The sequence below is a fragment of the Stenotrophomonas sp. GL_111 genome (assembly GCF_057835245.1).
On the sequence record NZ_CM174421.1, the window covers coordinates 2,461,879 to 2,516,986 of the forward strand.

Annotated in this window: 52 protein-coding genes and 9 tRNA genes (2 of these 61 running past the window's edge); 26 read left to right on the forward strand and 35 right to left on the reverse strand. The window is 67.7% G+C overall.

The genetic code is table 11. From position 1 onward, the window contains the following. Window positions 1-1,282, reverse strand: partial view of an MFS transporter gene (locus tag AC3IPM_RS10970; RefSeq protein ID WP_489299882.1) — the 5' portion only. 74 nt of this gene lie to the left of the window's left edge; 1,282 of the gene's 1,356 nt are visible here — the first part of the coding sequence; the start codon lies at window positions 1,280-1,282; its stop codon lies beyond the left edge, outside the window. Between the two features lie 108 nt (window positions 1,283-1,390). Between AC3IPM_RS10970 and AC3IPM_RS10975 the strand changes: the two genes are divergently transcribed. Continuing rightward, window positions 1,391-2,287, forward strand: a complete 897-nt coding sequence (locus AC3IPM_RS10975; RefSeq protein WP_489299883.1) for a LysR family transcriptional regulator — start codon at window positions 1,391-1,393, stop codon at window positions 2,285-2,287. 43 nt (window positions 2,288-2,330) lie between these two features. Here AC3IPM_RS10975 and AC3IPM_RS10980 read toward each other — a convergent pair whose 3' ends face one another. Both AC3IPM_RS10980 and AC3IPM_RS10985 read right to left on the reverse strand, forming a co-directional pair. Then, complete coding sequence (locus tag AC3IPM_RS10980) at window positions 2,331-5,177, reverse strand: beta-glucosidase (protein WP_489299884.1); 2,847 nt, start codon at window positions 5,175-5,177, stop codon at window positions 2,331-2,333. 269 nt (window positions 5,178-5,446) lie between these two features. Beyond that, window positions 5,447-5,884: a winged helix-turn-helix transcriptional regulator gene (locus AC3IPM_RS10985; RefSeq protein ID WP_489304108.1), complete on the reverse strand. Its 438-nt coding sequence runs from the start codon at window positions 5,882-5,884 to the stop codon at window positions 5,447-5,449. An 81-nt stretch (window positions 5,885-5,965) separates the two neighbouring features. Here AC3IPM_RS10985 and AC3IPM_RS10990 point away from each other — a divergent pair, with 81 nt between their 5' ends. The 5 genes from AC3IPM_RS10990 to AC3IPM_RS11010 all read left to right on the forward strand — a co-directional run bounded on the left by AC3IPM_RS10990 (window position 5,966) and on the right by AC3IPM_RS11010 (window position 13,129). Beyond that, window positions 5,966-7,153, forward strand: coding sequence for an MFS transporter (locus AC3IPM_RS10990; protein WP_489299885.1), 1,188 nt, complete (start codon window positions 5,966-5,968; stop codon window positions 7,151-7,153). A 215-nt stretch (window positions 7,154-7,368) separates the two neighbouring features. Then, a complete protein-coding gene (gene imuA / locus AC3IPM_RS10995) occupies window positions 7,369-7,986 on the forward strand; it encodes a translesion DNA synthesis-associated protein ImuA (protein WP_489299886.1) in 618 nt (205 codons plus the stop codon). A 9-nt stretch (window positions 7,987-7,995) separates the two neighbouring features. Then, on the forward strand, window positions 7,996-9,411 hold the full coding sequence (locus AC3IPM_RS11000; protein WP_489299887.1) for a Y-family DNA polymerase: 1,416 nt from the start codon (window positions 7,996-7,998) through the stop codon (window positions 9,409-9,411). 10 nt (window positions 9,412-9,421) lie between these two features. Continuing rightward, complete coding sequence (locus tag AC3IPM_RS11005; protein ID WP_489299888.1) at window positions 9,422-12,505, forward strand: error-prone DNA polymerase; 3,084 nt, start codon at window positions 9,422-9,424, stop codon at window positions 12,503-12,505. Window positions 12,506-12,622: 117 nt separating this feature from the next. Further along, window positions 12,623-13,129, forward strand: coding sequence for a hypothetical protein (locus AC3IPM_RS11010; protein ID WP_489299889.1), 507 nt, complete (start codon window positions 12,623-12,625; stop codon window positions 13,127-13,129). Here AC3IPM_RS11010 and ptsJ read toward each other — a convergent pair. Continuing rightward, window positions 13,096-14,418 (reverse strand): MocR-like B6 salvage transcription factor PtsJ, encoded by a 1,323-nt coding sequence (gene ptsJ / locus AC3IPM_RS11015; protein ID WP_489299890.1) that lies wholly within the window; start codon window positions 14,416-14,418, stop codon window positions 13,096-13,098. The genes AC3IPM_RS11010 and ptsJ overlap by 34 nt on opposite strands. Window positions 14,419-14,506: 88 nt before the next feature. Here ptsJ and AC3IPM_RS11020 point away from each other — a divergent pair, with 88 nt between their 5' ends. The 3 genes from AC3IPM_RS11020 to AC3IPM_RS11030 are packed head-to-tail and all read left to right on the forward strand — an operon-like array spanning window position 14,507 to window position 16,259. Continuing rightward, the gene (locus tag AC3IPM_RS11020; RefSeq protein ID WP_489299891.1) at window positions 14,507-15,286 is read left to right on the forward strand and encodes a YggS family pyridoxal phosphate-dependent enzyme; all 780 of its coding nucleotides are present in this window, start codon (window positions 14,507-14,509) and stop codon (window positions 15,284-15,286) included. Continuing rightward, window positions 15,283-16,020: a glutamine amidotransferase gene (locus tag AC3IPM_RS11025; RefSeq protein WP_489299892.1), complete on the forward strand. Its 738-nt coding sequence runs from the start codon at window positions 15,283-15,285 to the stop codon at window positions 16,018-16,020. Before AC3IPM_RS11020 ends, AC3IPM_RS11025 begins: the two co-directional genes overlap by 4 nt. After that, the gene (locus AC3IPM_RS11030) at window positions 16,017-16,259 is read left to right on the forward strand and encodes a hypothetical protein (RefSeq protein WP_489299893.1); all 243 of its coding nucleotides are present in this window, start codon (window positions 16,017-16,019) and stop codon (window positions 16,257-16,259) included. Before AC3IPM_RS11025 ends, AC3IPM_RS11030 begins: the two co-directional genes overlap by 4 nt. Window positions 16,260-16,274: 15 nt before the next feature. On the opposite strand, the gene AC3IPM_RS11035 is transcribed toward AC3IPM_RS11030, so the two are convergent. Next, window positions 16,275-17,186, reverse strand: coding sequence for a LysR substrate-binding domain-containing protein (locus AC3IPM_RS11035; protein WP_489299894.1), 912 nt, complete (start codon window positions 17,184-17,186; stop codon window positions 16,275-16,277). A 98-nt stretch (window positions 17,187-17,284) separates the two neighbouring features. On the opposite strand from AC3IPM_RS11035, the gene AC3IPM_RS11040 reads away from it, so the two are divergent. Beyond that, window positions 17,285-17,458: a hypothetical protein gene (locus AC3IPM_RS11040; RefSeq protein ID WP_489304242.1), complete on the forward strand. Its 174-nt coding sequence runs from the start codon at window positions 17,285-17,287 to the stop codon at window positions 17,456-17,458. Between the two features lie 7 nt (window positions 17,459-17,465). Here the strand turns inward: AC3IPM_RS11040 and AC3IPM_RS11045 are convergent, their stop codons facing one another. The 3 genes from AC3IPM_RS11045 to AC3IPM_RS11055 all read right to left on the reverse strand — a co-directional run bounded on the left by AC3IPM_RS11045 (window position 17,466) and on the right by AC3IPM_RS11055 (window position 20,754). Then, window positions 17,466-19,631 (reverse strand): translocation/assembly module TamB domain-containing protein, encoded by a 2,166-nt coding sequence (locus AC3IPM_RS11045; RefSeq protein WP_489299895.1) that lies wholly within the window; start codon window positions 19,629-19,631, stop codon window positions 17,466-17,468. Window positions 19,632-19,705: 74 nt separating this feature from the next. Next, window positions 19,706-20,005, reverse strand: a complete 300-nt coding sequence (locus AC3IPM_RS11050) for an AzlD family protein (protein WP_489299896.1) — start codon at window positions 20,003-20,005, stop codon at window positions 19,706-19,708. Beyond that, window positions 20,002-20,754 (reverse strand): AzlC family ABC transporter permease, encoded by a 753-nt coding sequence (locus AC3IPM_RS11055; protein ID WP_489299897.1) that lies wholly within the window; start codon window positions 20,752-20,754, stop codon window positions 20,002-20,004. Before AC3IPM_RS11055 ends, AC3IPM_RS11050 begins: the two co-directional genes overlap by 4 nt. 129 nt (window positions 20,755-20,883) lie before the next feature. Here AC3IPM_RS11055 and AC3IPM_RS11060 point away from each other — a divergent pair, with 129 nt between their 5' ends. After that, a complete protein-coding gene (locus tag AC3IPM_RS11060; RefSeq protein WP_489299898.1) occupies window positions 20,884-21,348 on the forward strand; it encodes an Lrp/AsnC family transcriptional regulator in 465 nt (154 codons plus the stop codon). On the opposite strand, the gene AC3IPM_RS11065 is transcribed toward AC3IPM_RS11060, so the two are convergent. Next, window positions 21,320-21,751 (reverse strand): RidA family protein, encoded by a 432-nt coding sequence (locus AC3IPM_RS11065; protein WP_489299899.1) that lies wholly within the window; start codon window positions 21,749-21,751, stop codon window positions 21,320-21,322. The genes AC3IPM_RS11060 and AC3IPM_RS11065 overlap by 29 nt on opposite strands. Before the next feature lie 131 nt (window positions 21,752-21,882). Between AC3IPM_RS11065 and AC3IPM_RS11070 the strand changes: the two genes are divergently transcribed. Then, entirely contained in the window at window positions 21,883-22,803 is a 921-nt protein-coding gene (locus AC3IPM_RS11070) for a LysR family transcriptional regulator (protein WP_489299900.1), read from the forward strand. Then, window positions 22,800-23,324, forward strand: coding sequence for a hypothetical protein (locus AC3IPM_RS11075; protein WP_489299901.1), 525 nt, complete (start codon window positions 22,800-22,802; stop codon window positions 23,322-23,324). The genes AC3IPM_RS11070 and AC3IPM_RS11075 overlap by 4 nt, the downstream gene beginning before the upstream one ends. A 9-nt stretch (window positions 23,325-23,333) precedes the next feature. On the opposite strand, the gene map is transcribed toward AC3IPM_RS11075, so the two are convergent. From map to AC3IPM_RS11130, 11 genes are all read right to left on the reverse strand, one after another. Next, window positions 23,334-24,101: a type I methionyl aminopeptidase gene (map, locus tag AC3IPM_RS11080; RefSeq protein WP_489299902.1), complete on the reverse strand. Its 768-nt coding sequence runs from the start codon at window positions 24,099-24,101 to the stop codon at window positions 23,334-23,336. Next, window positions 24,098-24,310, reverse strand: a complete 213-nt coding sequence (locus AC3IPM_RS11085; RefSeq protein WP_489299903.1) for a ParD-like family protein — start codon at window positions 24,308-24,310, stop codon at window positions 24,098-24,100. The genes map and AC3IPM_RS11085 overlap by 4 nt, the downstream gene beginning before the upstream one ends. Window positions 24,311-24,459: 149 nt before the next feature. Then, window positions 24,460-24,891, reverse strand: a complete 432-nt coding sequence (locus AC3IPM_RS11090) for a RidA family protein (protein WP_489299904.1) — start codon at window positions 24,889-24,891, stop codon at window positions 24,460-24,462. A 124-nt stretch (window positions 24,892-25,015) separates the two neighbouring features. Continuing rightward, entirely contained in the window at window positions 25,016-25,315 is a 300-nt protein-coding gene (locus tag AC3IPM_RS11095; protein ID WP_489299905.1) for a putative quinol monooxygenase, read from the reverse strand. Between the two features lie 124 nt (window positions 25,316-25,439). Continuing rightward, window positions 25,440-26,342 carry a cation diffusion facilitator family transporter gene (locus AC3IPM_RS11100; RefSeq protein ID WP_489299906.1) on the reverse strand — a complete coding sequence of 301 codons (903 nt, stop codon included), beginning with the start codon at window positions 26,340-26,342 and terminating at the stop codon, window positions 25,440-25,442. A 28-nt stretch (window positions 26,343-26,370) separates the two neighbouring features. Then, window positions 26,371-28,659, reverse strand: a complete 2,289-nt coding sequence (locus AC3IPM_RS11105; protein WP_489299907.1) for an Orn/Lys/Arg family decarboxylase — start codon at window positions 28,657-28,659, stop codon at window positions 26,371-26,373. Beyond that, window positions 28,640-30,031 (reverse strand): arginine/agmatine antiporter, encoded by a 1,392-nt coding sequence (gene adiC / locus AC3IPM_RS11110; protein WP_489299908.1) that lies wholly within the window; start codon window positions 30,029-30,031, stop codon window positions 28,640-28,642. The genes AC3IPM_RS11105 and adiC overlap by 20 nt, the downstream gene beginning before the upstream one ends. 10 nt (window positions 30,032-30,041) lie before the next feature. Beyond that, complete coding sequence (locus AC3IPM_RS11115; protein ID WP_489299909.1) at window positions 30,042-31,484, reverse strand: DcaP family trimeric outer membrane transporter; 1,443 nt, start codon at window positions 31,482-31,484, stop codon at window positions 30,042-30,044. 467 nt (window positions 31,485-31,951) lie between these two features. Then, window positions 31,952-32,770, reverse strand: coding sequence for a thiol:disulfide interchange protein DsbG (gene dsbG / locus AC3IPM_RS11120; protein WP_489299910.1), 819 nt, complete (start codon window positions 32,768-32,770; stop codon window positions 31,952-31,954). A gap of 36 nt (window positions 32,771-32,806) precedes the next feature. Beyond that, window positions 32,807-33,610 carry a TlpA family protein disulfide reductase gene (locus tag AC3IPM_RS11125; RefSeq protein ID WP_489299911.1) on the reverse strand — a complete coding sequence of 268 codons (804 nt, stop codon included), beginning with the start codon at window positions 33,608-33,610 and terminating at the stop codon, window positions 32,807-32,809. A gap of 132 nt (window positions 33,611-33,742) precedes the next feature. Further along, window positions 33,743-34,813: a GlxA family transcriptional regulator gene (locus AC3IPM_RS11130; RefSeq protein ID WP_489299912.1), complete on the reverse strand. Its 1,071-nt coding sequence runs from the start codon at window positions 34,811-34,813 to the stop codon at window positions 33,743-33,745. A gap of 217 nt (window positions 34,814-35,030) precedes the next feature. Between AC3IPM_RS11130 and AC3IPM_RS11135 the strand changes: the two genes are divergently transcribed. From AC3IPM_RS11135 to AC3IPM_RS11180, 10 genes are all read left to right on the forward strand, one after another. Next, entirely contained in the window at window positions 35,031-35,429 is a 399-nt protein-coding gene (locus AC3IPM_RS11135) for a heavy metal-responsive transcriptional regulator (RefSeq protein WP_489299913.1), read from the forward strand. After that, window positions 35,426-37,753 carry a heavy metal translocating P-type ATPase gene (locus tag AC3IPM_RS11140; RefSeq protein WP_489299914.1) on the forward strand — a complete coding sequence of 776 codons (2,328 nt, stop codon included), beginning with the start codon at window positions 35,426-35,428 and terminating at the stop codon, window positions 37,751-37,753. Before AC3IPM_RS11135 ends, AC3IPM_RS11140 begins: the two co-directional genes overlap by 4 nt. A 62-nt stretch (window positions 37,754-37,815) precedes the next feature. After that, window positions 37,816-37,891, forward strand: a tRNA-Ala gene (locus AC3IPM_RS11145). Window positions 37,892-37,945: 54 nt separating this feature from the next. Beyond that, a tRNA-Glu gene (locus AC3IPM_RS11150) sits at window positions 37,946-38,021 on the forward strand. A gap of 124 nt (window positions 38,022-38,145) precedes the next feature. Next, a tRNA-Ala gene (locus tag AC3IPM_RS11155) sits at window positions 38,146-38,221 on the forward strand. Window positions 38,222-38,273: 52 nt separating this feature from the next. Further along, window positions 38,274-38,349: transfer RNA gene (locus AC3IPM_RS11160), tRNA-Glu, on the forward strand. A gap of 132 nt (window positions 38,350-38,481) precedes the next feature. Next, window positions 38,482-38,557: transfer RNA gene (locus AC3IPM_RS11165), tRNA-Ala, on the forward strand. Window positions 38,558-38,607: 50 nt separating this feature from the next. Then, window positions 38,608-38,683 (forward strand) — tRNA-Glu (locus AC3IPM_RS11170). 130 nt (window positions 38,684-38,813) lie between these two features. Next, a tRNA-Ala gene (locus tag AC3IPM_RS11175) sits at window positions 38,814-38,889 on the forward strand. A 49-nt stretch (window positions 38,890-38,938) separates the two neighbouring features. Continuing rightward, window positions 38,939-39,014, forward strand: a tRNA-Glu gene (locus tag AC3IPM_RS11180). A 50-nt stretch (window positions 39,015-39,064) separates the two neighbouring features. Here AC3IPM_RS11180 and AC3IPM_RS11185 read toward each other — a convergent pair. Next, complete coding sequence (locus AC3IPM_RS11185; protein ID WP_489299915.1) at window positions 39,065-39,481, reverse strand: GNAT family N-acetyltransferase; 417 nt, start codon at window positions 39,479-39,481, stop codon at window positions 39,065-39,067. A 105-nt stretch (window positions 39,482-39,586) separates the two neighbouring features. Here AC3IPM_RS11185 and AC3IPM_RS11190 point away from each other — a divergent pair, with 105 nt between their 5' ends. Continuing rightward, window positions 39,587-40,543 carry an SOS response-associated peptidase family protein gene (locus AC3IPM_RS11190; protein ID WP_489299916.1) on the forward strand — a complete coding sequence of 319 codons (957 nt, stop codon included), beginning with the start codon at window positions 39,587-39,589 and terminating at the stop codon, window positions 40,541-40,543. Window positions 40,544-40,552: 9 nt separating this feature from the next. On the opposite strand, the gene AC3IPM_RS11195 is transcribed toward AC3IPM_RS11190, so the two are convergent. Next, a complete protein-coding gene (locus AC3IPM_RS11195; RefSeq protein WP_489299917.1) occupies window positions 40,553-40,933 on the reverse strand; it encodes a response regulator in 381 nt (126 codons plus the stop codon). A 124-nt stretch (window positions 40,934-41,057) separates the two neighbouring features. Here AC3IPM_RS11195 and AC3IPM_RS11200 point away from each other — a divergent pair. Beyond that, window positions 41,058-41,144 (forward strand) — tRNA-Leu (locus AC3IPM_RS11200). A 66-nt stretch (window positions 41,145-41,210) separates the two neighbouring features. Here the strand turns inward: AC3IPM_RS11200 and AC3IPM_RS11205 are convergent. The 10 genes from AC3IPM_RS11205 to AC3IPM_RS11250 form a co-directional block, all read right to left on the reverse strand. Then, window positions 41,211-43,073, reverse strand: a complete 1,863-nt coding sequence (locus AC3IPM_RS11205) for a methyl-accepting chemotaxis protein (protein ID WP_489299918.1) — start codon at window positions 43,071-43,073, stop codon at window positions 41,211-41,213. Window positions 43,074-43,355: 282 nt separating this feature from the next. Beyond that, window positions 43,356-45,506, reverse strand: coding sequence for a PAS domain S-box protein (locus AC3IPM_RS11210; RefSeq protein WP_489304110.1), 2,151 nt, complete (start codon window positions 45,504-45,506; stop codon window positions 43,356-43,358). Between the two features lie 264 nt (window positions 45,507-45,770). After that, window positions 45,771-48,137 (reverse strand): Tex family protein, encoded by a 2,367-nt coding sequence (locus AC3IPM_RS11215; RefSeq protein WP_489299919.1) that lies wholly within the window; start codon window positions 48,135-48,137, stop codon window positions 45,771-45,773. Between the two features lie 190 nt (window positions 48,138-48,327). After that, entirely contained in the window at window positions 48,328-48,543 is a 216-nt protein-coding gene (locus tag AC3IPM_RS11220) for a hypothetical protein (RefSeq protein ID WP_489299920.1), read from the reverse strand. A 185-nt stretch (window positions 48,544-48,728) separates the two neighbouring features. After that, window positions 48,729-49,169 (reverse strand): hypothetical protein, encoded by a 441-nt coding sequence (locus AC3IPM_RS11225; RefSeq protein WP_489299921.1) that lies wholly within the window; start codon window positions 49,167-49,169, stop codon window positions 48,729-48,731. After that, window positions 49,166-49,369 carry a PspC domain-containing protein gene (locus tag AC3IPM_RS11230; RefSeq protein ID WP_489299922.1) on the reverse strand — a complete coding sequence of 68 codons (204 nt, stop codon included), beginning with the start codon at window positions 49,367-49,369 and terminating at the stop codon, window positions 49,166-49,168. The genes AC3IPM_RS11225 and AC3IPM_RS11230 overlap by 4 nt, the downstream gene beginning before the upstream one ends. A gap of 89 nt (window positions 49,370-49,458) precedes the next feature. After that, window positions 49,459-49,827 (reverse strand): YfeK family protein, encoded by a 369-nt coding sequence (locus AC3IPM_RS11235; protein WP_489299923.1) that lies wholly within the window; start codon window positions 49,825-49,827, stop codon window positions 49,459-49,461. Then, window positions 49,824-50,894: a class III poly(R)-hydroxyalkanoic acid synthase subunit PhaC gene (gene phaC / locus AC3IPM_RS11240; RefSeq protein WP_489299924.1), complete on the reverse strand. Its 1,071-nt coding sequence runs from the start codon at window positions 50,892-50,894 to the stop codon at window positions 49,824-49,826. The genes AC3IPM_RS11235 and phaC overlap by 4 nt, the downstream gene beginning before the upstream one ends. Then, a complete protein-coding gene (phaE, locus tag AC3IPM_RS11245; RefSeq protein ID WP_489299925.1) occupies window positions 50,891-51,940 on the reverse strand; it encodes a class III poly(R)-hydroxyalkanoic acid synthase subunit PhaE in 1,050 nt (349 codons plus the stop codon). Before phaE ends, phaC begins: the two co-directional genes overlap by 4 nt. Before the next feature lie 46 nt (window positions 51,941-51,986). Next, the gene (locus AC3IPM_RS11250; protein WP_489299926.1) at window positions 51,987-52,601 is read right to left on the reverse strand and encodes a CDP-alcohol phosphatidyltransferase family protein; all 615 of its coding nucleotides are present in this window, start codon (window positions 52,599-52,601) and stop codon (window positions 51,987-51,989) included. A 416-nt stretch (window positions 52,602-53,017) separates the two neighbouring features. Here AC3IPM_RS11250 and AC3IPM_RS11255 point away from each other — a divergent pair, with 416 nt between their 5' ends. Continuing rightward, a complete protein-coding gene (locus AC3IPM_RS11255; protein WP_489299927.1) occupies window positions 53,018-53,662 on the forward strand; it encodes a class I SAM-dependent methyltransferase in 645 nt (214 codons plus the stop codon). Between the two features lie 19 nt (window positions 53,663-53,681). On the opposite strand, the gene AC3IPM_RS11260 is transcribed toward AC3IPM_RS11255, so the two are convergent. The 3 genes from AC3IPM_RS11260 to ppsR all read right to left on the reverse strand — a co-directional run. After that, window positions 53,682-54,170, reverse strand: a complete 489-nt coding sequence (locus AC3IPM_RS11260) for an NUDIX hydrolase (protein ID WP_489299928.1) — start codon at window positions 54,168-54,170, stop codon at window positions 53,682-53,684. Between the two features lie 66 nt (window positions 54,171-54,236). Next, window positions 54,237-54,749: a DUF1249 domain-containing protein gene (locus AC3IPM_RS11265; protein WP_489299929.1), complete on the reverse strand. Its 513-nt coding sequence runs from the start codon at window positions 54,747-54,749 to the stop codon at window positions 54,237-54,239. Between the two features lie 67 nt (window positions 54,750-54,816). Then, a protein-coding gene (ppsR, locus tag AC3IPM_RS11270; protein WP_489299930.1) for a posphoenolpyruvate synthetase regulatory kinase/phosphorylase PpsR crosses the window boundary here: on the reverse strand, window positions 54,817-55,108 show its end. The gene runs 530 nt beyond the window's last position; 292 of the gene's 822 nt are visible here — the last part of the coding sequence; its start codon lies off the right edge, out of view; its stop codon occupies window positions 54,817-54,819.

The following is a 55,108-nucleotide window of genomic DNA, read 5'->3' on the forward strand; positions in this document are numbered from 1 at the left end:
CGCTGGCCAGCAGCAGCGTGAGCGGGAAGGCGCGTTCGGGTAGCGTGGCCGACAGCGCGCCCAGCACGCAGGCCAGCACCGCCGCCGCAAGACAGAAGCTGAGCTGGCGGTTGAGGTTCCACAGCGCGCTGCCGGGCATCAGCTCGTCATGGGCCAGGCCCTGGAAGGCCAGCGTCTGCGCACTGCTGCTGCACAGGCTGCCACCCAGCCCCATCAGCGCGAACGCCAGTACCGGCAACAGCGGTTGCTGCGCCTGCACGCCCAACAACAAGGTGATACCGCCGGCCTGGCACAGCATGCCCGCACTGAGCAGTACGCGCGGCCCCAGCATCGGCAGCCAGCGCCGCGTGGTGGCAATCGCCAGCGCCGAGGCCAGCGCCCAGGGCAGCATGAAACCGCCGATTGCCGCAGCGCTGTAACCCAGCCGGCTCAGCAGCAGCGTGGCTACCAACTGGGTGCCGATGAAGGTGCCCGGCACCAGCAGATACACCAGCATCGCCAGCCGCAACGGCGCATGCCGCAGCAGTGACCAGTGCAGCACCGGATGCGCGACCCGCGCCGCACCGCGTGCATAGGCCAGCAGGATCAACAGCGCCACGCCCAGCGCGCAGACCCCGAGCACACGGTGTCCGGCCTCGGCGAGCAGGCTCAGCGCCACCAGCAGCAGGCTCACGCCCAACGAACCAAGCAGCAGCCCGCGCCGATCCAGCGGCGGCACCGCCGCCCGTGTTTCACGCCGGATCCAGCACGCCGCCAGCACCAGCGTCACCACCGCCAACGGCACGCTGACCAGCAGCACCCAGCGCCACGAGCCCCAGCCCACCAGCCAACCGCCCAGCGTCGGCGACAGCGCCGGCACCAGTAGCGCCACCGCCATGATCCGCGCCGTCAGCCGGCCGCGTTCGGCCGGCGGGCAATGCCGGTACGCCATCGCCTGCCCGACCGGAATCAGCAACCCGCCGCCCAGCCCCTGCAGCAGGCGCCAGCCGATCAACGCCTCGATGCCGGGCGCGGTGCCGGCCAGCACCGCGCCCAGTGTGAACAGGCCCAGCGACAGGCACAGCAGGCGACGTTCGCCCAACCGTGCCGCCAGCCAACCGCCCAACGGAATCACCAGGGTCAGGCCCAGCATGTAGGCATTGCCGATCCACGCCAGCTGCGTCACCGAGGCCTGCAGGTCGGCCGCCATGGCCGGATAGGCCACGGTGCCGATGAACATGTTGACCAGGTCCAGCGAGAATCCCAGCAGGTACAGCAGTTCCACCTTGGTCCGATACGTCATGACGTTGATCCGAATGCGAGGCGGCAGCATGCGCGCATCCCGGTGCTGGATAAACCGAACATCCGATGCAAGACTGTCAAACCATTTTTGACAAATGAGGGGTGCACCATGGTCAGCCTGGACCGCTTCGAGACCTTCAAGGCCGTGGTCGACGCCGGCAGCCTCACCGCGGCCGCGCAGCGGCTGGGCCAGAGCAAGGCGGTGGTGAGCTTCAACCTGAAGCGGCTGGAGCAGGAGCTGGGCGTGACCTTGCTGGTACGCAATACGCGCAGCCTGGCACTGACCGAGGCCGGCGAACGCTTCCACCAGCACTGCGTGGTGATGCTGGCCACGGCCGAACAGGCCATCGAGGAGGCCCGCAGTGAACAACGGCAACTGCGCGGCACGCTGCGCCTAACTACCACGCCCGAATATGCCAGTGCCAAGGTGGTGCCGGTGCTGCAGGGCTTTCGTGCCGAGCACCCACAACTGCGCCTGCACCTGTCGACGTCACCGACCCATGCCGACCTGATTCCCGAACGTTTCGATCTGGCGATCCGGTTGGGCCGGATGGCCGATTCCCAGCTGCGCGCCACCCTGCTCGATGAGCATGCGTTATGTGCGGTGGCGGCGCCCGCGTTGCTGGCGGGCTTTCCCGATGACAGCGCGCGCGATGATCCCGACTGGGTGCGCACCTTGCCACGGCTGGGCTACCCGCGGCTGGCCGACCTGCCCCTGATCGCACCCGATGGCAGCGACCAGGTCTTCGCCAGCAATCCCGCCGATGCGGTGATCACCGTCGACAATGCGTCCACGCTGCGCGCATTCGCCCTGGCCGGTGCCGGTGCGACGGTGCTGCCGCAGTGGTTGATTGCCGATGACCTGGCGCAGGGCCGGCTGCTGCCGATCCTGCGCGGGCATCGCTTCCCGCGCCAGGGCGTATATGCGGTGTTTCCCAACACCGCCCAGCCCTCGCGCCGGGTCCAGCTGCTGCTGGCGCACCTGCGCCAGCATCTGCCCGGATGAGCGGCAGGTGCCCACCGCGTGGTCGGCACCCGCACTCGCTACCTCAGCGCACCACCTGCGCGTCCAGCATCACCGGCACGCGCTGCAGCGGCTCGCTGGCCGAGCGTGACAGCTGCACTTCATAGCGGCCCGCCGCGATCTTCCACTGCTTGTCGGCCGTATCGAAGCTGGCCAGCGTCTTCGGCTCGGCCTCGATGCGGATCCGGCGCGACTCGCCCGGCTGCAGCATCACCTTCTGGAAACCGATCAGGCGGATCGGGGTCGCGCTGCCCTCGGGCAGCGTGAGGTACAGCTGGGCCACATCGGCACCGGCGACCTTGCCGGTGTTGCGGATGTCCACGCTGGCCACCAGGCGCTGGCCCTGCGCGATCACCGACAGGTTGTCGTAGCTGAACTGCGTGTACGACAAGCCGTGGCCGAAGGCGTACTGCGGCACCAGGCCCTTGGCGGCAAACCACTTGTAGCCGACGTTGGCACCTTCGATGGTGTAGTCGATGGTGTCATCAGGCTTGTGCTTGGGCGTGAAGCCCAGGCCGTTCACCTCCGGGCGCGGCAGCTGGCTGGCATCCACCGGCCAGGTCACCGGCAGGCGACCGGACGGGTTGACCTTGCCGGTCAGCAGCGCGGCGATGCCTTCGCCGCCGCGGATGCCCGGGTACCACGCCTGCAGCACCGACGGTACCTGCTGCAGCCACGGCAGCTCGACCGGGCCGTTGGTTTCCAGCACCACCACCGTCTTCGGGTTGGCCTTGGCCACGCTGGCAATCAGCGCGTCCTGGTTGTCCGGCAGGCGCATGTGCGGCAGATCGACCGACTCGGCCGACCACTGCGTGGCGAACACGATGGCGACATCGGCCGCGGCCGCAGCGCGCGCGGCGGCAGCCACGTCGCGACCGTCCACGTAGTCGATCTTCGCGTCCGGGCGTTCGGCACGCAGTGCTTCCAGCGGCGAGGACGGGTGGAAGATCACCGGGCCCGGCCAGGTGGTCGGCAGCACGCCCGGCACCGCATTGGTGCCACGCGCCGTCCAGCCCACCATCGAGGAACCACCGCCACCGATCACACCCTTGTCGGCATGCCCACCGATGATCACGATGCGCTGCACGTCCTGGCCCAGTGGCAGCAGGTCGTTGGCATTGCGCAGCAGCACGCTGCCCTCTTCCACGGTGCGCTGCGCGGCCACGAAGCCGGCGTCGTCATCGATCGGCAGGTGCTGCGGCGGCAGGTCGAAGTTGCCGTGCGCGAACATCGTGCGCAGGATGCGGCCGACCATGTCGTCCAGACGCGTACGCGGCACCACGCCGCCGGCCACGGCCAGGCGCAGCGGCTGATCGAAGAACACCGCCTTGTCGAACACCTCACCGGCCGACTGCTGGTCCAACCCGGCCAGCGCCGCCTTGGAACCGCTGTGCACGCCGCCCCAATCGGACATCACGAAACCGGGGAACTGCCATTCCTGCTTGAGCACCTGGTTCATCAGGTAATCGTGCTCGCAGCCGTAGGTGCCGTTGATGCGGTTGTAGGAGCACATCACCGAGCCGGGCTTGCCCGCCTCCAGTGCGATTTCGAAGGCCAGCAGGTCCGACTCGCGCATCGCCTGCTCGCCGATCTCGGCGCTGTGGAAATTGCGCGAGGTCTCCATGTCGTTCATCGCGAAGTGCTTCATGGTGGAGATCACGTGCTGGCTCTGCACGCCACGGATCGATTCACCGACCAGGCGCCCGGCCAGCAGCGGGTCTTCACCGGCATATTCGAAGTTGCGGCCGTTGCGCGGATCGCGCTGCAGGTTGACGCTGCCGGCCAGCAGGATGTTGAAGCGCTGCTGCCAGGCCTCGCGGCCCATGGTGGCGCCGCCGGCGAAGGCGATGTCCGGGTTCCAGCTCGAGGCGGTGGACGGGCCCGACGGCAGTGCGGTGGCGTGGTCGCCCTTGCGCAGGCCGCCCGGGTTGGTCACGCCCAGCCCGGCATCGGCGGACTGCTGCGCGGGAATGCCCAGCCGCGCCACGCCAGGCACGAAACCGGCCGAACCGACCGCGCCTTCCGGCAGCGGGCCGCCGTCCTTGCCCAGCCCGAAGTAGCTGTGCAGCATCTGGAACTTCTCGTCGTCGGTCATCTGCGCCACCAGCAGGCGGGCGCGTGCGTCGGCGCTCAAACCGGTGTCCATCCAGGGCGTCGCGCCGCCGACCGGGGCGCTGTAGCCCAGCGTGAGCAGGGTCGCGGCGATCGCCGGGCCCTCGGGATCGGTGCGCAGCTTGAGGCTGCGACGGCTGGACGTCTCGAAGCCCTGGCTGTAGGCACCCGAGCTGCCCTGCGCATCGAAACCGGCCGCACGTGCGGTGTCGGCATCCACATCCCCCAGCAACAGGGCCGGCGCACCCAGGCGCGAGGCGTCAACCAGCGCCTTGACCTTGGCACTGGCCTGCGGGTCGGTCACGGTGCTGGCGGCGCGGGTGTACAGCGCTACCACGTGGCGGCCGTCGTTCAAGCGCAGGTAACCCAGCGCGCGGGCTTCGTCACCGGTCTCGGCTTCCACCGGCAGGCGCGACAGCACGATGCTGCCGTGGCGCTCGGCGGCGGCGTTGTCGGCACTGATGAAACGGTAGCGATAGCCCAACTGGTCGGCCAGGGCCTGCAACGGGTCCGGCACCTGGCTGCTGTCGACCGTATCGGCCGGGCGCACCACGTTGCCGATGGTCAGCGCATCCACCTGCAGGGTCTTCAGTTGTGCGGCGAAACCGGCGATATCCACCTGCTCGGGCGCGCGCTCCAGCTGCAGCACGGTGAAGGCATCACTGCCCTCGGTGCTGGCGGGCGAAGCCGCCCAGGCCGAGGCGGACAGGGACAGAGCGATGGCGGCCGTCAGGGCCAGGGGCTTTGAAATCGTTTTCATGGGCGGGCGAAACACCTTCTGCTTGCGCAAAAAATCCAGGGAGTCGTGCCGCAGAAGGGTGCAGCGCCAAGATGGCGGATGCCGGCGTGCAACGGCCGGTATCGGGAATTACCCGGACACGGTGGCTACGACCAGGCCCCTCCGCCCGTCGTGACAGCCACTGTGTCCGGTGGGCACCGCGAACGACGCCCATCCGTGAAGAGTCGTCCACCCCGTTCATGCCTGTCAACACCGCGTTCACATTCGCAGCGGTATGCCGCCGCCCCGGATCACACGGCGGCGGGCTTGATGACCTGTGTTGCCGCGGCCTGCAGCGGCTGTCCGTCGGCGTCCTGCGGCCACATCGGTGCGAGCGGCCGGCCGTCGACCACGGCCAGCAACTGCGAGCGCGGTTCATCAGCGGCGAACAGGAACCCCTCGCCCCATTGACGCAGCGCCACCACCAGCGGAAACAGCGCCTGGCCCTGCGCGGTGAGTACGTAGTCGTGGTATCGGCTGCCATCGGCGGCCGGCTGCTGTTCCAGCACCCCGGCCTCCTGCAGCGCCTGCAGACGCTGGCTCAGCATGCTGCGCGACATGCCCAGGCTGCGCTGGAAATCGCCGAAGCGGCGCACCCCGTCGAAGGCATCACGGACGATCAGCAGCGACCAGCGATCGCCGACCCGGTCCAGGGCACGGGCAACCGGGCAGGTCAGGTTCGGATCCATCGGCATGACAGTGCTCCCGTTATGGTTTCATTTTAGAACCATGTGCCCCAGAATCAACTAGTTCTATTTTGAGACTACATCGTGACGCCCACACCTGCCCTCCCCCGTACCGCCCCCGCGCTGGTGCTGCTGTTCGCCTGCGCCGCCGGGCTCAGCGTGGCCAATGTCTATTACGCGCAACCCTTGCTGGATGCCCTGGCCGCCGACCTGCGCATCGGCACGGCATGGATCGGGGCGGTGATCGCCGCCACCCAGCTGGGTTCCGTCGCCGCCCTGCTGTGGCTGGTGCCGCTGGGTGACCGGGTCGAGCGCCGCCGCTTGATGGCCTTGCAGAACGGCGCGCTGGTGCTGGCCCTGCTTGGCGTGGCGCTGGCCGGCAATGCCGTGGCGCTGTTGTTGGGCATGCTCGCGGTCGGCCTGCTCGGCACGGCGATGACCCAGGGCTTGATCGCCTATGCAGCGGCCGCAGCCGGCCCGCACGAACGCGGCCGCGTGGTCGGTGCCGCACAGGCTGGCGTGGTGATCGGCCTGCTGCTGGCCCGCGTGGTGGCCGGCGGGGTCGCCGATCTCGGCGGCTGGCGCGCGGTGTATGTGCTGTCGGCGGCCTTGATGGTGGTGACTGGCGCGACCCTGTGGTTGCGCCTGCCGCGCCTGGCCGTGCCGTGTGCGGCGCCCCCGCTGTCGCTGCTCGCCCTGCTGCGCCAGCACCCGGTGTTGCGCCGGCGTGGCGTGCTGGGGCTGCTGATGTTCACCGCGTTCGGGCTGTTCTGGAGCAGCATGGCGCTGCCTTTGAGTGCCGCGCCCTACCGGCTCAGCCATACCGCGATCGGCGCGTTCGCGCTGGTCGGCCTGCTCGGTGCGCTGGCCGCCGCACGCAGCGGCCATTGGTGCGACCAGGGCCACGCCGAACGGATCACGCTGGGCGCGTTGCTGCTCCTGCTGCTGAGCTGGGCACCGCTGGCGGCGCTGCCGCTGCACCTGGGTTGGCTGGTGCTGGGCGTGCTGCTGCTCGACCTGGCGGTACAGGCCCTGCACGTCACCCACCAGAGCCTGATCCTGGCGGCTACCGCGCACGCGCAGGCACAGGTGATTGCCGCCTACATGCTGTTCTATGCCGCCGGCAGCGGCATCGGCGCCCTGCTCGGCAGCGTGCTGTATGCCGCATACGGTTGGCCCGGCGTGTGCAGCGCCGGCGCGCTGGTCTCACTGCTGGGCCTGCTCACCTGGTGGGCGATGCCGCGCTCCCCAGGGCCACACTCCCCAAGGTAGGCCCACGCCATGCGTGGCTGCCCTGCCAGCCCGCGCTGAAGCATTCAGCACCCCAACCGGGTTCAAACACGGGCCGTCAAATTCGTTAGCATTTTTACTAATTGCAGGTAGGATTATCGGTCTCAGTTCCTGATACGTGCGCTGCCGATACTCGCCACCATGCCCTGCCTGCCCGCCCTTCGCCGCCTGTTCCAGCCCCGCCGGGAGGTGCCCTGATGGGCGCCGTACTGGCCCTGGACCAGCTGCTGGAAACCCGCAGGGTCTGGCGCGGGCAGGCGCATCCGGCGGTGCCGGCCAGCGCCCGGCATCCCACCGGGCACCCGGCGCTGGACGCCCGCCTGCCCGGTGGCGGCTGGCCCCCGGCGGCGCTGTCCGAAGTGCTGCTGTCCGTCCCCGGCCAGGGCGAACTGGCGCTGGTCTGGCCGACCCTGGCCCGGCTCAGCCAGCAACAGCAGACCGTGGTGCTGATCGCTCCGCCATACCTGCCGCATGCCCCGGCCTGGGCGCGTGCCGGGCTGGCGCTGGCCCAGCTGCAGGTGGTCCGGGCCAGCCCGCGCGATGCGCTGTGGGCAGCCGAACAATGCCTGCGTTCGGCCGCCTGCGCGGCCGTGCTGTGCTGGCCGCAGCAGGCCGATGACCGCGCCCTGCGCCGGCTGCAGGTCGCCGCTGAAACCGGGCAATGCCTCGGCCTGGCCTTCCGTGACACCCGCCAGGCACGCAACCCCTCCCCGGCCGCGCTGCGCCTGCAGCTGGACGATGGCCAGGTGCGGGTGCTCAAGTGCCGCGGCGGGCTGGCCCCGGCCCAGTTGCTGCCGCTGGCCCGGGCGCATTGAGCCGCCGCCATGCAGTGGGCCTGCCTGTTGTTGCCACAGTTGGCGCTGGACATCGCGGTGCGCCAGCACCCCGACCCGCGCGTGCCGCTGGTGCTGGTCACCGGCCCGGCGCAACGCCGCGTACTGCACGCGGTCAGCCCGCAGGCGCGGCAGCTCGGGCTGCGCCGCGGCATGCTCTTGTCGGCCGCACAGGTACTCACCCGCGCGATGGTCTGCGTCGAACATGACCCGCGCGCCGAGCAGCACACCCGCCAATTGCTTGCCAGCTGGCTGTATGGAATCAGCTCGCAGGTCAGCCTGGATTTCCCGCATGCGCTGGCCCTGGAGATCGGGGCCAGTCGCGCCCTGTTCGGTGACTGGGCCACGATCGAACAGCGGCTGTGCCGCGGCCTGGAGGAGCTCGGTTTCCGCCACCGCCTGGTCGCCGCGCCGAATCCGTATGCGGCCTGCGCGCTGACCCAGGTGCATGCACGGCTGGGGGTGGATGCCAGCCAACTGGACGCCGCACTGGCGCAGTTGCCGATCGAACGCAGCGGCCTGCCGGTCGAGGCGGTCACGGTATTGGCACGCTCGGGCCTGCGCACACTGGGCGCGGCGTTCCAGTTGCCGCGCGACAGCCTGGCCCGGCGCTTTCCGCCGCAGGTGCTGGCCCATCTGGATGCCCTGCGGGGTCGCTCCAGCACACCGCTGCGCTACTTCCAGCCGCCGGACCGCTTCGATGCGCGCATCGAGTTCGAGTACGAAATCGAATCCACCCAGGCCCTGCTGTTCCCGCTGCGGCGCCTGACCGGCGACCTGGCCGCGTTCCTGTTCTCGCGCGATGGCGGCGTACAGCAGTTCGAGCTGTGGTTCGAGCATGACCAGCATCCCGATACCCGGCTCAGCATCGGCCTGCTTGCCCCCGAGCGCGACGCGGCGATGCTGTTCGAGCTGGCGCGCAACCGGGTCGATCATCTGCAGCTGCCGGCCGGCAGCCGTGGGCTGCGCCTACAGGCCGAACAGCTGCCGCCCTTCGTACCGGCCGCACGTGATCTGTTCGACCCGCGCCCACAGCAGGCGATGCCCTGGGAACAACTGCGCGAACGCCTGCGTGCACGGCTCGGCGATGACGCCGTGCAGGGCCTGGGCCTGCGCGCCGAACACCGCCCCGAGCGGGCCAGCGGCGATGCCGGTGGCGCCCCCAAGGGCACACCGCCGCCGCTGCCGCTGCGCCCGGGCTGGCTGCTGCCACACCCGCAACCGCTGCACGATGCGCACCTGCGCATTCTGTCCGGACCCGAACGGATCGAATCGGGCTGGTGGGATGAAGGTGATATCCGCCGCGACTACTACGTCATCCAGACCGCACACGGCCAACGTGGCTGGGCCTATGTCAATGCCGATAGCCGCGGCGGGCCGTGGATGCTGCACGGCTGGTTTGCATGAGCACCGCCGCATGAGCAGCGCCCTGCCCGACTACGCCGAACTGCACTGCCTGTCGGCCTTCAGTTTCCAGCGCGGTGCCTCGATCGCCGAAGAGCTGTTCGCGCGCGCCAAGGGCCAGGGCTACCGCGCCCTGGCCATCACCGACGAATGCTCGCTGGCCGGCATCGTGCGTGCCTGGCAGGCCGCGCGCACGCAGGGACTTGCCTTGATCACCGGTGCCGAATTCCAGATCGAGGACGGCCCGAAACTGGTGCTGCTGTGCACCGACCTGGCCGCCTACGCGGGGCTGTGCCAGTTGATCACCCGCTGCCGCCGACGCGCGCCCAAGGGCGAATACCGCTGCCTGCGCGAGGATTTCGACGCCCTGCCCGACAGCCTGCTGTGCCTGTGGCTGGACCGCAGCCCCACACCGGCCGATGCGGCCTGGCTGCAGGCCCGTTTCGCGCAGCGGCTGTGGTTGGCGGTGGAGCTGCATCGCGAGGCCGACGATGCCCAGCGCCTGGCCGCACTGCAGCGCTTCGGCCACGAACACGACATCCCCCTGGTCGCCAGCGGTGATGTGCACATGCATGTGCGCCGCCGCCGCGCCCTGCAGGACACCCTCAGCGCGATCCGCCACCACTGCACCATCGCCGAAGCCGGGTGGCGCCTGCACCCCAACGGCGAGCGCCATCTGCGCACCCGCCAGGCGCTGGCCACGCTGTACCCGCCTGCCCTGCTGGACGCAACCCTGCACATCGCCGGGCGCTGCCATTTCGACCTGGACCAGCTGCGGTACACCTACCCGCGCGAGCTGATCCCGGCCGGGCATGATCCGGCCAGCTGGCTGCGCACGCTGGTCGAGGAAGGCATGCAATGGCGCTGGAAGAAAGGCGCCAGCGCCAAGCAGCGCGCGCAGATCGAACACGAACTGCAGCTGATCCACCACAAGCAGTACGAGTCCTACTTCCTGACCGTGCACGACATCGTGCGCTTCGCCCGCAGCCAGGACATCCTGTGCCAGGGCCGCGGTTCGGCGGCCAACTCTTCGGTCTGCTACGTGCTGGGCGTGACCGAGATCGACCCCAGCCACATGGAACTGCTGTTCGAGCGTTTCATCTCCGCCGAGCGCGACGAGCCGCCGGACATCGACATCGATTTCGAGCATGAGCGCCGCGAGGAAGTGCTGCAGTACGTGTTCAACCGTTACGGCCGCGAACGCGCCGCGCTCACGGCCGTGGCGATCAGCTACCGCGGCCGCAGCGCGGTGCGCGACGTGGCACGCGTGCTGGGCCTGCCGCCGGACCAGGTCAACGAACTGGCCGCCTGCCTGGACCGCTGGAGCAGCCACGAACCGCTGCCCGACGCCCTGCGTGAGCGCGGCTTCGACCCGGACACGCCGCTGATGCGGCGCGTGGTGGCCCTGACCCGTGAGCTCGTCGACTTCCCCCGCCACCTGTCCCAGCACCCCGGCGGTTTCGTCATCTCCGAATACCCGCTGTCCACCCTGGTGCCGGTGGAGAACGCGGCCATGGCCGACCGCACCGTGATCCAGTGGGACAAGGACGATCTGGATGCCACCGGACTGATGAAGGTCGACTGCCTGGCGCTGGGCATGCTTACCGCGGTGCGCAAATGCCTGGCCCTGCTGCACGCCCACGGCGAGCCGGCGATGGGCATGGCCGATATCCCACCCGACGATGGCCCCACCTACGACATGATCTGCCGCGCCGATACCCTGGGCGTGTTCCAGATCGAATCGCGCGCGCAGATGGCGATGCTGCCGCGCATGCAGCCGCGCAATTTCTACGATCTGGTGATCGAAGTGGCGATCGTGCGGCCCGGCCCGATCCAGGGCGACATGGTCCACCCCTACCTGCGCCGGCGCAAAGGCGAGGAGCCGGTGGAATACCCGCCGCAGTTGAAGCAGGTATTCGAACGCACCCTGGGCGTGCCGCTGTTCCAGGAGCAGGTGATGCAGCTGGCGGTCGCCGCCGCCGGCTTCACGCCCGGCCAGGCCGATGCGCTGCGCCGCTCGATGGCCGCGTGGAAGCGCCATGGCGGGCTGGAACCGCACCGCGATCGTCTGCTGGCCGGCATGGCCGCCAATGGCTACAGCCGCGACTATGGCGAGCAGCTGTTCGAACAGATCAAGGGCTTCGGCAGCTACGGCTTCCCGGAAAGCCACGCGGCCAGCTTCGCGCTGATCACCTATGTGAGCTGCTGGCTCAAATGCCACCACCCTTCGGCCTTCGCCGCCAGCCTGATCAACAGCCAGCCACTGGGCTTCTACACCCCCGACCAGATCCTGCAGGACGCGCGCCGCCACGGCGTGCCGGTGCTGCCGGTGGATGTGCGCCACAGCGCGTGGGACTGCACCCTGGTACCGCCCGCCGCCGGGCGCCCGTTCGGGATCCGGCTCGGCCTGCGCCTGATCGAGGGGTTCAGCGAGGACGTGGCCACTGCGCTGGTGCGGGCACGTCAGTGCGCCGCCTTCGACAGCGTCGCCGACCTCAGCCAGCGCGCACGGCTGGACCGTCGCCACCAGGGGCTGCTGGCCGATGCCGGCGCGTTGAAAGGCTTGAGCGGGCACCGCCATCGCGCGCGCTGGGACGTCTCCGGCGTGGAGAAGCCGCTGCCGCTGTTCGAGACCGCGCGCGCCACCGTCGAAGCCAGCGTGCCGCTGCCGCCGCCCACGGCGTTCGATGACATGCAGGCCGATTACAACAGCACCGGCACCACCCTGGGCCGGCACATGGTGTCCTTCATCCGCCCGCAGCTGCGCCAGCGCCGCTGCCAGCGCTCGGACGAGCTGGCCGCGCTGCCGCACGGGCGCGCCGTGCGCTTCGCCGGGCTGGTGCGGATGCGCCAGCGTCCGCAGACCGCCAGCGGAGTCACCTTCCTCACCCTGGAGGACGAATGCGGCATGGTCAACGCGGTGGTCTGGCGCAGGATCGCCGATCGCCAACACCGGGTGCTGGTGGAAGCGCAGTTGATGCAGATCGACGGGCGGCTGGAGCGGGTGGATGGCGTGCAGCACCTGATCGTGCGGCAGATGCACAACATCGATACGCTGATCGAGGGCGTGCGCACGCACAGCCGCGACTTCCACTGACGCGAAGCATCAGCGACGTGACCGACTTCACGCCAGACGCAAATACAGAGTTTCCCGACTGGTGCCGCAAACGCGGCTTCGGTATTGTCGCGAGCTTCCAAGGATATGGAGCCTCCCTTGTCACGCGCCCTCACCGTCACCACGCTGATCGTTTCCAGCCTCGCCCTGGTCGTGTCCGGCTGGACCGCGCTACGCCTGCAGCACAGTCTGGCCGATGACCGGGTGATCACCGCGCGGGGCCTGGTCATCCAGGACAGCAGTGGCCAGGCCCGGGTGATCCTCGGCGCGCCGGTGCCCGACCCGCTCAGCAAGGGCGTTTCGCAGGGCCCGCGCGCCTCGCCGCTGTCGGGCATGATCCTGCTCGGTGCCGATGGCTCCGAACGCGGCGGCTACGGCACCGCCGATGTCGGCGACGAGGCCATGCTCACCCTGGACGATGCCAGCGGCACCACCGAAGTGTTCAAGGTCACCGCCAATCCCGACCGTGGCGCCACCTTGGTGATCAAGCACCAGAACAGCACCGGTGCGATGCTGACCTCCTGGCAGGGCAAGCCGGAACTGATCTTCCTCGGCGACAACGGCCAGTCGCACTACGTCCGCCCGAGTGCCCCCAGCGCGCCCTGAGTCGCCAGCGCCTGGCGCAGGTCCAGCGCGAAACGCCGCGCCTCGGCAAGCCCCAGCACCGCCGTGGTGATGCGCAGCCCGTGCACGCCCGGCTGCACCGCGAATACCTCGCCAGCGCGCAGCTGCCAACCGCGCTGCGCCATCGCCAGCACCAGCGGCTGGCTGTCCTGCGCCAACGGCAACCACAGGTTCAACCCCTCCATCCGCGCCGGCGTGGCGATGCCCTGTTCGTGCAATGCCTGCTGCAACTGCTGACAGCGTTGCGCGTAGTCGCGCCCGGCCTTGGCCACCCGTGCCAGCACGCGCGCCGATCCCAGCGCCGCCGCTGCGGCATCCTGCAGCAGGTGGCTGACCCAGCCGGTGCCCGGGGCCATGCGCAGGCGCAGGCGCGCGGCGGTATCGGCATCGCAGCCCAGCACCGCCAGGCGCAGGTCCGGGCCCAGTGCCTTGGACAACGAACGCAGCAGTGCCCAGCGCAGGGTGCCCGCGGGGATCACCGAGTAATACGGCTGCTGCGACAACAATGCGAAATGATCGTCCACCAGCACCAGCACCTGCGGATGCTGCTCCAGCACCTGGCGCAGCTCGCGCGCCCGACGCCGGCTCAACCCGGCGCCGGTCGGGTTGTGTGCACGCGGGGTGAGCAGCACCGCACGCGCACCGGCCTGCAGCGCCTGCATCAGCGAAGCCGGCAGCATGCCTTCCTCATCGATGGCCACCGCCAACGTGGCGTGCCCGGCAGCACGCAGCGTGTTGAGGCTGCCCAGGAAGCACGGATTCTCCACCGCGATCCGGTCGCCCGGCAGCAGCCAGCCGGCCAGCACCCGTTCGATCGCATCCACCGCGCCATGGCTGAGTTCCAGCGCATAGCCGGGCGGGCAATCGGGGTCCAGCTGCGCGCGCGCCAGCCGCTCCAGCAGCGGGTCCAGGGTCGGCGTGCCATACAGGCGCGGCGGCCGCGGTGGCAGCAGCGCGCGCAGGTCGGGCAGACAGCGCGGGTCCGGGTTGCCACTGGACAGATCGTGCAGGGCCGATCCGGCCGCACTGCCCTCCTGTACCCCCAGCGCCGGCGGCGCGGTCACCACGGTGCCACGCCGGCCCTGGGTCTGGGCCAGGCCGGCTGCATCCAGCCGCTTGTAGGCGGCCGCCACGGTATTGCGGTTGATCGCCAGCTGCAGCGCCAGATCGCGCACCGGCGGCAGCAGTTGGCCTGCGGCCAGCGCCCCGCTGAGGATCTGCGCACGGATGCTCTCGAACACCGCACTGGCGGTCTGGCCGGTGATTTTCATTTTGTCCTATGCCAATATACGAATCGTCCCGGGACAGTGTTGCACGAGCGACGCCGCCCTGCAGCCATCCCCGCTTCCGGAGCTCCCCATGCCCATCGCCCGCCCCGACTGGCCACAGGCCACCACCGTCGACGAGATCCGCCACAACCTGGACGTCGTCCGCCAGCGTATCGCCGCCGCCTGTGCACGCGCCGGCCGCGATCCGGCCAGCGTGCGCCTGCTGCCGGTCAGCAAAACGGTCGAAGAAGCCCGGCTGCGCCTGGCCTGGCAGGCCGGCTGCACCGAACTGGGCGAGAACAAGGTGCAGGAAGCCCAGCACAAGGCCGAGGCCATGGCCGACCTGGCGGTGCGCTGGTCGGTGATCGGCCACCTGCAGACCAACAAGGCGCGTGAGGTGGCCCGCTTCGCCAGCGAATTCCAGGCGCTGGACAGCCTGCGCGTGGCCCAGGCGCTGGACCGACGGCTGGCGCTGGAGCAGCGCACGCTGGACGTGTTCGTGCAGGTCAACACCAGCGGCGAGGCCAGCAAATACGGGCTGGACCCGATCGAAGTGGCCGACTTCGTCCAGCAGCTGCCCGCCTTCCCGCAGTTGCGCGTGCGCGGGTTGATGACGCTGGCGCTGTTCTCCTCCGATCCGGAACAGGTGCGGCCCTGCTTCGTGCGCCTGCGCGAGTTGCGCGAGCGGCTGCGCCCGACCCTGCCTGACGGCGTCAGCCTTGAAGAACTCTCGATGGGCATGTCCGGCGATTTTGAAATCGCCATCGAAGAAGGCGCCACGGTGGTCCGCGTCGGCCAGGCCATCTTCGGCGCACGCACCACTCCAGACAGCGTCTACTGGCCCACGCCTGCACCGGAGGCATCCCCATGACCGCACCCCTGCAGCGCCGCGCCGTGGCGATCCAACAGGTCGCCTTCGAAGACACCGGGACGCTGGCCGCACTGCTCGCGCCGCGTGGCTGGCAGCTGTCCACGCTGCAGGCCGGCGTCGATGCGCTCGACAGCGCCCAACAGTCCGACCTGCTGATCGTGCTCGGCGGCCCGATCAGCGCCAATGACAGCGCCACCTATCCGCACCTGCGCGAATTGCAGGTGCTGCTGCAGCACCGCCTGCAGGCACAGCAGCCCACCTTGGGCATCTGCTTGGGCGCGCAGTTGATCGCCCAGGCCCTGGGCGCCACGGTAGCGCCGATGGGCGCCAAGGAGATCGGATTCGCCCCCCTGTCGCTCACCGACGCCGGCATGGCCTCGCCACTGCGTGCGCTGGCGGGCATCCCGGTCCTGCACTGGCACGGCGAAGCCTTCAGCCTGCCCCCGGGCGCACAGCGGCTGGCCGCCACCGCCGCCTGCGCGCAGCAGGCCTTCGCGCTGGGCGACCACGTGCTGGGCCTGCAATGCCATCCTGAGGTGGATGCTCGTCGCATCGAGACCTGGCTGATCGGCCACGCCGGGGAGTTGCAGCACGCCGGGATTGATCCACGCATCCTGCGCGAACAGGCGGCCCGCTACGCCGCGCCCCTGGCCGCCGCCGCCGGTGACATGTTCGGCGCCTGGCTGGATGCCTTGCCGGTTACGCTGCCGGCCACCGCAGCGGTGCCGGCATGAGCGGCTATCGCCTGATCGTGCATCGCAACGACGTTCTGCTTGGTCGCTTCGACAGCGACGGCCCGCAGGCGCGCCAGCATCTGCAGACGATCGCGGCGACATTGCCTGCCGCCGAAGGTTTCCAGCTGCAGTGGCAGCAGGCCGTTGGCGAGCAGCGCTTGTTGAGCAGCGGTCCGCAGGGCCTGCGTGTACTCAGCAGCGAGGCGGTCTACCAGGACATCACGCACCACCCCACCTGAAGCGGCCCCTTGGATTCAGCGCATCGGCGCAGGCATCAGCGTCTGCATATGCCGCGCATGCTCCTCGGCCTGGGCATGCAGCCATGTACGAAATGCCAGGAAGCCCTGGTGTGTGGCTGAACGTTGCGGATACACCAGCCAATGCGACCAGCGTGTCTTCAGGCGCTGCGCTGACAACGCGATCAGCTGGCCCGAATCCAGCAGCAGCCGCGCCCGCGTCACCCGCCCCAGCGCCACGCCAAAGCCATCCAGCGCCGCGCGGTGGTGGGATTCGGAATCGTTGAGCATGGCCACGTAGCGGCTCGGCGGCGTCTCGCCAATCAGGGCGAACCAGCGCTGCCATTCGCCATCCGGATCGCCTAGCAGCGGCCATTTCGACAGCGGCCGCGCCGCCACCCCGCCCATCCGCGCAACCAGCGACGGGCTGGCCATCGGCATCAGCCACTCGTCGAACAGCGGTTCGGCGTGCAGGCCGGGCCACTGCCCGGGACCCACCCGCAAGGCCGCATCGACCTGCAGGTGGCGCTCGAAGTCGATCAGCCGTTCGCTGGATTCCAGGTTGAGTTCGATCTGCGGATGTTCGGTCACGAAGGAGCCCAACCGCGGCACCAGCCAGTTGGAGGCCATCGAGGGCAGCGCGCTGACCGTCAACACCCGATCAGGGCGCGCCGCAAAGGGTTGGAACGCCTGACCGATCGCATCCAGGTGCGGGCCCACCTGCTCGAGCAGGTGCTGGCCTTCGCTGGTGAGCCGCACGCCCCGGGCCTGGCGCAGCAGCAGTGGATAGCCAAGCCGCTGTTCCAGCTGCCGCATCTGATGGCTGAGTGCGCTGACGGTGAGGTTCACCGATTCCGCCGCCCGGGTCAGGTTGCCAAGACGCGCGGCGGTGACGAAGTTCTGCAGGGCCTGCAATGGCATTCTGGACATTGTGACTTGAATCCATTTCAAGGCTGGCTTGCGGAAATGTCGCTTTTTCGTTGTCCATCCTGCACTTATCGTCAAGGCTACTCAAGTGGAGGTGCACCATGAACATCTATGCCGGGTTGTTGTTCCTGCACGGGCATATCGCCGACGTCGGGCTGGCGCAGCGGCTGGCCGAGGGGCCGGACGCGGAGGCGGAGGACGCGGAGGCGGCGGGTTCGGCGCCTGCCACGCATGGCGTGGCACTACCGCCGGTGTCGCCGCACCCGTGCGGGTAATCCTTGCCTACGGCGCTGGCAGCAGCCGCGGCTGCTGCTCGTACCACTCGCGCGCGCCGCTCAGATGCCACCGGCGTTGCTGGCCATCCAGCCCGATGCCTGCGCCCAGCACGCCCCAACGCAGATACAGATCACCGCGGCGCTGTGCACCGGCCAGCGCCAGGCGCGCGCGCAATGACAGACGATCGTTTTCGGCCTGCAGGTCATCCACCCGCAGTTCACCGGCGCGCCAGCGCAGTTGCCCGCTGGCCTGCACTTCACCGGCGTCAACCAGTCCCAGCACCCAGCGCGGGTAGGCACTGTGCTCGGCGAACACGCCCAGCAACGGCCCGGCATCGCGCAGGCGCACGTCGGCCTGTGCATCCACCTGGAACGGGGCGGCGGCATCGATATGGCCCTGGCGCACCGCCACCGTGCCCCACCAACGGCCATCACCGGCCGCATCACCGACGCGGATGTTGCGCAGCGCGATCGTACTGCCGCTGAGGTCGAACTGCCGCGCCGCGAAATCGGCGCGGCGTGCGCGTGCCTGCAGCTGCGCGTCGCCGCGCATCGCCATCCCGGCCAGCGTCATCTGCACGCCGCGACCGCGCAGGTCGGCGCGGCCGGTGCCGACCCGGCCGGCCGAATCCAGCTCGACATCGCCGCTGAGCAGGCCGTTGCCGCCGAGCAGGCGGACGCTGTCATTGCCCAGGTAGCGGTTGTAGGCGCTCAGATCCGGCACCTGCGCATCCTTGAAGTTCAGCCGTGCGCGCATGCCATCGCGCAGTTGCTGCAGGCGCGCGTCCCCGCGCAGCGTGAGCACCATGGCGCGGCCATCGAACAGCAGCGCCTGCGGCGCCGCAACCGGTGCCGCGCGGAACTGCGGAATCTTCACGTCCAGCTGCGCCTGCGCCGGCGCACCGGCCACGATGCGCCCGTGAGCGTTCGCTTCGCCACGCAGGCGCACACCGGCCACCTCGGCCACCGCCGCCACTTGTGGAATGTCCAGCGTGCTGCCGGGGGAAAGCTGGCCATCGGCCACGCGCAGGTCGCCCTGCAGCATTCCGCCGCCGTCCAGGTGGAACCACGGCTTGCGCACGAACAGATCGGCAATCCAGTTCAACGACTCGAACTTCCAGGCGCCCTGCAGCTGGCCCGACACGCGCGGCAGCAGCTCCAGCGGCGCTGCGAACGGAATCTTCCGCCCGGTCACACGCAGGTCGGCGTGCAGTTCACTGCCGGTCTGCGCATCGCGCGGCAGCCGCGCCTGCACCCGCATGTCCTGGGCCACATCCAGCTGCAAGGCCAACAGTCCGCGATCATCGGCGTTCACCCCGGCATGTACCGGCAGACGCCACACCACCCGGCTGCCCGGCTGCAACGCGCCCTTGTCCAGCGCCACATCGGCGTTGAGGCGCGCGGTCGACGGCACGCTGCCGACCTTGACGTGCGGCCCGCCGGTATCGATCTGCACGGCCTGGCTGCGCGCATCGATCTGCAACTGTGCACTGAGTATCTCGAACTTGCGCAGGCCCGGCGCCTCGTCACGATAGTGCCGCGGAAAGTGGAACCGCGCCGCAATATGCGCATCGTCCAATACCTTCACCCCATCGAAGCTCACGGTCGCCTGCTCGAATGCCGCGCGGGAATCGAACAACTCCGACGGGCCGCCGCGCAGCTGCTTGAGAAAGCCCACGGTGCCGCTGCCCTGGCCGACGATCAGCAGCGGGCCAAAGTGGCCACTGCGGATGCTGTCGCTGTGGATCGCATCGAACCGCAGGGTCCAACCACGGTCGCTGCGCGGCGGCGGCGCGATGCCCTGTTCAACCCGCCGCACCTCCGATTCCACCCCGCTGGCATCAATCCGCGGAATCCGCACTTCGCGCCGGAACAGCGCCAGCGGCGATATCCACGCGCTGGCCCGGTCGGCACGGAAGACATACACGGTATGCCCGGCCTGGCCACGCATGCGCACGTTCCAGACGATGGCGTGGCCCGGCACCACGGTCAGTGCCGGGCCGGTCTGCATGCTGAATTTTTCAGGTTTGCGGTTGCTTACCGCATCGAACAGCGGCGTATTGAGAAACACATTGCCGGCCAGCAGATACAGCGCGTACGCCAGCAGCAGGCAGAGCAGCGTTACGCGCAATGGCCGCGGCCAGCGCTGGATGCGCTCGGGAATCAGGGGCATCAGACAACAGGACCGGCAACAGGATGACGCCCACTATCGGCAAACTGCGCGCGACACCACGTGAAGGCAGCCCGTCAGCCCATCAGATGCCGCAACACGCCTGCCGTGACCACGCCGATCACCACCGTGGGCTGCATCGACAACCGCGTGGCCGCGGCCAGCGTTACCGCCAGGGCGATCAGGTCGGCCGGTCGCTCGGCAACGAAATGCGGCGCGATCACCGAGATCAGCACGCAGCCTGGCGCAGCTTCCATCACCGTCACCGCACGCGCGCTCAAGGTGCGGTTGCGCAGCGCCAGGAAACCCAGCACGCGGGTCAGGTAGGTGGCCAGCGCCATGCCGACAATGGTCAATACCGAAATCAGGTCGATCATGCCGGCTTCGCCCAGAACCACGCGGCCAGCAATCCGGCCACCGCACCCGCCGCCACGTACCAGGCGCCCGGCACCAGCAGGTGCGTGACCGCCGCCACCACCAGGCTCACCAGCCAGGGGCGTGCCGCCCCCAGCCCCTTCCACATGCCCCGTAGCAGCACCAGGAACACCGCCGGGAACGCCATGTGCAGGCCCCAGTATTCGATATCCCCGATCATCGGCCCGACCAGCGCACCGGTCGCCGTGGAAACGATCCAGGTCAGGTACAACGCCAGCGACACGCCCATGTAGTAGCGCAGGCTGAAGGCCTCGGCCCAGCCGGCCTGCGCACGACGGCGTGCATCGGCCAGGCCCATCGCCCAGCTCTCATCGCACATGAAGAACAGCGCCGGCAGCACCTTGCGCCTGGGCAGGCGCTGCACGAACGGGGCCAGGATCGCGCCCATCAGCAGGTGGCGGCTGTTGACCAGCAGCGTCATCGCCACGATCAGCAGCAGGTGCGGCGGCGAGGTCCACAGCGCCACCGCGGCGAATTCCGAGCCGCCGCCAAAGTTCATCCCGGTCATCATCGCCACCTCCAGCACGCTCATGCCCTTCTGCGTGGCCTGGGCGCCAAGCACCAGCGCGAACGGGACGAAGCCGGCCATCACCGGCAGCGCATCGACCGCGCCGCGCAGCAGTTCGCGTGCACCCGGCCGGGGCAGGACGGTGGCATCAGGGGGTGGGGTGTTGTGGGGCTGGGCATCCATGGGCGCGCTGCAGATCGGGGCGATGGCGACATTGTCGGCCATTGCGCGCGGCATCGGGTTGCGTTTATGCCTTGTCCGGCGTTGTACGTGGCATTCTGTGCCACCTCCAAGCCACGCGGGCACTACCCCATGCCACTGAATCTGGACAAGATCGACCGCCGCATTCTCGCCGAACTGCAGCGCGACGGCCGCCTCCAGAACGTCGAACTGGCCAAGCGCGTGGGCCTGTCGCCCTCGCCGTGCCTGCGCCGGGTGCGCCTGCTGGAGGAGGCGGGCGTGATCAGCGGCTATATCGCCCTGCTCGACGCGGCCAAGGTAGGCATGGGCTTCACCGTGTTCGCGCGGGTCTGGCTGACCGGACAGGACGAGGACACCACCAACCATTTCGTCGATGCGGTGCGCCGCTTTCCCGAAGTGCTGGAGTGCTACCTGATGGCCGGCGACTGCGATTTCCTGCTGCGCGTGGCCGTGGCCGACCTGGAGGCCTACCGCCAGTTCCAGGTCGACCACTTGAACCGGATCAAGGGCGTGCAGAGCGTCAAGACCGAAATCCCGATGCAGAAGATCAAGCAGTCCTGGCAGCTGCCGATGTAGGGGTCGCGGCGGCGTCCGGCAGCTTGGCGATCACCTTGATCTCCACGTCGAAGCCATACAGCCAGGTCACCCCGATCCCGGTCAGGGTCGGGTACGGCGCCTGCCCCCAGAACTCGGGCACTACCTGCCACACGCGTTCGAAGATCCGTTCGGGATCGACCAGGAACACGGTGACGTCCACCACATCGTCAAAGGTGCAGCCAGCCGCGGCGAGAATCGCATTGAGGTTGGCGAAGGCGCGCCGCACCTGTGCCTCCAGCTCCGGCTCGGGCGAACCATCATCGCGGCTGCCGACCTGCCCGGACACGAACAGGAAGCCATTGGCGCGCACCGCCGGGGAATACCGGTTGCGCTCGTAGAGGGCCTGTCGGCCCGGCGGAAACACCACATCACGGGTTGCCATCGTCTGCTCCTGGCCCACGGCGGGCCGTTGATTGCGATGGCACCACCGTAGAGGGCCACCGCCCCGTGATAAACCGGCAATACTGGCCATCACTGTTTGTAGAATCCAAACAATTCCCGGCAGGAGCGCAGATGGATCGGTTCGATGCGATGCAGGCCTTCGCCCGAGTGGTGGAGACCGGCAGTTTCACCAAGGCCGCACAGACCCTGCACATGAGCAGGACCACCGTGACCCAACTGGTGCAGCAGCTGGAGGCGCGGCTGCGGGTGCGCCTGCTCAACCGCACCACCCGCCAGGTCAACGTCACCGCCGACGGCGCGGCCTACTACGCACGGGTACTGCCGCTGCTCGCCGCGCTCGACGATGCCGAAACCAGCCTGTCCAGCGCCGCCGCTGCACCACGTGGACGCCTGCGCGTGGATGTTCCCACCCCCTTCGCCCGGCTGCTGCTGGTGCCCGCCCTGCCCGACTTCCTGGCGCGCTACCCGGACATCCAGCTCGACCTGGGGGTCAGCGACCGCAACGTCGATCTGATCGATGAGAACGTGGATTGTGTGATCCGTGGCGGCACGCTTACCGACCCTGCGCTGGTCGCCCGCCGCATCGGCGACCTGCAGGCCGGCATCCATGCCGCCCCGGCGTACCTGGCCAGCGTTGGCCAACCCCGTCATCCGCAGGAGCTCGGCGACACGCCCCACCACGTCATCGGCTACCTGCGTTCGCGCAGTGGCCAGGTGATGCCCTATGTGATGCGGCGTGGCGAGGAAACCATCACGGTGCAGGGCCGCCACCGGCTGGCGGTCGATGATGGCAACGCCTACCTCGCGGCCGGCGTGGCCGGCCTGGGCGCGTTGTGGCTGCCGGATTACATGGCCGCCGCGCACATCGAAAACGGCACGCTGGTGCGACTGTTCCCCGACTGGCAGCTGGCACCGATGCCGCTGTATGTGGCGTTTCCGCCGAACCGGCATGTGAGCGCCAAACTGCGGGTGTTCATCGAGTGGGTCGCCGCGCTGGTGGAACGCCACGCCCCGCCGGGGGCCATGCCATGAACCCGGTCGGCCCCACCCTGATCACCCTGCGCAAAGGCCACACCGACGGGCTGCGCATCGCACCGCGCTGGCCGTCATCGCAGATCCAGCTCGACGCCAGCGTCCTTGCGCGGCTGCACCAGGCCCAAGCGCAGTTGCCGCCCGCCATCCGGCTGCTGCTGACCCGTGGCTATGAACCCCGCCGCAGCGGCCTGGGCGGCTTCCGTACGCTCTCGCGTTGGCTGGGCATCCGCCTGTTCCGCACCTGCTATCCGCAGCGTCATGCCGAGGTCGAGGATATCTTCGGCGCCAACGGGCATGACCTGGATGGCGGCCATGTGGATGTCTCGATCGTGCTGGACGGCAGGCGACTGCGCTTCCTGCCGCTGGGGGTGTTCACCTCCCTGCCCTGGCAACAGCAGCGCATCGCCCGGCACGCCGACTGCCTGGCTGCCGTGAAGCAGGCCCTGCAGGACAGCGGCTTCGACATCCACCGCAACCCCACGGAAAGCCTGCAGATCCACTGCGACGTGCGGCCCTGAGCGCAGCGCTCAGCCCGGCTGTCGCTCCTCGGCGCGCAGGGTCAATACTTCCACGCCGTCGGCGGTGACCAGCACGGTGTGCTCGGCCTGTGCCGAGAGCTTGCCGTCGCGGGTGGTGACGGTCCAACCGTCGTCGCTCATGTCGATGGCGGCGCGTCCCTGGTTGATCATCGGCTCGATGGTGAAGGTCATGCCTTCCTCCAGCGCCAGCCCGTCGCCGCGCCGGCCGTAGTGCAGCACCTGCGGCTCCTCGTGCATCTCTGTGCCGATGCCATGGCCACAGAACTCCCGCACTACGCTGTAGCCGTGCGCCTTGGCATGCTGCTGGATCGCAAAGCCGATATCGCCCAGGGTCGCGCCCGGGCGCACCGCCGCGATCCCCTTCCACATCGCCTCGCGGGTCACCCGCACCAGCCGCTTGGCCGCGTAGTCCACCTCGCCGACCAGATAGGTCTTGCTGGAATCGGCGATGTAGCCGTCCTTTTCCAGGGTGATGTCCAGGTTGACGATGCTGCCGCTGCGCAGCACGTCCTCTGCCGACGGCACGCCATGGCAGACCACATTGTCGATGGAGGCGTTCAATACATAGGCGAAACCGTACTGGCCCTTGCTGGCCGGCCGCGCGTGCAGTTCATCCACGATGAAGCGCTCCACCCAGTCGTTGACCTGCAGGGTAGTCATGCCCTCCAGCGGCAGCCGGTCCAGTGCCTCGAACACCGATGCCAGCAGGCGCCCGGACGCGCGCATCCGCGCCTGCTCATCCGCTGACTTGATCATGCCTGCGCCACCCGCAATGCCCCGGGATCCACCCCGGCCGCACGCAGCTCGCGATTGACGATCTCCTGGTAGCTCATCGCCGGGTTCATTTCGCACAGCATGCCGATCTTGATCCAGAAACCGGCCTGGGCATTGATCGAGCGCCCGGAAACGGTGCTGGCGCAGCGCAGGTTGTCGTGCAGTTCGTCGTCGATGTTGACGATGCCCATGGGCGTACTCGGATAGGTGATATACACATTATATATGTTTCGTATATCGCATTCCAGTCCGGCCAGAACGCCCCGGGCATCGCCGCGCCCCATCGATCAATCGCCAACGTTCCTTTTCCCGGGCCGCGCCTGCCGGCTTGGCGCGCGCATCAGGCGGCGTAGGCGGTCGCCTCGATCTCGAACAACATCCCATCCAGCGCCAGCCGTGGCACCGGAATCAGCGTGCAGGTCGGGGCCCGGCCGAGCGGCCAGCGACGTCCGATCTGTTCGGACAGGATGCCCAGCCGATCTTCATCGTGGTCCACCACCAGTACGGTCAGCTTGGCCACATCGGCCAGGCTGGCCCCGGCCGATGCCAGCGCCAGCACCAGGTTGTCCAGCGCCTGCCGGACCTGCACCTCAAAGCGCGGCGACAGCGTGCCGTCGGCGGTCTCACCGCCCTGCCCGGCCACGTGGATCAGCCGCGCCGGCAGCCGCACCACCGCCACGTGCGAGTAACCGTTGGCGCTGGGGTCGTACAGGCCGGTGGGATTGATGAAGCCGAACAGACCTGGCGGTGCCACGGGGGTATCGATCAACATGGGGGAGCATCCTTGGGAGAGAGCGCGCAGTTTCGGTCCTCAACCGTGGTTGAGGTCAAAGCGTGGCGCTGCAACGCTGCGATGCAGTGGCGGGCTTGATCCACCTGCTGGCCAGCGCCCCCGATCAGTCTGAAACCTGCTCCAGGAAGAGCAGCTGCAACGGCACCTCCAGCAGTGCATCGGCGCCGGCCGCGAACTGGCGGAAATACGCCGTCGCAAAATGTGCGTCGAGTGCCGCCTGGTCCTGGAACGCCTCACGCATGTAGAACGTTCCGGGCGCATCGCGCAGCTCGAACAGCACGTAGTCCAGGTTGCCGGGCTCGGCCCGGGTGGGGGCCACCAACGCCAGCAGGCCGGCCTTCAATGCCTCACGGCAACCGGGTTTGGCCTTCAGCACGGCCAGCGAGACAAGGGGGGTATTCATGGGTGCGTACGCCTGTGGGGGAATGTCAGTGCGTGCACTGTTGCCGCTCAGTGGCGGCAGACACACCGGCAGATCACAGCAGCAGTTTCATCGCGCGAGTGAAGATTGCCTCCGGCGCGATCCCTTAGGTCCAGGCCGGGTCGGCGGTGAAATCGATGGTCAGCCAGAAGTCGCTGCCCCGCGCATCCAGCCGTTCGGCGATCTGATCGCGCAGCACGTCGACATCGCCGATGCTGCCGATGCGGGTCTCGGGATGGGTCAGGATATGGATCTCGACGAAGCGCATGCGCCCCATCTTGGCCACGTGGCTGGTGAAGGCCAGGAAGCCGTGTTCGGCAATGAAGGCTGTCATCACCTCATGCACGCGTGCATCGAGCGTGTCCGGCGCCACCTGCAGCACTTCGCGCGTGGCCTTCCACGCACCGCGCAAGGGTACCGGCAGCACCGCCACGCTGATCGCGGCCAGCACCAGCGGGTCCAAATAGGGAATCCAGTGTTCGTGCTCGCCGCCACGCAGCAGCAGTGCGATGGCGAATGCCAGCACCACCGCCAGGCTCATCAGGCCGCTCAGCAGCCAGGCCCGTACGTCCAGCCACAACAGCGCAGACTGCAACCGCAGCGCATGGCCACGCACGAACAGCGCCATCGCCAGGTTGCTTACGCAAAGCAGCGCGGCCCACAACAGCGCGGGGCCGGCCTTGACCTCATGGCCGCCGGTGGTCAGCCCGATCACCGAGTTGGCCAGCGCGTACACGCAGGCCAACGACAGGATCGCCCCGCCGAGGGCTTCCACCATCGGTTCCAGGTGCCAGTAGCCGTACTGGAAGCGCGGGCTGTCTTCCCGCGCCACCAGCCGCAGCACCGACAGCGCCACCAGGGTCAATGCCACATCGACCAGGCTGTAGACGCCATCGAACAGGATGGCCTGCGATCCCACCAGCAGGCCACCGGTGAAACCGGTGGCGCTGACCGCCACCGTCACCCCGATCGAGAACTTCAGGACCCGCTGCTCGCGTGCTGTATCCATCGCTCGCCTCCGGTCCTGACCGATGGGCTCAGACCTTCAGCACCTCCACCTTGTAGGTTGGCGTGTCGCCGTCGCGGTCGATGATAAGCCCGTGCACGTCCGACTCGAAGCCCGGGAAGCGGGCATTCTGCTCGCGGGCGATGCGCAGCGACTGAATGATCGGCTCGTCGCTGGCGCCGAAGCGTTCGCCGGGCATGATGGTCGGGATGCCCGGCGGGTACGGCACCAGCATGGTGCCGGCGATTCGCCCGCTGATCGCCTCGATATCGACCCGCTCGATCTGCCCACGCACCAGGTGATCGTAGGCCTCGGCCGGGGTCATCACCGGCTCGGGCAGGTCCACGTACATCTCGCGCATCACCTTGGGCACGGCGAATTCACGGTTGAATTCGTGCAGGGCCTGGCACAGGTCGCGCAGGCCCCAGCCGGCATAGGCGGTGGGAAACTCGCTGGTCAGCGAGGGCAGCGCCCGGCTCAGCGGCGCATTGGCGTCGTACAGTTCCTTGAATGCCATCAGCTCGGTGACCAAGGTGCTCCACTTGCCCTTGGTGATGCCCATCGAGAACAGGAACAGCACCGAGTACAGGTTGGTTTTCTCCACGGTGATGCCACGCGTCCACAGGAACTTGCTCAGCACCGCGGCCGGAATACCGCGCTGGCCGATCGCACCATCGATCGACAACCCGGGTGTCAGCAGCGTGACCTTGATCGGGTCGATCAGCACATAGTCTTCCACCAGCCCATCGAAGCCGTGCCAATGCGCTTCGGGCTGCAGGTACCACTCCTCGCGCTTGGCGACCATCGGCGCCGGGGCATCGCCCTTGGCCAGCGAGCGCTCCAGCTTGTCCGGCTGCCATACGCTGAACCACCAGTCGTCACGGCCCAGGTCTTCGCGGACATGCAGCATGGCGCGGCGGAAGGCAATCGCCTCGTCGTGCATTTCCTGCACCAGCGATTCGCCCGCCGCGCCTTCCATCATCTTCGACGCCACATCGCAGGCCGCGATCACCCCGTAGTGCGGGCTGGTGGTGGTGTGCATCATGAAGGCTTCGTTGAAGCGCTCGGCGTCCAGTTCGCGGGTGGCCGCGTTGCGCACATGGATCATCGAGGCCTGCGAGAACGCGGCCAGCAGCTTGTGGGTGGAATGCGTGGTGAAGATGATCGCATCCTGCTCACGCGGCTTGCCCTTGGCCATGCCGTAGTGGTTCTCGTAGAACGGATGGAAGGCGGCGTAGGCGTACCAGGCCTCGTCGAAATGCAGGAAGTCCACCGCGCTGCCGATCTCCTCGGCGATCTTCTCGGCGTTGTAGCACAGCCCGTCATAGGTGGAATTGGTGACCACCGCGATGCGTGGCTTGGAGCCGGCCTTGAATGCCTTGCTGGCCAGCGGGTTGGCCGCGATCGCGGTCTGCAGCGCCTCGGGGGTGAACTGGTCCAGGCTGATCGGGCCGATGATGCCGTGCGCGTTGCGGCTGGGGGTGAAGTACACCGGGATGCCGCCGGTCATGATCAGCGAATGCAGCAGCGACTTGTGGCAGTTGCGGTCGACGAACACCACATCGCCACGGCCCACCGTGCCATGCCAGACGATCTTGTTGGCGGTGGACGTGCCGTTGGTGACGAAGAAGGTGTGGTCAGCGCCGAAGTTGCGCGCCGCTTCGTTCTCGGCCTCCTTGATCGGGCCGCTGTGGTCGAGCAGCGACCCCAGCTCGGGCACCGAAATCGACAGATCGCTGCGCAGCGTGTTCTCACCATAGAACTGGTGGAACGCACGCCCCACCGGTGACTTGGTGAACGCCACGCCACCGGCATGGCCCGGGGTATGCCAGGAATAGTTCGACTCGGCGGTGTGGTGGATCAGCGCCTTGAAGAACGGCGGCAGCAGGTTCTGCATGTAGTCTTCGGCGGCGCGCATCACCTGCCGCGAGATGAAGCTCTTGGTGTCTTCGAACAGGAAGATGTAGCCGTGCACGTACTTGAGCAGCTTGCTCGGCACCTTCTCGATGGTGCGGCGCTCACCGTACAGGAACACCGGCAGGTTGCCGCGGCGGGCACTCTGTTCGCGCAGGAAGCCCAGCAGGCGCTGGAACTGCTCCGGCTTGTCTTCGGTGCCATCGATGGAGATCAGCACTGCCGAGGCGGCCACATAGGTGCGGGCACCGGCCTGCGCATCGGCCAGGGTCAGCCCGCACAGCACGCGCTGGTCGTTCTTGCGCAGCTCCTCGACCAGGGCACGGATCAGGATGCCGCCGATACGCGGGGATTCGTAGTCGTCGTCGATGACGATGATCGGGTAATCAAGGGACTTGAAATACACAGGCATTCTCCTGGGGCAAAATCACGAAAGCTTCGGGCTGGGCACCGCGTTCGAGCGCAGGCAGCTGGCCGCGCTGGCGGCGGCGCTCCTCGCTGAAGAACGGGTAGAACACGGTGATGAACAGCACGAACAGGAAGGCGTACTGGACGATGCTGCCGGACGAGCCGTAGATCGCCCACAGGCAGTACACGACGGTGATGCTGGTCAGCAGCCAGAACGCGCCGGTATGCACCAGCGTGTGCGAGCGCTCGACCACGAAGTAGCAGGCCACGCACGAATAGATGTACGGCAGCAGGGTCAGCACGACGGCAGCGGAGGTGATCACATCGAACTGCGCCGATGCGGTGGCCGAGGTCGAGGTGACCAGCACCGCCAGCGTCATCAGCACGGCCACGATCAGCACGCCCTTGACCGGCACGTCGTCCTTGTTGGTCTTGCTGAAGATGCTGGGGAACAGGCCGTCATCGGAGGCCGCCTTGGCGCTCTGCGCGGTCAGCAGGATCCAGCCGCCGAGCGAACCGGCCGCACCCACGAAGGCGCACAGGCTGACCAGCGCCCCACCCCAGCCGCCGACCGCATTGGCGGCGGCCAGCGCGAACGGCGCATCGGACACCTGCAGATCGCCGTTGGGCACCATGCCCATGATCACCGAGGAGCTGGCGATGTAGGCAATCGCCGCCAGGAACACGCCGGCCAGCGTGGCGCGCGCCACGTTCTTTTCCGGGTTTTCCACCACCCCGGCGGTGACCGAGGCCGACTCCACGCCGATGAAGGCCCACAGGGTCAACGCGGCGGCACTGGAGATCGCGCCGAAGTTGGATTCACCGGACACGTTGTAGGCGCCCTTGAACAGGGCCGGATCGAAGAAGAACCAGCCGAAGATCGCAATGCCCAGGATCGGCACCAGCGCGAAACTGGTGGTGACCGTCTGCAACTTGCTGACGAACGAGGGCCCGATGACGTTGGCGAAACTCAGCGCCCACACCAGCGCCAGCACGGCCAGGCAGCGCGGCAGCGGCTCGGACAGGATCGGAAAGAAGTAACTGAAGTAACCCACCGCCGCGATCGGAATGGCCACATTGCCGATCCAGTTGGCGAACCAGTAGATGGCGTTGGTCTGGAAGCCCATGTACGGGCCAAACCAGTCGCGCGCATAGGCATACGGGCCACCGGCCTTGGGCGCGAGCTTGCCGAGCTTGGCGAACACGAAGGCCAGCAGCAGCGCCCCGGCGGTGGTGATCATCCAGCCCCAGATCGAGGCGGTACCGATCTTGGCCAGGCTGGAGGGCAGCAGGAACACCCCTGAACCCATCATGTTGCCCGCCACCAGGAAGGTGGCGCCAACCACCCCGATTTTCTTTGCTGCTGCCATGACGGTTCTCCTACTTGATGAAGTTGTATTGCAGGCTGCCCTGCAATCGCATCGTGTCGCCACGTTGTCCGTTCTGTTGTTCGAGCTGGCCGTACAGCAGCTCCATGCCCATCGTCCAGGACGGGGCCGGGCTCCAGAGCAGGTTGAACACCCCGTAGCGGCTCTGCCGGAACGCATCGGCGCCCAGCGCGGCGTTGCGCTCGCTGGTCAATTGCCCGTAGATGAGGTTGGAGCGCCACATCGGCGTCCAGTAATGGGTGTAGCCCACGAAGCCGCCGTACAGCGACAGCAACTCGAGGCGGCCGTCCGTGGTGACCACCGCATCCATGCCCGAGCCGGTCAGGTCGGCGGTGTAGCGGCCCAGGCCCTTGCCGCCAAGCGCACCAAACAGCAGCAGGTCGCGTTCGCCCACCGACGCCGACCCGCTCAGTTGCGCGCCACCCCCCACCCGGCGCGCATCGCCCTGGTCGCCGTCATAGCCCAGGCTGCGCCCGACCACGCCGAACTGCAGGTGGCCCCAGTCGCGTTCCATGCGCGCGGTAACGGTCACATCCGGCAGCTGCTCGACCCCGGTGATGCCCTCGGCCGGCGCGCGCAGTTGCGTGTCCGGGTCTTCGGCGGCGATGGTCAGCGTGTTGCCCTTGCCCAGCGAGAAGCTGTGGTGCATGCCCGCCACCAGCAGGTAGCCCGCCCCACCCGGCCCGGCAAAGTCCAGCGTGTCGGGCAGGCTGTCGGCATCCATGAAGGTGGAATAGCCGTAGCCGGCGTAGGTGTTGCCGAGCTGGCCATAGGCATGGCGCAGGCGGAACTGGTAACTGTCGCTGCTGCCGAAGAAGTCGTTCTCCAGGTAGAAGCGCAGGTTGCCATGCGTGGTCGGGCGCCGCGCTTCGAAGCTGAAACGGGTCTGCTTGGCGTGCATGTTGAAGTTGGACACATCGCGGTGCGCGCTGCCGACCGGGATCGAGGACGGAATGAACTGCTCGGTATCCCCGGCCGCGCGCGAATCGGCGATCGCATCGAGCTTGGCGTAGCCGCCGATGCGGATCAGGGTGTCGGTGTTGGGGATCGCGAAGAAGCCTTTCAGCTCCGGATCGGTCGGGCCGGCGGCACTGTCAGGGCGCGAGGCGGCTGAAGAAGGATCGGACACCGAATCGCGTGTGGGCAGGATCGCCTGGCCTTGGCCGGGTACCTGCGCCGATGCGGCCTGGACGCGCGTGATGGGCGCTGCGGTTGTCGCGCCTGTAGACGTTGCGGATGTTGCGGGTATATCTGCGGATGACACGCTTGGTGGAGGCGGTTTGGACGCCAGTGCATCCAGCCGTTTCTCCATGGTTTCCAGGGTCTGCCGCAGCGCCCGGATTTCCTGCCGCAACGCGTCGGCCGAATCCTGCGCATACGCCGGGGTGGCCGACAGGGCCACCGCACAGGCAAGAGTCAATGCACCCAGACGCATCATGTCCTCCATGAACCGCAGACAGCCCTGCCTGCCCCTGCCCACGCACGGCGGCGTCGAGCACGGATCGGCAACCCGGTACTGCACTGCAAAGGCACACGCACGCCGTCAACCGGTGCCGTGATGGCAGCCGGCCGTTCGCCAGCGCGTGGACCCCCGCGTGGGATTCCCTCCTCATCCCGGGTGGTATGCGGAATTGCGTCCGCACGCCAACGCCCTGAGTAGCAACGGCAGGGTGAGAACATCGTGAATGTGACGGGTCGAAACGATGACGCCGCCGTTGGCGTGACGCATGCGACGCCGCAAAAGAGGTTGAAAACGACCATGCGCACAGCCTAGTGCGCGCGCGTTTTTCGTCTTTGATTCAAATCAAACCCACACCGCGGCCGTCGTGCCGTTGCGGACCTGCGTCACTAAACTGCGCGCCGGCGTTGCACCGGCGCGCGTATGAAGATGCGGGTCGCGTCTCAGCGCGGCCCCATGATCAGGTCCAGGTCCTTGCCCTGCGGCATGCCCGCACGGCGGTCGACCAGCCCCTTGGCATCCTTGAACAGGATGCCCGGCGTGCCCTGGAAGCCCATCTCCATCATCAGCACCTGGTTGGCATCGAGCTTGTTGGCGACCTCGGTGCTCAGCTTGGCGGCCGGCTTGATGCCGCCCTTGTCGAAGTTGTGCTCGTTCTCCAACAACGCCGCGCTGGGATTGGACGCGGTCAGGATCGCAGCGGCCTTGGCCGGGCTGTCCTCGCGGATCACGCCCACCATCACGTGGCGCAACTGCACCTTGCCGCTGTCCACCCACGGCCGCGCCGCTTCCCAGAACTTGTGGCAGTACGGGCAGTTGGCATCGCTGAAGGTGTACACCACCCGCGGCGCATCGGCACGACCATCGCGCACCCAGGCACTGGCATCGAGCTTGGCCCAGGTGCGCTCGGACATCGGCTTGGCCACCAGCTTCTCCAGCGGCGCCGCGCCCACGTCCTGGCCATTCTCATCGAACAGGCTGCCCACCACCACGTGTTTGCCATCCGGGGTTACATAGGCCGCCGCCGGCTGCTGGCCACCGACCACGCCGGCGAAGCCGCGCAGGCCACCGGGCGCGTCGAACTCACCGAGCACTTCAAAACCGTGCTGCTCGATGCCCTTGAGCACCGCCGGCTGTTCACCCGGCTTGCCGGCCGCGGCCTTGGGTGCCTGCGGCGACTGCGCCTGGCTGCACCCGGCGATGGCCATCAACAACGATGCAGCCAGAACGGCGCCCAGCGAGGGCGAGGATTTCAACAACATGGCAACTCCTGGTTTCAGCAGATGGAAAGGCCGCGCTCAGCGCAGCCGGTCGAGTTGCGACTGCAGGCCGGCACGGCTGAGTTCGCCCAGGTGCAGGCCCTGCAATCGCCCCTCGCGATCGAAGAACAGGGTAGTCGGATACGCGTGCACCTGCAGCTGCGTGGACGTGGCGCTGTCTTCATCCAACAGGACATCGTTCAGCGTCAAGCCTTCGTGAGCAAGAAAACGCTGCACGTCCTCGATGCCCTCGCCCTGGTTGACGAACAGGAAGCGCACGCCGGCCTCACGCTGCTGCGCGGCGGCAAACATCGGCATTTCGCGTCGGCACGGCCCGCACCAGCTGGCCCACAGGTTGATCACCACCGGCTGCCCGGCCAGCTCGGCCAGCACCACCGGTTGCCCGGCCAGGTCCTGCAGGGTCAGTTCGGGCAGCGACACGCGCGACTGCTGCAGATGGGCGCTGCCCAGCGACAACACAGCCCAGCACAGCACGCCGGCCAGCGCACCGGTCCACACCGGACGCTGCAGGGTCGGCCAGCGGCGCAACCGCCAGAACCCCCACCCCAGCCCGACCAGCAGCGCCGGCCAGACCAGGAAGCCGCCGTCGCTCAGCCGCAGCATCGACCACGGCGCTTCCAGGTAATCGCGCCAATGCGCGATCACGAAACCGATGCGTCCACCGAGCAGGCCCAGCAACAGCATGTCCAACAGCAGCGAACCGGCACGCGGCACGTCCGGCTGCGGCGGCGGGCGCCGCCAACGCGCTACCGCGATCGCCACCAGCCACCCCAGCAATACCCACACCACGCCCAATGGAACCGGGCCGACACTATTGATCATTGTTTCCTCTCGGCCACCTGCGGTAACTGCACCGTCAGGCGAGCCTGCTCATCACGGACCGGCTGGCATGGTCCCAGCCCTGCGTGGGGCGATCAAGCCGCACCTGAACGAACGGTCGGCGTGCCGTGCAGGTCAGGCGGCGCTGCGAACCGGCTCCGCCTCGCTGCGTGGTGGCGTCGCGCGGTTGCGTTCGCGGCGCTGCGCGAAGATCTGCCGGCGATAGCGTGCCGGCGTCACCCCGACGATGCGCAGGAACAGGCGGCGGAATGCACTCTGGTCGGAGTACCCCACCGCCCAGGACACTTCGTCCACGATTCCGCCGGCCTGCAGCAGCAATTGCGCCTTGGCGATGCGCAGGCGCTGGCAGTATTCGATCGGGCGCAGCCCGGTCGCCTTGAGGAAGCGCCGCTGCAGGGTGCGCGGCTCCAACCCGGCCGAGCTGCAGATATCCTGCAGGGTCACCCCGCGTGCGGCGATGCCGTGCAGCCAACGCTGCGCCTTGAGGATGCCGCGGTCGCCGTGGGCGAAGTTGGGACTGAAACGCTCCAGGTCTTCCTGCACCGCGCGCGGAATCACCAGCTGCAACTGCTGGATCGCCGCACTCATCACGCTCTGCCCGTACACCCGCGCCAACAGGCGCAGGCTCAGGTACTTCCAGGCATCCGGCCCGGACGCGGTAAGCAGGTCGCCGTCGTCCACCAACGCACGCTCACTGGGCAACCAGCTCGGTACCGTCGAGGCCAGCGACGGGCAGCGCTGCAGGTCCGGCATGCTCACCGAGCGCCCGGCCAACACGCCGGCACTGGCCATCAACAGGCCACCTTCTTCGCAGCCCGCCAACAGGCTGCCCGCGTCGTGGCAGTCGCGCAGCCAGCCCAGCAACAGCTCGTCGGGCTGGGCCAGCGGCCAGCTCGGTTCGTTGCCGGGCACCACGATGATCGCCGGCGGTGCATCGCCGAACAGCTCGGCACCGGCCACCCGCTGCATGCCCAGGCCACGCTGCGAGGGGGTCCAGCGCGTGACCAGCATCCGCGCGCCGCTGCGTTTACCGGCCGCCGCGGTGCGATTGCACCGCTGTGCCAGCTCGGACAACACCGGGGCGGCGGCGCGCAGGCTGCCGGGATATTCCAGCACGGCCACCTCCATCAACGTCGGGGAGGCCGGCTTGTGCATCGGCGGCAAAGAGGTGATAGCTGCATCCATGGTCAAACTCCTGAACCCACATCTGAAACGGGTCGGCGGTCGGTTCCAGAGAGGTTCGACCGCGGTTTCGATGGAGGCTACGGAGCCGAATCGGCCCGGGCTATGAAACAAGTTGTATTTTTCGGTCCGCAAGCGACACGGTTCACCCTTCAGCAACCCTTGACTCTGGACCAGACTCCAGGGTTTACCCTGCCTCGAGTTCTTCCACGAGGCGACCATGAACATTGGACAGCTCGCACGCCAGGCCGGCGTACCGATCGACACCGTGCGCTACTACGAGCGCCAGCGCCTGCTGCCCACCGCGCGACGCAGCGCCGGCGGCTACCGTGTATTTGATGCCGACGACCTGACCCGGCTGCAGTTCATCCGCCGCGCCAAGACGTTGGGTTTCAGCCTGGAGGAAATCGGCGAGTTGCTGGCGCTGAGCGACCAGCGCGGCCAGGACATGGCCCAGGTCCGCGACACCGCCGTGCACAAGTTGGCCGACATCGCGCAGCGCATCGCCGAACTGCAGCGCATGCATGGCGCGCTCAAACAGCTGGTCGATGTCTGCCCGGGCCACGGTGGACTGGAGCGTTGCCCGATCCTGGCCGCACTGACGGCGGCCCACCCATGAACACACCGCATCACCACGCTCACGCCAGCCACGCCACGACGGTCAAGGACCCGGTGTGCGGCATGTCCGTCGACCCGGCCACCACCGCGCACCACGCCGTGCATGAGGGCAGCGACTACGCCTTCTGCAGCGATGGCTGCCGGCGCCGCTTCATCGCCGACCCGCCGCGCTATCTCGCCCCGTCTTCGCCCCCGGCCGAGCCGGCTCCCAGCGGCACGTTGTACACCTGCCCGATGGACCCGGAAATCGTCCAGGAAGGTCCAGGCACCTGCCCGATCTGCGGCATGGCGCTGGAGCCGATGATGCCGCGCCTGGACGAAGGCGAGCCCCCGGAGCTGACCGACTTCCGCCGTCGCTTCTGGTGGAGCCTGCCTTTCAGCGTGGCCACCCTGGCGCTGGCCATGCTGGCGATGACGCCGCTGCTGCACGGCCTCCCGCCAGACCTGCGGGTCTGGATCGAACTGGCGCTGGCCACTCCGGTGGTGCTGTGGGCCGGCTGGCCGTTCCTGCAGCGCTGGGCGCAGTCGATCCGCAATCGCAGCCCGAACATGTGGACCTTGATCGGCACCGGGGTGCTGGCCGCCTATGCCTACAGCGTGGTCGCCACCCTCGCCCCCGGGCTGTTCCCGCCGTCGTTCCAGCAACACGGCCATGTCGGTGTGTATTTCGAAGCGGCCGCGGTAATCATCTCGCTGACCCTGCTCGGCCAGCTGATGGAACTGCGTGCCCGCGCCAAGACCTCCGCGGCGATCAAGGCGCTGCTCGGGTTGGCGCCGAAAACCGCGCGGGTCATCCGCGACGATGGCCATGAGGAAGACGTGGACATCGCCCAGCTGCAGCCCGGCGACCGCCTGCGCGTGCGTCCCGGCGAAAAAGTGCCGGTCGATGGCACCGTGCTGGAAGGCCGTTCAAGCATCGACGAATCCATGCTCACCGGTGAGCCGGTGCCGGTCGGCAAGCGCATCGGTGACAGCGTGATCGGCGCCACCCTCAACGGCACCGGCAGCCTGGTGGTGCGCGCCGATCGCCTGGGCGATGACAGCATGCTGGCGCAGATCGTGCAGCTGGTTGCACAGGCACAGCGTTCGCGGGCGCCGATGCAGCGCATGGCCGACACCGTGGCGTACTGGTTCGTGCTGGTCGTCCTCGGTGTGGCGGTGCTGACCTTCTTCGGCTGGGGCCTGTTCGGCCCGGAACCGTCGTGGACGCATGCCGTGTTGAGCACGGTGGCGGTGTTGATCATCGCCTGTCCGTGCGCGCTGGGCCTGGCCACGCCGATGACGATCATGGTCGCCACCGGCCGCGCCGCCCAGCATGGCGTCCTGTTCCGCGACGCCGAAGCGATCGAAGCACTGCGCCAGATCGACACCGTGGTGGTCGACAAGACCGGCACCCTGACCGAAGGCCGCCCCGCCTTCCGCGAGGTGCAGGCGGTAGCGCCCTTCAACGCCGACGACGTACTGCACTGGGCGGCCAGTCTCGACCAGGGCAGCGAGCATCCCCTGGCGGCCGCGATCGTGGCCGAAGCACGCCGACGTGGCAACGTGCTGGCCCGTGTGGACGACTTCGATTCGCTCACCGGCATGGGCGTGCGCGGCACCGTCGAAGGCAAGGCGTTGCTGCTCGGCAACCTGTCGCTGATGCAGGAAAACGGCGTCGCGGTGGACGCCGTGCGCGCGCCTGCCGACCGCCTGCGCGAGGACGCGGCCAGCGTCATGTATCTGGCCGTGGAGGGCCAGCTGGCCGGCCTGCTGGCGGTGGCCGATCCGATCAAGGCCTCCACCGCCGAAGCGATCGCGCAGCTGCAACGCGACGGCCTGCGCATCGTGATGGCCACCGGCGATGGCACGGCGACCGCACAGGCCGTGGCGCGTGCGCTGGGCCTGGATGAAGTGCATGGCGAGATGCGCCCTGCCGACAAGGCCGCCTTGATCCGTTCGCTGCAGGCGCAGGGCCACAAGGTGGCGATGGCCGGCGACGGCATCAACGACGCGCCAGCACTGGCCAGCGCCGATGTGGGTATCGCGATGGGGAACGGCACCGATGTGGCGATGTCCAGTGCGCAGGTGACGCTGGTCAAGGGCGATCTGCGCGGCATCCTGCGCGCACGACAATTGTCCAACGCCAGCGTGCGCAACATGCGCCAGAACCTGGGCTTCGCCTTCCTCTACAACGGACTCGGCATTCCGGTTGCGGCCGGCGTGCTGTATCCGCTGGGAATCAGCTTGTCGCCGATGTTGGCAGCAGTGGCGATGAGCCTGAGTTCGGTGTCGGTGATCAGCAACGCATTGCGTCTACGTCATCAACGACTGCCTGTTGCATGAGATGCGCAGAATTCGCTTGCCAATCAAAAACACCATCGCTATGATTCCGCTCCTCACGACGTGGGGCCATAGCTCAGCTGGGAGAGCGCCTGCATGGCATGCAGGAGGTCGGCGGTTCGATCCCGCCTGGCTCCACCACTCCGGTCATTAGGCCGACCGGATGGAAGTGAACAACATTGAAAAGTTTCGTGCGTCCCCATCGTCTAGAGGCCTAGGACATCACCCTTTCACGGTGGCGACCGGGGTTCGAATCCCCGTGGGGACGCCAATCTGAAAACAAACAGCCCTGACTTCGGTCGGGGCTTTTTGTTTGCGAAGAAATTCATCGCGATGTCACACAAAAGACTTGGCGAACGCTTCACAGCCGCGTAGAATTCGGCCTCCAGCATCGTGGGGCCATAGCTCAGCTGGGAGAGCGCCTGCATGGCATGCAGGAGGTCGGCGGTTCGATCCCGCCTGGCTCCACCACTCCGGACCTTAGGCCGTCAGGAGTTGCTGAATACATTGATGAGTTTTATGCGTCCCCATCGTCTAGAGGCCTAGGACATCACCCTTTCACGGTGGCGACCGGGGTTCGAATCCCCGTGGGGACGCCACTCATCAACGACCATCAAGGCCCGGCTTGCCGGGTCTTTTTGTTCACCGCCTCTGGCGGTTCCGGTTGCGGCAGCCAAGGCTTCCACAAACGTGAACAGGCAGGTATACTAGGCGGCTCGCGGTACCAACGTGGGGCCATAGCTCAGCTGGGAGAGCGCCTGCATGGCATGCAGGAGGTCGGCGGTTCGATCCCGCCTGGCTCCACCACTTCTCCGGACATAGGCCGTCCGATAGAAGCAAAATTCAAAGTTTCGTGCGTCCCCATCGTCTAGAGGCCTAGGACATCACCCTTTCACGGTGGCGACCGGGGTTCGAATCCCCGTGGGGACGCCAATCAAACGCAGAACGCCCTGGCCTCGGCCGGGGCGTTTTGTTTGCAGCACCAGCCGATGCGGAAGGTTTGAAATAAAACTTCCCAAGGGCAGAAAACGTCGCTATGATAGGCGGCTCGCAGCATCAACGTGGGGCCATAGCTCAGCTGGGAGAGCGCCTGCATGGCATGCAGGAGGTCGGCGGTTCGATCCCGCCTGGCTCCACCACTTCTCCGGACACAGGCCGTCCGATAGAAGCAAAAATTCGGTTTAACGCGTCCCCATCGTCTAGAGGCCTAGGACATCACCCTTTCACGGTGGCGACCGGGGTTCGAATCCCCGTGGGGACGCCAGCTTCAAACAAACAGCCCTGACTTCGGTCGGGGCTGTTTGTTTTTCGCACCTAGCCAATCACCTTGGCCATACCCACCGATCGGGGTGCGGTTTCGGCAAACCCAAACTGTGCGTACAGGCGGTTGGCCTGGCCATCGGCGATCAGGCTCACGTACGCCCCCACTGCATGGACACGCAGCCAATCATCCAGCTGCTGCATCACCGCCTTGCCCAGCCCGCGGCCCTGCCACTCGGGCAGCACCGCAATGTCCACCACCTGCAGGAAGCAGCCACGGTCGCCGATCAACCGGCCCATCGCCAGCAGGCGTTCGCCGTCGCGCAGGCAGACCCCGAACACCGTGTTGGGCAGGCCCAGCGTGGCCGCCTCCAGAGACTTCGGGCTCAGCCCGGCCAGCACCCGCAGTTCGCGATACTCGGCCACGCCCGGTGGATGGGGAAAACAGTGCACGCCAGGCGGCAAGCTCATGTCGCACGTCCAAAGAGGAAAGTGCTGCCAGCATGCCTTACGCGGTTCTCATCGTGTGCGACAAACCCGCCTATCCTGTTGCCCTCCCCGCCCGCTGCTGCCGCCATGTGCTACTCCGCCCAGATACGCGCCGATTACACCAAGCTGGTCCGCGAATTCGGCGCCGTGCTGTCGCTGGACGAATTCGCCCAGCTGTACGCGCATGACGCCGGCAAGCCGCGCCCGAAAACCCCCAAAGCGATGGACGATGGTTTTGCAGGCGCGCGCACCGCGCAGGGCCAGGACATCGTGGCGAAGATCCAGCAGTGGCACGCCGAAGAAATACAGGCACTGGATGAGGAGATCCGCCTGCAGGGTGCGCGCCTGCAAGCGGCCGAAGCGGCCCTCGCCACCCGCCCCAGCCAGAAGGCACGCAACGACCTGCGCGTTGCCGGTAACCGGGTCGAGCGCGCACAGATGCGCCTGGACGACCTGCACCGCAACAGCCTGCTGCCGCGCGACAGCCGCATCTTTCCCGGCGTGTATGCACCGTTGCTCATCGCCGAACACGGCCAGCGCGTGATCAAGCCGATGCGCTACCAGTGCCGGTTGCCGGACAAACCCGCCCGCAACGACGTGCTGTATCCGGGCACCTACAACGCGCGCCGCGACAGCCTGGGGGCGTACTGGAAATCCGCCTTCGGCCATCGCCATGGCGTGGTCGTGATGCAGTCGTTCTACGAGCACGTGCCCCGGCATGCACACGAACACCGCGCACTGGCGGCCGGTGAGCGCGCGGAGAACCTGGTGCTGGAATTCCGCCCACAGCCGGCGCGCGACCTGCTGATCGCCTGCCTGTGGTCGGAATGGGAAGGCCCGGAAGGCCGACTGCTCTCGTTCGCGGCGATCACCGACGTGCCGCCGGTGGAAGTGGCCGCGGCCGGCCATGACCGCTGCATCGTGCCGATCAAGCCCGAACACCTGGATGCCTGGTTGAACCCGGACCCGAATGATCTGGACGCGCTCTACCGGATCCTGGACGATCGCGACCCGGTCAGCCTGGCGTACGAAGAAGTCCCTTGAAGCCCGCCTTCAGCTGGCGACGGAATCACCGACCAGCGCGCGCGCCAGCGCCGCATTCAACTCGGCCGTCAGGTACGGCTTGGTCAACAGCACCCCGCTACGAAACGCCTCGGGCAGATGGTCCGGTGCCATGCCGGTGGCCAGCACGAACGGAATCGCGCGCGCAGCCAAGGCCGCGGCGACCGGTTCACTGGTTTCGTTGTTGGCCAGCCGGTAATCCAGCAGGGCCACCTGCGGCTGGGTCTCGCCCAGCAGACGCAACGACTCGGTAACCGAGGCGGCCAATCCAACGACGATCGCGCCGGACTGCACCAGCTGCATCTGCAGCAGGGCCGCACTCATTTCGTCGTTCTCGACCACCAGTACCCGTAGATCCTGCAACGTGCTCATCCCGGCTCCCTGTATGGTTCAGCGCGATGAGTATAGCGTCCCGGCCGGATGAAGACTTCATTGCGAATGAAGCGTTCAGGTCTGCCCATCCCTGCACTTTTTGTATACACTACGCGGCCAGCCAGCCGAAGTGGCGGAATCGGTAGACGCAGCGGACTCAAAATCCGCCGCCCTTAAAAGCGTGTGGGTTCGAGTCCCACCTTCGGCACCATGGAACAAGTAGAAGGCCAGATCAAACGATCTGGCCTTCTGCATTTCCGGCACCTGCCCGCGCGCCTCACACCAGACGCAACGCCGCGTGGTTGCCGTGGGTCGCCGCAGTGACCGCCTGCCGCACCGCGCCGGATACCGCCTCCACCCGGAATGCGGCCACCGTCTTCAGCAGTTGGGTGGCCTGGTCTTCCATGCTGCGTGCCGCCGCCGACGCCTCCTCCACCAGGGCCGCATTCTGCTGGGTGCTCTGGTCGATGTGCTCGACCGCCTGGTTGATCTGCTGGATGCCTTCACTCTGCTGCTGAGTGGCGGCGCTGATTTCGTTGATCAGGTCACTGACCCGCTTCACGTTGACCACGATCTCATCCATGGTCCGCCCTGCACTTTCGACCTGGCCGGTGCCGGTGCCGACCTTCTCGACCGAATCGCCGATCAGCTGCTTGATCTCCTTGGCCGCGCCGGCCGAGCGCTGCGACAGCGAGCGGATCTCCGAGGCCACCACCGCGAAACCACGGCCGTGGTCGCCGGCACGTGCCGCTTCCACCGCCGCGTTCAAGGCCAGGATGTTGGTCTGGAAGGCGATGCCGTCGATCACCGAAATGATGTCCACGATCCGTCGCGAAGACGCATTGATCAGCGCCATGGTCGAGACCACCTCATGCACGACCTGCCCGCCCTGCGCGGCCACATCGACCGCACCGCTAGCCAGCTGGCGGGCCTGATGCGCGTTGCTGGCGGTCTGCCGCACGGTGTCGGTCAGCGCCTGCATCGACACGGCGGTTTCCTCCAGTGAAGCCGCCTGCTGCTCGGTACGCTGTGAGAGATCGGTGTTGCCTTCGGCGATCTCGCTGGCGCCGACCGCAATGGTGTCGGCGGCGAACTTGATCTGCGCGATGATCGAGGCCATCGCCTCGACCAGGGCATTGATGCCTTCGCACAGCTCGGCGATCGGGCCGGTCTTGTCCAGCGTCGCGATATGCCCGGTGAGGTCGCCGCCCTGCGCCGCCGCGACCACTTCGCGGGTCTGTGCGACGGCACGCTGCAATGCCTGCGCCTCGCGGATCTGGGTGGTGATGTCGGTGGCGTACTTGACCACCTTGAACGGGCGGCCGTTCATGTCGTAGATCGGGTTGTACGAGGCCTGGATCCAGACCTCGCGGCCCTGCTTGCCGAGCCGCCGGTACTGCCCGGCGTCGTACTCGCCGCGCCCGAGTTTCTGCCAGAACTGCTGGTACTCCGCACTCTGCCGGTACTCGGGTTCGACGAACAGCGAATGGTGCTGACCGCGCACTTCCTCCAGCGTATAGCCGGTGACCGTCAGGAAGTTCTCGTTGGCGGTGAGGATGCGACCATCCAGGCTGAACTCGATCACCGCCTGGGACTTGTTGATCGCCGCCAGCTGCCCCGCCGAGTCGGCCGCCTGCAGCATCTGCGCGGTGATATCGGTGGCGAATTTCACCACTTTGTAGGGGCGCCCCTGGCTGTCCAGCACCGGATTGTAGGAGGCCTGTATCCAGATTTCGCGGCCACCCTTGCCGAACCGGCGGTACTGGCCGGCATCGAATTCACCGCGGCCCAGCCGGGTCCAGAAGTCACGATACTCCGCGCTCTGCGCAAAGGCCGGTTCGACGAACATGGCGTGATGCTTGCCCTGGATCTCGTCCAGGCGGTAGCCGAGGGCCTGCAGGAAGTTGTCGTTGGCCTGCAGGATGGTCCCATCCAGGCTGAACTCGATCACCGCCTGCACCCGGTGCAGCGCATTCACCTGCGCCTCCAGCTCGGCCTGTCGGCGTGCGGCAGCCGGGGCATCGGCACGGTGGCTGTCGCGCCGCGCGGCCACGCGGGCCACCAGCGCCTGCCACATCGATCCGGCGGCAGCGCCGTCGGTCCTGCCCTGTACATGCGACTGCATGCCTGAAGTAAGCATCTTCTGATCCTCGGTGCCCGTTGGCGATAGGTTCCACCGGGCGGCAGGCCCGATGGCACAGCATTGGCTGGGGGACTTGCGAAGACGCCAGCGGGGGCATGGCGTCGCTCAAGTGGCTTGTACAACTGCGGTACTGCGTGCTGCAGACGGCCTGTTGCAAAGGCACTCGGGGCCGGGCTGCGCGATGGGTGCAGTCAGGTGCCGGGTCGGAGCCTGCGGGATCTGGGCTCCAGAAGGGATATCGACAGGTGCGGGAAAAGCTTTAGGGCGACCTCGGTCGCCTCAGCCCTCCCCGCCCTCGTTGCTCTCCACCGCATCGAGCGGATCGGCGGTGGCGCCGGCTTGGCTTTCCACCTGCACGTTGTTCTTGCCCAGCGCCTTGGCGCGGTAGCACTGGGCATCGGCGGCGGCTACCGCATCGTCCACGCTCATGGACCCGGCTACCGCGGCGATGCCGATGCTGGCACCGACGCCAAGCCGCTGCAGGTCCCAGGGAATGGTGAGCCCGCGCACCGATTCGAGCAGGTCGCTGGCGATGCGGCGCGCACGCTTGAGCGAGCAGCCGGCCAGGATCACCGCGAATTCGTCGCCGCCCAACCGCGCCACGATGTCCGAGTCGCGCACGCCGTGGCGCAGCACGTTGGCCACCGCCCACAGCATGGCGTCACCGGCCAGGTGGCCGTGGCTGTCGTTGATCGGTTTGAAGTTGTCCAGGTCGATGAACATCAGCGAGGCCGACTGCCCGGTCCGCGCTACGCGGGTGATCGCCTGCTGAAGATGGGCCTCGAAACCGCGCCGATTGCTCAGCTCGGTCAACGGATCGACCTCGGCCAGATGCCGGGCCTCGCGCTGGCGGGCACGCTGCTGGGTCACGTCACGGATCACCCACACCGCCCCGCTGCTGCGGCCGTCTTCGTCGCGCAACCAGGCGCGGGTCACGTCCACCGGCAACAGCTGCGCGCCGACCGACAGCAGCAGATCCGAATGCAGGTCCACCGCATTGCTTTCCGGGTCCAGCAGCACCGCGATGTCCAGCGGCGAGCGCGGCGCGTATTCGGTGGTCAGCTCCATCACGTCCTGGATCTGGCCACCGGTCAGCGGCGCCGCGCCCTCGCCCGCCAGCGCACGGGTGGCAGCGGCATTGGCGTACTGGATCTGCCCGCCCAGGTCCAGGGTCAGCACCATGTCGGCCACCGCATCCAGGGTGACCCGGGTGCGCCGCTCGGACTCGCGCAGCTGCTGGCCGCTCTGGCGCTGCGCGGTGACGTCCTGGATCTGCGAAACGAAGTGCAGCGGCTCGCCGTTTTCCGCGCGCACGAGTGAGACCGACAACCGGCCCCAGACAATGTTGCCGGCCTTGCCCAGGTAGCGCTTGTCCATGTGGTAGTGGTCGCGCCGCCCGGCGAGCAGGTCACCGACCAGGGCCAGGTCGGTGTGCAGATCATCGGCATGGGTCAAGGTCTGGAAGTCGATCTCCAGCAGCTCCGCGCGGGTATAGCCGAGGATGCCGCACAGCGCATCGTTGACGTCCAGCCAGCGGCCTTCCAGCGAAACCAGCGCCATGCCCAGCGCTGCCGAGGAAAACGCACCGGCGAACTTCTCGGCAGCCACGTAGGCCTGCTCGCGCACTTCCAGCATCGGGGTGATGTCCACCGCCATGCCGACATAGCCGATCCGGCCGCCATCGTTGCCGTCCAGCGGGCTGATCGACAGGCGCACCTGGCGGCGGCCGCCGTCCTTGCGCACGAAGGTCCACTGGTGCGACCAGGTGCCCTGCGCCGCGCGTGCGGTGAGTGCCTCGAAAATGGTGGGCAGGCGCCCGTCGGCGTCGCGCTCGGACTGCAGGTAGGCCTGCATTTCCTCCACGTCGTGGAACAGGCCGGGGTTGACCCGCCCGATCACTTCCTCCGGGCTGTAACCCAACAGCTTCTGCGCACCGGTGTTGAACAGGGTCACGATGCCGTCGATATCCGTGGCGATCACCGCCACCTCATCGGAGGCATCCACCACGGCCTGCAGGCGCTGGCGCATGTTGGCCGCGTCCTGGCGCGCCTGCTGCAGGTCGGTGACGTCGGCATGCGCACCGGCCATCCACAGCGGGCGACCGTGCGCGTCCCACTCATAGACACGGCCACGATCCTGCACCCAGATCCAGTGGCCGCGTTTGTGGCGCATCCGGCACAGACTGTCGTAGTGCGGCGAGCGCCCCTCCAGATGCTCCTTGAGCAGCGCGTTGGACTGGGCCAGGTCGTCGGGATGGACCAGCCGGAAGAAGGTCTCCGGGGTGATCGGCGCCAGCTCCTCGCGGCTGTAGCCGACAATCTGCGCCCAGCGTTCATTGACCTGCATCTGCCCGGCCTGGATGTTCCATTCCCAGGTCCCGGCGGCAATGCCCTCGATGATCATTTCCAGCCGGCGGTGCTGGTCTGTCATCGCGCGCAGCGCGGCGGCGACACTTTCCTGCCCAGGCGACGCATCGTGGCTCATGGCTGCGCCCACGTGCGATCGACGGCGTTGCGCCGCATCGGTTGCCCCGATCCTGAGTGGTGCATGGTCATCTGGCCTCCCCCGCCTGCCCTACCCTACGGGGTAGTGGACCGGAAGTGTGATCAAACCAGAGTCAAACCAGAAGTGCCGTCCGGCCTGGAAACGCAAAGGGCCGCCTCGCGGCGGCCCTTTTCAGGCAGCGGACGCCCCTCAGTCGCCGCGCTTGGCCCGGGCGAAGGCGTCGGCCAGGGCGTTGTTGGCCGGGGGCGCGGCACTGCCCGGGCGCGGCCCCGGTGCGGGGCCACGGCCGGCATTACGGGGGCCGCCACCGTCGCGGCGCCCGCCACCGGCCGGGCGGGCATCGCGCTCGCCGGGGGCCTTGGCCGGGGCCGGGCTGTCGTCCAGGCGACGGGTCAGCGCGATCCGCTTGCGGGCCACGTCCACCTCCAGCACCTTGACCTTGACGATGTCGCCGGCCTTGACCACGTCACGCGGGTCCTTGACGTAGGTGTCCGACAGCGCCGAGATGTGGATCAGGCCGTCCTGGTGCACGCCGATGTCGACGAAGGCGCCGAACGCGGCCACGTTGCTGACCACACCTTCCAGGATCATCCCCGGCTGCAGGTCCTTCAGCTGCTCCACGCCCTCGGCGAAGCGCGCCGCCTTGAACTCCGGGCGCGGGTCACGGCCGGGCTTCTCCAGTTCCTTGAGGATGTCGCGCACGGTCGGCACACCGAAGGTGGCATCGGTGAACTGTTCGGCCTTGAGCCCGCGCAGGAAGCTGCCGTCGCCGATCAATGCTTTGATCGGGCGTGCGGTGGCGGCCACGATGCGCTCGACCACCGGATAGGCTTCCGGGTGGACCGAAGACGCATCCAGCGGCTGGTCGCCGTCGGCGATGCGCAGGAAGCCCGCGCACTGCTCGAAGGTTTTGTCGCCCAGGCGCGGCACCTTGAGCAGGTCCTTGCGGCGCTTGAACGGACCGTTGTCGTCGCGGTGGCGCACGATGTTCTCGGCCACCGTCGAAGACAGCCCGGACACGCGCGAGAGCAGCGCGGCCGAGGCGGTATTGACGTGCACACCGACCGCGTTGACGCAGTCTTCCACGCGCGCATCCAGCGCGCGCGCCAGCCGGTACTGGTCCACGTCGTGCTGGTACTGGCCCACGCCGATCGCCTTGGGCTCGATCTTGACAAGCTCGGCCAGCGGATCCTGCAGGCGCCGCGCGATCGACACCGCGCCGCGGATGGACACGTCCAGGTTGGGGAATTCCTTGGCCGCCAGTTCCGAGGCCGAATACACCGAAGCACCGGCTTCACTGACCACGATCTTCTGCAGCCGGGTCTCGCCCAGCGCCTTGATCACCTCACCGGCCAGCTTGTCGGTCTCGCGGCTGGCGGTGCCGTTGCCGATCGCGATCAGCTCCACGTTGTGCTGCGCGCACAGCTGCTTGATCGTGTGCAGCGACTGGTCCCACTGCCGGCGCGGTTCGTGCGGGTAGATGGTGTCGGTGGCGACCAGCTTGCCGGTCGCATCCACCACGGCGATCTTGCAGCCGGTGCGGATGCCCGGATCCAGGCCGAGAACGGTCTTGGGGCCGGCCGGGGCGGCCAGCATCAGGTCCTTGAGGTTGTCGCCGAACACCGCGATCGCCTCGGCCTCGGCCTTCTCGCGGGCCTGGTTGAACAGGTCCAGCAACAGGTGCATGTGCAGCTTGGCGCGCCAGGTCATGCGGCACGCATCGAGCAGCCAGCGGTCGCCCGCGCGACCGGCATCGCGGATGCCGGCATTGACCGCCACCCGGCCTTCGCCGTACTGGTGGCCGGCTTCGGCGTCGCTGCCCGGGTCGAGCTCCAGGAACAGGAATTCCTCGCGGCGCGCACGGAACAGGGCCAGCAGCCGGTGCGAGGGAATCTTCGCCAGCGATTCGGCATGTTCGAAGTAGTCGCGGTACTTGGCGCCCTGCTCTTCCTTACCTTCGACCACGCGCGCGCGAATCACGCCCACCTCGCCCAGCCAGCTGCGCAGCTCACCGACCAGCGCGGCATCTTCGCCCCAGCGCTCCATCAGGATCGCGCGCGCACCTTCCAGTGCGGCCTTGGTGTCGGCAACACCCTTGTCGGTATCCACGAAGCCGGCCGCGAACACCTGCGGATCCCGCGTGGGATCGGCGAGCAGGCCGTCGGCGAGCGGCTCCAGGCCGGCTTCGCGCGCGATCTGCGCGCGGGTACGCCGCTTGGGCTTGTACGGCAGGTACAGATCTTCCAGCCGCGACTTGGTGTCGGCGGCAAGAATCTCGTTGCGCAGTTCGTCGCTGAGCTTGCCCTGTTCGTCGATGCTGGACAGCACCGACGCGCGGCGGTCTTCGAGCTCGCGCAGGTAGGTCAGGCGGGTTTCCAGGTTGCGCAGCTGGGTGTCATCCAGCCCGCCGGTGACTTCCTTGCGGTAGCGGGCGATGAACGGGACGCTGGCGCCCTCGTCCAGCAGCGCGATGGCGGCACGCGCCTGGGCGGCCTGGGCACCGATTTCATCGGCGATGGTCTGGGCGATCTGCTGTGCGAGCTTGATATCTAGCATTGCTTCCGGCCGGGGCCGCATTACGGAAAGACCCGATTGTGGCAACGCCGGGCCGCGGGGGAAAGCCGTTGACAGGGGGGGCATAACCTGTCGCCTCGGCGGGGGGTAACCGGGGGGACGCCGGCATCCGGGCGTGAGGCTGGGATGCCGACGTGGGCGGGCTCTCGCCTTCGCCCTGCCGCGTTGAGACTCAGCGGTAGTGGTGCACGGTGCGCTGGTGGACGATGTCATCGCGCAGCGATTCCAACGCCATCACCCGTACCTTGCCTATGCCCTGCAGTTCCATGAAGCGCTCCGTGTAGATCTCCGGACCCGTATCGGTATCGGCCCGGGACTTGCTGAAGCCATGGGGCACCAGGCCCTTGTCGCCATCCTTGCTACCACCGACATAAAGAACAATCGCCATGTGATGTATTCCTCCAAAAAGCATCGTACGTGTACAACAGCGTGCAGCTTACCGCGCCGAACCTGACTGGTTCGTCATTCAGGCTAATAACGTTTGTTTGCATGCAGATGACGTCGCGTTGGCTACGTTTTACTTACGCGAATTTAACGCGCGAATAACAACGCCGTGTTGCGCGGCGCGTCGCCTCACGGCCACCAGCCACGGCCGGTCATCGCGTAGACGTCCGCGGCGCGTTCGAACGGGTTGCGCGCACTCACCCCGCCGCAGGCCAGATAGACCGGCAGGTACAACGGGCCCAGCACCAGGTACTGGTAGACGTGGGCGCGCTCATGGTCATGCAGCCCGATCACCGGCTCGGTGCAGTGCCCGGCCTGGTGGGCATAGGTACGGCACGGCACGTCCAGCACCGGGCCGGTATGCAGGATCACGTTGCCCAGGGTGATCGCCCCGCCCGGGCCCCAGGGCCAGTCACGGAACACCAGGGCGCAGTCGCGGCCATTCCAGGACGGCCGCGCACCGGCAATCATGCCGGCCAGCCCGGCCAGCAGGCCGATCAGGGTGTTGGGCGCGGTCCACACCGCGCCCAGCCCCTGCAGGACGCGCAGCGCCAGCGGCGGCAGGTTCAATCGGCCTCGTTGGGGATAAGCAGCCACAGGATCAGGTAGACCAGGATGCCGGGGAAGGCGGCCGAGGCCAGCGACACCAGCACGAACACGACGCGCAGCAGGGTCGGGTTCCAGCCGAAACGATGGGCGATACCGCCCATGACGCCGGCGATCATGCGGTCGTTGAGCGAGCGCGACAGAGTGCGCGGTGCAGCATTCATGACGGCGGTCTCCTCCAGTGGACAGGAATCCTGACAAGAGCCGGATCCTAACGTGGGCAGGTGTGCAGGCCGCGCATGCGCGCGGGGGCTTATGGCGTACGCCGCAGCGCCTGGAGCCTGGCCGCGAACCAGACCGCGGCGGTCTGCTCGGGCTGGCCCGGGCAGGCAATCCGGTAGGCCTTGCCGCTCATGCTGCTCTGGCTGGCGGCCCGCTCGATGAACTGCTCGGCGGTGTCCACCTTGTCTTTTTTCAGCAGGTAATCGTATTTGCGCTGCAGGTGTGCGCGCGCCTCGGCGGCATCGTGCCAGCTGCCGTTGCGCTGGAAACGGCAGTGGGAGCCGTCCAGTGCGCCGATCAGCCCGGCGATCTCACGGCGCGCGGTGTCGCTGGGTGCGGCACTGGCAGCGGTGGCGCAAAGCAGGCCTGCGGCCACGCCGAGCATACGGAGATTGTTCATGACGATCGTTCCTTCAACCAATCGGTGATGGTACCCGGCACCTCGCGCTGCGCCCGCCCGGACACATAGATGCCGATGTGACCGCCGCGGAAACTGCTTTCGGTGTAGTCCGCACTGCCGATCCGGCCGCGCATCGCGCGTGACGCATCCGGCGGCACCAGGTGGTCCTGTTCGGCGTAGATGTTCAGCACCGGCAGGGTCACCTGCTTGAGGTCCACGGTGGCCTCGCCGATGCGCACACCGTCGCGCATCAACCCGTTGCCCTGGTAGAACTGCTTGATGAAATCGCGGAACGTCTCGCCGGCCAGGTCGGGCGAGTCGAAGATCCACTTTTCCATGCGCAGGAAATCTTCCAGCGCTGCCTTGTCATCGAGAATGTCGAGCAGGCCCACGTACTTCTGCACGTTCAAGCGGAACGGCTTGAGCATCAGGTAGCTGGCATTCATCAGGTCCGCCGGGATGTTGCCCAGCGTATCCACCAGCAGGTCGACATCAACCCGCTGCGCCCAGTGCGACAGCATGTTGTCGGGCGTCTGGAAATCGACCGGCGTGACCATGGTGATCAGGTTGGCCAGGTGGTGCTGGCGCAACGCGGCATAGCACAGCGCGAACACACCGCCCTGGCAGATGCCGAGCATGTTGATCGGTGCACCGCCGTTGCCTGCACGCAGGTGCTCCACCGCGCCGTCGACGAAGCGCAGCAGGTAGTCCTCCAGGGTCTGGTAGCGCTCGGAGCGGTCCGGATAGCCCCAGTCCAGCACATACACGTCGTGACCCAGCGCGAGCAGGCGCTGCACCAGCGAGCGGTCGGCCTGCAGGTCGACCATGTACGGGCGGTTGACCAGCGCGTAGACGATCAGCAGCGGGGTGCGCTGCACCGGTGCCTGCGCGCCGATGAAGCGGTACAACACCACTTTGCCGTCGCGCCACACTTCCTCGCGCGCGGTGACGCCATAGTCCACGTCATCCACCAAAGGCAGCAGCTTCAGCCCGTCCAGCAGCTTGCGCTGCATCGCCAGGGTTTCCTGCAGCAGGTCTTCGGCGTTGAAGCCCAGCGGGCCTTTCATGGGCGGGGCTTTCCGGGCTTGGCGGCGCGGGGCTTGGCCGCGGCAGGCTTGGCGGCGTTGCGTGCCGCAGCAGGCGTGCTGTCGGACTTGGGCTTCGGCGTGGGCTTCGGCGTGGCGCGCTTGGCCGGCTTGGGCTTGGGCTCGGCCGGCGCAGGGGTCGGCTGCACCGCGGCCACCATCCGTCGCACCAGCCGTTCCAGTTCGGTGATCCGCCGGTGTGCGGCGTCCATTTCGGTGCGGGTGGGCATGCCGATCGCTTCGCAGACACGCTCGATCTCCTGCTGGATCGCCGCGCGCAGGCGCATCTGGGCATTGCCCAATGCCGCGTAGACCTGCTGGAACGCATCGGACAGGGCGACCTTGGCGTAGGCCTCCTCGGCCGCCTCGATCCACAGGTCAAACATCGCCCGCGCACTGGTCAGCTGGTTGCCCGGCTGCTCGTGCTCGGCCAGGCGCTGCTCGAACAGGGTGAACGCATCGTCCAGCGCCTGCTTGATCTGGTCCACGTACCCGCGCGAATGTTCCTGGAACTCCTGCTGGGCGCGCAGCAGCGCCTGCCAGCGTGCCTGGTGCTCGCGGCCCGGGCCGAACGCCGGGCTCTCCAGCCACGGGCCGAGGCTGTGTTGCAGGCTTTCCAGCAGCTTCAGCAGGTCCGGGCCGCCGGCCTGGGTGTGGCCGCGTGCGCCCTGCAGCATCCACTGCAACAGGCCACCGCCCTGCCCTTCCACCGCCGCCCGCCAGGCCTGGGCCACATCAGCACTGCTGGCATCGCGGCCGGCGAACTGCGCGGCCACCTGCTGCATGGTGCCGTACCAGCCACCGGCCTGTTCGCGAAAGCGGCGCACGGCATCATCGGCCGGGCTGCTGCCAGCATTGGGCAACTGCTGCGCCCACCAGTCGAGGGCCTGCTGCCAGTCGCCCTGCCCGGCACCGGGCTGACCCGGCGCGGCCCCGGCATGTCGCAGGGCGTCGCCCCAGGCACTGAAGTACTGGCGCGACAACGCTTCGAAGTCGCCTGCATTGCTGCCACTGCCGGCGGTACTCATGCGCGTGTTCCGGGGACGGACGTAAGGGACATGGACGGCTGCACGCTCACGGCTTGGGGATACGCAGGGTCTTGCTGATCATCAGCGAGCCCGACGCGGCGAACAGCAGCACCATCGGGTGCAGCTGCCACGGGCCGAGCTGCCACTGGCCCAGCCACAGGTCCTGGCCGATCGCGCCCAGGCTGGCCGCCACCGCCAGCACCACCACCAGCGCCAGGCTGGTGGGGATCGGCGTGCCTTCGAAATACGGCACCTTGTCGCCATCGCCGGCCAGGGACTCGGCGGTGACGTTGTAGCGCGCCAGCCGGCTGACCCCGCAGCACACGAAGTAGCTCAGCACCAGCCAGTCCCAGCCGCCCTGCATGCCGCAGGCGTAGGCCAGCGCGGCCGGGGCCACGCCGAAGGAAATGATGTCCGACAGCGAATCCAGCTCACGGCCCAGGGTGGAACTGGATTTGCGCCAGCGCGCGATGCGCCCGTCGAGCGCATCGAAGATGAAAGCCAGCGGGATCAGCGCCATGCCGAACAGCAGGTAGCTGCGCTCGCCATCCTGCAGGAAGCGCATGGCGGCGAACACCGCGCCGGTGCCGCAGAACGCGTTGGCCAGGGTGAACCAGTCCGCCAGGTGGAACTCGCGCAGCATCGAGAAATGACGTTTCATGGAAGATCTATAGACGGCAGTAGCAAGAGAGTACCGCGAGCGGCCCGAACCGCGACAGACTGCCGGGCTTGCGCCACCCGCAGGATGGCGCCATCGACCGGTGCCGCTAGCACGACCGGCCTGCGACAGCATTCGCACCGGCTTCACGCGCCGACGACCAGCGGTGAATTTTTGGCCACCCATCTTGACAGCGAGGGTGGGCGGGGGCTGCCGGGGCTTATCCACAAAGTTGCGCACCAGTCATCCACACCCCCTGTGGACAACTCAGTCTCAATAGACGCGACGCTGGTGATTAATTGATCACCGAATATGATTTGGACGGCCCAAGGCAGATTCGACCTGCGGATTTTTGCGCTACGCTGGTCAGTGGACTCCGCCGCCGCCAGGTCCTGCCCGCCCCGCGACAGGAGTCCTGCGTGCTGTCCCCCGAACACCTGGCCGCGCAACTGCGGCACCCTCATGGCGAACACGCTTTAGCGGTCGCCGAATCGATGAACCGCAGCAACGGCGCGCTCAATCACGCCGCGATCGCGTTGCTGGCGGTTGCCGCCCACCAACGCGTGCTGGAGATCGGCCCCGGCAATGCGGCGTTCGCTGCCGACCTGCTGCGCGCCCCCGGCAGCCGCTATCTGGGCGTGGACGTCTCAGCCGACATGGTCGATGCCGCGCAGGCGCGCCTGGCCGCGGCCGGGCTGGCGTCGCGCGCCAGCGTGCAGCTCGGCGATGCGCAGGCCCTGGACCTGCCCGATGCCTGCGTGGACGCGGTGCTGGCGGTCAACACGCTGTACTTCTGGCCGGACCTGCGCACGCCACTGACCGAGCTGGCCCGCGTGCTGCGCCCGGGCGGGCGGCTGTGTCTGGCCTTCGGCGATGCCGCCTTCATGCGCAGCCTGCCCTTCACCGCGCACCACTTCCACCTGTACGACCTGGCCGAAGTGGAACAGGCGCTGCGTGTCAGCGGGTTGCAGGTGTGCGGCTGGCGCAGCCACCGCGAGATGGGAACCAGCAACGATGGCCGCGCGGTGGAAAAGCACTTCCACCTGCTGCTCGCGCGCCGGTAATCCCCGCCGCTGGCCGGCATTACAGCCGGGTAAAGCTCCAGGACTGCATCGCGCCATCACGGTAAGGCATCACCCCGTGGAAGGCGCGCGGGTCATCCCCGAACACCAGCGGCAGGAAACTGCGGTCGCCTTCCCACAGCGGCAGGGTGTCAATCTTGTCCAGATCCACCCACTCCAGCGTGCCCTCCGGGTTGGAGGTCAGTGGTGTGCCGGTGAAGTCATCAATGACGAACACGAATCCGAACCAGTCCTCGCCGTTCTTGCCGAACCCGGGCCAGCTGATGGTGCCGCGCAGGCGCATGGCGCCGCACTCGATCCCGGCTTCCTCGCGGATCTCGCGGCGCATGCAGGCGGCGGCATCCTCGTCACGCTCCATCTTGCCGCCCAGGCCGTTGTACTTGCCCAGGTGCAGGTCACCCGGGCGGGCGTTGCGGTGGATCATCAATGCTTGCTTGCCGTCCGGCGACAGCACGTAGCCCAGGGTGGCCACGATCGGGGTATAGGGCATGACGCACAGGCTCACGGAACACAAACCGCGATTATGCGCGATCCGCGCGGCCCGGTTGGGCCGGGCTCAACCGGTGACGCTGCTGCGGTGGGTATCGGCCGGGGCCGGCAGCGCATCGCCATCGCGGCGCAGCGTGGCCACGCCATGGCCACGCTCGGCCAGGTATTCCAGCCATTTGCCGAGAAAGGTGTTCATCCGCATGCGGTGGCTGATCAGCTCGGCCGGCGGCGGGTACATGCCCACCACGTCCTGCCAGCGACGGCCCACATAGCAGTGGGTGGTTTCGGCCTGGCGCGCATCGCGGTACAGGCGCACGTAGGCCGAGGGATCGGGCTGGCCGGTAACCGGGTCGGCAAAGGTGTAGGTCAGGCGCAGCTCCACCGTGTAGCGGTGGCACTCGATCACGTCCAGGCGCACGTCCAGCCCATCGCCGATCGAGGACACATAGCTGCCGGCGACCAGCTCGGCCGGCGCGAACAGCCGCACCAGGTGCTGGTAGTTTTCGGCATACAGCCCCATCAGCCAGCTCAGGCGGCTGAGCCGGGGGATGCGTTCGATGCGGGGCGAGGCCTGGGACATGGGTCGATCCTACACGTTGATCCTCCAACGTGGGGGCGGTCCGCCCCCGGCCAAAGGGGCACGCCCCTCAATACATTTCGCGCTGCAGCCCCAGCGTGCCCAGCACCTTGCTGGAGATTTCCTCGATCGAGGTATGGGTGGTGCTCAGGGTCGGGATGCGCTCCATGCGGAACATGGTCTCGGCCGCGGCCACTTCCCGCCGGCAGGTCTCCAGGTTGGCGTAGCGCGAGTTCGGACGGCGCTCCTGGCGGATCTGCTGCAGCCGGTCCGGGTCGATGGTCAGCCCGAACAGCTTCTTGCGGTACGGGCGCAGCCGGGGCGGCAGGCGGTCCTGCTCCAGGTCCTCGTCGGTCAACGGG

What these genes read in the sequence shown, in the direction of transcription:
- AC3IPM_RS11025 (WP_489299892.1), top strand. Translation starts at nt 15,283, where the DNA reads ATGACCGCACCCCTGCAGCGCCGCGCCGTGGCGATCCAACAGGTCGCC.
- AC3IPM_RS11035 (WP_489299894.1), bottom strand. Translation starts at nt 17,186, where the DNA reads ATGTCCAGAATGCCATTGCAGGCCCTGCAGAACTTCGTCACCGCCGCG.
- adiC (WP_489299908.1), bottom strand. Translation starts at nt 30,031, where the DNA reads ATGGCAGCAGCAAAGAAAATCGGGGTGGTTGGCGCCACCTTCCTGGTG.
- AC3IPM_RS11205 (WP_489299918.1), bottom strand. Translation starts at nt 43,073, where the DNA reads ATGCTTACTTCAGGCATGCAGTCGCATGTACAGGGCAGGACCGACGGC.
- ptsJ (WP_489299890.1), bottom strand. Translation starts at nt 14,418, where the DNA reads ATGAAAATCACCGGCCAGACCGCCAGTGCGGTGTTCGAGAGCATCCGT.
- AC3IPM_RS11070 (WP_489299900.1), top strand. Translation starts at nt 21,883, where the DNA reads ATGGATCGGTTCGATGCGATGCAGGCCTTCGCCCGAGTGGTGGAGACC.
- AC3IPM_RS11060 (WP_489299898.1), top strand. Translation starts at nt 20,884, where the DNA reads ATGCCACTGAATCTGGACAAGATCGACCGCCGCATTCTCGCCGAACTG.
- AC3IPM_RS11190 (WP_489299916.1), top strand. Translation starts at nt 39,587, where the DNA reads ATGTGCTACTCCGCCCAGATACGCGCCGATTACACCAAGCTGGTCCGC.
- AC3IPM_RS11095 (WP_489299905.1), bottom strand. Translation starts at nt 25,315, where the DNA reads ATGAATACCCCCCTTGTCTCGCTGGCCGTGCTGAAGGCCAAACCCGGT.
- AC3IPM_RS11220 (WP_489299920.1), bottom strand. Translation starts at nt 48,543, where the DNA reads ATGGCGATTGTTCTTTATGTCGGTGGTAGCAAGGATGGCGACAAGGGC.
- AC3IPM_RS11050 (WP_489299896.1), bottom strand. Translation starts at nt 20,005, where the DNA reads ATGATCGACCTGATTTCGGTATTGACCATTGTCGGCATGGCGCTGGCC.
- AC3IPM_RS11055 (WP_489299897.1), bottom strand. Translation starts at nt 20,754, where the DNA reads ATGGATGCCCAGCCCCACAACACCCCACCCCCTGATGCCACCGTCCTG.
- AC3IPM_RS11090 (WP_489299904.1), bottom strand. Translation starts at nt 24,891, where the DNA reads ATGTTGATCGATACCCCCGTGGCACCGCCAGGTCTGTTCGGCTTCATC.
- AC3IPM_RS11265 (WP_489299929.1), bottom strand. Translation starts at nt 54,749, where the DNA reads ATGTCCCAGGCCTCGCCCCGCATCGAACGCATCCCCCGGCTCAGCCGC.
- AC3IPM_RS11045 (WP_489299895.1), bottom strand. Translation starts at nt 19,631, where the DNA reads ATGCCCCTGATTCCCGAGCGCATCCAGCGCTGGCCGCGGCCATTGCGC.
- AC3IPM_RS11235 (WP_489299923.1), bottom strand. Translation starts at nt 49,827, where the DNA reads ATGAACAATCTCCGTATGCTCGGCGTGGCCGCAGGCCTGCTTTGCGCC.
- AC3IPM_RS11260 (WP_489299928.1), bottom strand. Translation starts at nt 54,170, where the DNA reads ATGCCCTATACCCCGATCGTGGCCACCCTGGGCTACGTGCTGTCGCCG.
- AC3IPM_RS11130 (WP_489299912.1), bottom strand. Translation starts at nt 34,813, where the DNA reads ATGGATGCAGCTATCACCTCTTTGCCGCCGATGCACAAGCCGGCCTCC.
- AC3IPM_RS10980 (WP_489299884.1), bottom strand. Translation starts at nt 5,177, where the DNA reads ATGAAAACGATTTCAAAGCCCCTGGCCCTGACGGCCGCCATCGCTCTG.
- AC3IPM_RS11215 (WP_489299919.1), bottom strand. Translation starts at nt 48,137, where the DNA reads ATGCTAGATATCAAGCTCGCACAGCAGATCGCCCAGACCATCGCCGAT.
- phaE (WP_489299925.1), bottom strand. Translation starts at nt 51,940, where the DNA reads ATGAGTACCGCCGGCAGTGGCAGCAATGCAGGCGACTTCGAAGCGTTG.
- AC3IPM_RS11135 (WP_489299913.1), top strand. Translation starts at nt 35,031, where the DNA reads ATGAACATTGGACAGCTCGCACGCCAGGCCGGCGTACCGATCGACACC.
- AC3IPM_RS11020 (WP_489299891.1), top strand. Translation starts at nt 14,507, where the DNA reads ATGCCCATCGCCCGCCCCGACTGGCCACAGGCCACCACCGTCGACGAG.
- AC3IPM_RS11065 (WP_489299899.1), bottom strand. Translation starts at nt 21,751, where the DNA reads ATGGCAACCCGTGATGTGGTGTTTCCGCCGGGCCGACAGGCCCTCTAC.
- AC3IPM_RS11115 (WP_489299909.1), bottom strand. Translation starts at nt 31,484, where the DNA reads ATGCGTCTGGGTGCATTGACTCTTGCCTGTGCGGTGGCCCTGTCGGCC.
- AC3IPM_RS11005 (WP_489299888.1), top strand. Translation starts at nt 9,422, where the DNA reads ATGAGCAGCGCCCTGCCCGACTACGCCGAACTGCACTGCCTGTCGGCC.
- AC3IPM_RS11125 (WP_489299911.1), bottom strand. Translation starts at nt 33,610, where the DNA reads ATGATCAATAGTGTCGGCCCGGTTCCATTGGGCGTGGTGTGGGTATTG.
- map (WP_489299902.1), bottom strand. Translation starts at nt 24,101, where the DNA reads ATGATCAAGTCAGCGGATGAGCAGGCGCGGATGCGCGCGTCCGGGCGC.
- AC3IPM_RS11250 (WP_489299926.1), bottom strand. Translation starts at nt 52,601, where the DNA reads ATGAAACGTCATTTCTCGATGCTGCGCGAGTTCCACCTGGCGGACTGG.
- AC3IPM_RS10985 (WP_489304108.1), bottom strand. Translation starts at nt 5,884, where the DNA reads ATGGATCCGAACCTGACCTGCCCGGTTGCCCGTGCCCTGGACCGGGTC.
- AC3IPM_RS11075 (WP_489299901.1), top strand. Translation starts at nt 22,800, where the DNA reads ATGAACCCGGTCGGCCCCACCCTGATCACCCTGCGCAAAGGCCACACC.
- AC3IPM_RS11100 (WP_489299906.1), bottom strand. Translation starts at nt 26,342, where the DNA reads ATGGATACAGCACGCGAGCAGCGGGTCCTGAAGTTCTCGATCGGGGTG.
- AC3IPM_RS11000 (WP_489299887.1), top strand. Translation starts at nt 7,996, where the DNA reads ATGCAGTGGGCCTGCCTGTTGTTGCCACAGTTGGCGCTGGACATCGCG.
- phaC (WP_489299924.1), bottom strand. Translation starts at nt 50,894, where the DNA reads ATGAAAGGCCCGCTGGGCTTCAACGCCGAAGACCTGCTGCAGGAAACC.
- imuA (WP_489299886.1), top strand. Translation starts at nt 7,369, where the DNA reads ATGGGCGCCGTACTGGCCCTGGACCAGCTGCTGGAAACCCGCAGGGTC.
- AC3IPM_RS11040 (WP_489304242.1), top strand. Translation starts at nt 17,285, where the DNA reads ATGAACATCTATGCCGGGTTGTTGTTCCTGCACGGGCATATCGCCGAC.
- AC3IPM_RS11210 (WP_489304110.1), bottom strand. Translation starts at nt 45,506, where the DNA reads ATGACAGACCAGCACCGCCGGCTGGAAATGATCATCGAGGGCATTGCC.
- AC3IPM_RS11140 (WP_489299914.1), top strand. Translation starts at nt 35,426, where the DNA reads ATGAACACACCGCATCACCACGCTCACGCCAGCCACGCCACGACGGTC.
- dsbG (WP_489299910.1), bottom strand. Translation starts at nt 32,770, where the DNA reads ATGTTGTTGAAATCCTCGCCCTCGCTGGGCGCCGTTCTGGCTGCATCG.
- AC3IPM_RS11085 (WP_489299903.1), bottom strand. Translation starts at nt 24,310, where the DNA reads ATGGGCATCGTCAACATCGACGACGAACTGCACGACAACCTGCGCTGC.
- AC3IPM_RS11030 (WP_489299893.1), top strand. Translation starts at nt 16,017, where the DNA reads ATGAGCGGCTATCGCCTGATCGTGCATCGCAACGACGTTCTGCTTGGT.
- AC3IPM_RS11230 (WP_489299922.1), bottom strand. Translation starts at nt 49,369, where the DNA reads ATGAATGCTGCACCGCGCACTCTGTCGCGCTCGCTCAACGACCGCATG.
- AC3IPM_RS11195 (WP_489299917.1), bottom strand. Translation starts at nt 40,933, where the DNA reads ATGAGCACGTTGCAGGATCTACGGGTACTGGTGGTCGAGAACGACGAA.
- AC3IPM_RS11185 (WP_489299915.1), bottom strand. Translation starts at nt 39,481, where the DNA reads ATGAGCTTGCCGCCTGGCGTGCACTGTTTTCCCCATCCACCGGGCGTG.
- AC3IPM_RS10975 (WP_489299883.1), top strand. Translation starts at nt 1,391, where the DNA reads ATGGTCAGCCTGGACCGCTTCGAGACCTTCAAGGCCGTGGTCGACGCC.